Origin of the sequence: Mycobacterium asiaticum (assembly GCF_001673315.1) — a bacterium.
GTDB classification, from domain to species: domain Bacteria; phylum Actinomycetota; class Actinomycetes; order Mycobacteriales; family Mycobacteriaceae; genus Mycobacterium; species Mycobacterium asiaticum_B.
Genome location: NZ_LZLQ01000136.1, coordinates 1 through 57671 on the forward strand (window position 1 = coordinate 1; position 57671 = coordinate 57671).

Genomic DNA, 57671 nt, shown 5'->3' on the forward strand with positions numbered 1-57671 from the left:
CCACCCCCGCCACCGCCTACACCAGCCGACCCAAAGCCGACCCAGCAACCCGCATCGACACCCACAACCGCGTACGCACCGACCGCGTCGACCAAGCCGGATCAATCACCCTGCGCGTCAACGGCCGCCTCCACCACATCGGCATCGGCCGCACCCACTACCGAACCCGCGTCCTGATCCTCGTCCAAGACCTCAACATCAGAATCATCAACGCCGCCACCGGAGAACTACTCCGCGACTTCACCCTCGACCCCACCAGGAACTACCAACCCACCGGCGCACCCAAAGGCCCCACACGGAAAAAGCCCCGAACCTAACGTAGGTTCAGAGCTATTCCGATGTCTTGCGACATCACATGGTGCCCCCGGCAGGATTCGAACCTGCGACACCGGCTTTAGGAGAGCCGTGCTCTATCCCCTGAGCTACGAGGGCGGGGAAACGTCTTTGAATACCTGACTAAACCTAGTCGTTGGGGGCCGCTGATGGTTTGCGACGTGTTCTGGGCATCCTCTGCCGTTCCCGCCAGGATGGCGAAAGTCGGGGTTCGGCGGGTGTGAGTGTAGCTGGCACGGTCATTTCCCGCGGTCGCCTCTTCTCGCTGCGCGCAAAGCGCTCTGTTTGTTCTCGACCGCTTTCCGGACCGCCCGTCCCGGGTCCTTTCGGCCGCAGCCCGCTGCGCGGAGTGGTGCGACTCTCTGGTCGTCCATCACCGTCGGGCCACCTCGATGATGCCGTGGGCGCCGCGTTCGGCGTCCACCATCGCGTGTGACACGAACGGGTATCGACCCGCTTGACCGAAGGTCAATTCCGCGAATCCGCCTTGGGCCGCGAACAATCCGAGTGTCTGCGCGCCGCCCGCGCCCCGGCCCGCCTTGCCGCCCAGCCGGTAGTCGCCCTCGGACCACACGGTGTCGAACTGCCCCCCGACGACGTGGAACGACGTGCCTCGGTTCGGCCCGGCGGCGAGCACCCAGATGCGAACGCGCTCGCCCACCCGAGCGGTCAGTGGCGCGTGGTCGTATTGACGGGCATAGCCGTTGAACAACACCAGGTCGGGCCTGTCCGCGGCGACCTTGTCGGCGTCCGCCTCGCCGCCGGGCACGCCGAGATACATCTCGGACTGCACGATCAGGTACTCGCGGTCGACGCGCGGCAGGTCCGGCGGGTCGATGATCACCGCCCCGAACATGCCGTTCGCGATGTGCAGCGACATCGGCATCGTCGAGCAGTGGTACAGCCAGATTCCCGCCCGCGTTGCGGTGAACCGGTACACCAGGTGCTGGCCGGGCTGGATGGTCCGCATGGGTTCGTCGGGCGCCAGCGCTCCCGCATGGAAGTCGATCGAATGCCCGGTGCTGCCGTCGTTGACGAGCGTGATCTCGAAGACGTCGCCGACCTTTCCGCGCAACGTCGGCCCGGGCGCGGTACCACCGAACGTCCAGAGCCGCTGGGTGATTCCGGGGGAGACCTCCCGCCGGATCTCGGTCACCGGCAGCGTCAGGCGATGCTCGGCCGCAGCCGGTGCTAGTGCGGCGTCGCGCGCGGTGAAACCCGGAGCGGGGGCGGCACCGAGGCTGCGGGCGATGTCACCGGCAGGGATCGTCGCGCCGGCGGCCGGCCCCTGGTGACCTGAATGCACGGAATCCGTTGTGGGCATTGGCGTTCCGGTCGCCCGGACCTTAAAAGTCATACCCATCTGACGGTGTCCGGCCACGGCGCACCAGCCGTCGAGACTGGAGCCGATCACCCCGGCTTCGAGGACGGCCGACTCGCCCGGCGCGATCCGTCCGGTGCGGCTGCCGTTGGACAGCACCAGGTCATGTTGGTCGGTGCCAGTGTTGGCGAGGGTGATCCGCAGCCGATTCCCGGCGGGAACCTCGACCGTGTCCGGCACGAAGCGCATGCCCTCGATTCGGACCGACGCCGTGGTGGTGTGCCCGGTGGCGGCCACGGCTACCCGAGGTGACGTGCCGATGCCGAGCGACGCGGGGTCGGCAGCCACGCCGGCCGCGGTCGCCAGCACGACGACCCCGAGTCCGGCGGCCGCGACGCCGAGGCGCCGCCCCGGGGGTGCCGCCGCGGGTTGTCCTGGGGCCGTGGGCTTGTCGCGATCCCGGTGTACCCGCCATGCCGCGCGAACCAGCAGCGGTAGGAAGGTTGCGTACGACAACAGCACGAGAACCGATGCCGCGACGCGCACCAGGCTCGGCGTCGGGAGGACACAGAGCAACAGCCCGGCGTTGGCGACGGTGACCCGCCACGCGGCCCCCCGCTCGAGTTCGGCTCCGGCAGCCAGCGTCGCCGCACGCCCGCCCATCACGACAGGCGCGAGGTAGGTCAGTGATCCGAGCAGCACCTGCACCAGGAAACCGGCAAGCACTGGTGCGGTGAGTTTCCCGGCCGCCGTGACCACCGCCGGCCAGGTCGGCGCGATCGTCAGGGCGATGGCGGCGAACGCCAGCGACCCGATCAGCCAGGCCACACCCGCCAATACCGACAAGGTCGCAAAGTCGTTGGGCTGCTTGCGGCGGATCTCGTCGAGGTGTGGTCGCAGCACGATCCCGGCGGCACCGAGATACCCGAGGGCACCCAGTCCGGTGATCGGTGGTGATCCCACCACTGCGCCGCCGGCGGTCACAACCAGGGCGGTCAACAGGGCCGGCAGGCCGTGGCGAGCGGCCGCCTCGACCCCGGTGGCCATCCGGGTGCGCAGCATCGTCGGCCACAGCGTGACCAGCGTGCCCAGTACCGTCAGGCCCACCCAGCCGAACAAGTTCACCGCCGCATGCGCGATGACGAACCGCTCCTGGATACGGCCGGGGAGCGCCGAATTCGCCATCGCCACACCGAGTCCCGCGCCGACCGCCAGACACCACGTCGCGGCGATGTAGTAGCGGATGGTGACGCCGAAGCGGGCGGGCAGCGCGGTGCGCATCTGCTGCAGAAGGGTCGCCCCGTGCGCCAGGGCGACGACCGCGACGACCACACCACCAGCCAGTACCGCCGGCCACCACCGGCCCAGCATGCCGGTGACCACCGCGACGGCACCGGCGTTAAAGGCCGCGATGCGCAACACTTCTGCGGTCCGCGCCGAATCTGGTGGCCGGCGCAGCAACGCGTCGGCGAAATGCCGGCTCCAGATCAGGATCGCGTTGCCGGCCGCGCCCAGCGCCAGCAGATGGACCAACAGCCAGCCGGAGAACGGAATGTACCGATGCGCGACCGCTACCGAGACGAGCGCTGCGAGCCAGGCGAACACGACGGTCCCGACACGTAGGTGCCATCCCGAACGATTCATGCGGGCACTCGATTGGCTGCGCGCAGGGCCGAAATGGCAGCAACGACAATGAATCCGAGGATCGCCACGATATTCACCACACCACCGGCCTGCAGCGCCCAGTGGATGCCGCGTGCGTCGCCGGCCACCAACCGCACCAGCAGCGACACATGCAACACCGCGACCGGGCCGTACATCAGCGGGGTGTAGGGCAGCGGGCGACGCAACACGGCCGGCAAGATCACGGGTGCGTGCGCCATGATCATCGACAGCACAAAGCCCAGCATTACCGCGTGCACCACCGCGTCATAGCCTGCGCCTGAAGGTATTTGGCCGACCAGCAACCAGGTCGTCCCCGGCACCAGCAGCCATCCGTAACCGGCGAGCAGGCACACCGCCATGTATCGGGGCAGCCCTGTCGCGCGCACCGTGCTGCGGGCGACATCGAACCGGCCCAGCCACGCCACCGTCGTCAACAGCGCCGCGCCGAGCATTGGATAGCCACAGGTCGGCCACAACAGCGCGGCCACAGTGGCGGCGACCGTCACCGCGGCGATGGCCGTCAGTAGCCCCTCGGCTCGGGTGCCGATCGTTGCGATGCGGGCGAGTTCAAGGCGCTCCCCGACGATGGTGAGGATCAGGAATCCCGAAAGCCAGGGCAGCAGATCGGGAACCGGCACGCCGCCCAGCCACAACATTGCCGCGCCGGTTGCCAACACCGCACCGCCGACCTGGACCAGAACCGACACGTCGGCGGTTCGTCGCCACAACGGCACGTACACCGCGACCAACAAGGCGGATCCCGCGAGCAACAGGACGCCGCCGAGGTTTCGGGGCGCCCGGGTGACCAGCAACACTGCGCCGGCGCCGAGGGACATCGGGCTCAGGTAGGCCCACCACCGCTGTGCGGCCACGGCCCGCTCCAGCGCGACCACCGTGCCTACGAACCCGAGCACCAGCAGGACGCCGTGCACCTCGGTCAACCGGGTGGTTTCGATCGGTGCGGGCAGGCCGAGCAGCATCAGCGCCGCGTCGAGTCCGGCCAACAACGCGAACCCGCCCGGCATCAGAAGCAACGCCCTGGGCGGCACCCTTCGGTCAGTCATCATGCCGCACAACGGGATCGGGCAGAAATAGCCGGCAAGCGCCGGGCTCGGCGAATGGGATGAGGCCGGGTGCCGGTGCACCGGCGGCTCCGAGACGCTCCAGCATTCCCTCGACGATGCCGAGGTGGACCTGACAGACGATGCTCGGATAGCGACGGGCCGCGTCCAGCAGAGGGCAGCGGCGCAGGGCGATGCCTCGGTGCGCACCGAGCGCGTCCGAGTCGTCGTCCGGCGCAAAGCCCAGGCGGTCCAGCGCCTCGAGTACGGATTGCCGCGCATCGCCACCGGCCTGGCTGCACTCGTCGATGAGTTCGCGTCCCCATTCGACGCCGGCGGCCCGCGCGTCGCGCTCCGGGTGGGGGCTGGTGCGGGCCAGTTGTCCGGCCAGCGCGGTCGCCAAACCCGCGTAGTCACGCATCGTTACCGCGGGGTCGGCGGCAGACGTCCGATATACCGTGGCCGGACGTCCGCGTCCGAGTGTCCTGGCGATGGAGCGTTCGACGAGCCCAAGGTCGACGACCGCGTCGAGATGTTCGCGAACGGTGTTGGCGTGCAGGTCAAGATCGGCGGCGGCGTCTGCGACCCGGACGGGGGAGTGTGCGCGCACGTACTCGAGCACCCGCAGTCGCTGCCCGGACAGCGCCACCGGCGCTTGTAGTACCGGCATCGGCCGGGGGCCCAGGACCATCGACTCTTTTTTCACGGAATTTACTGTAGTAAATTATCGGGCGATGCACATAGGGCAATGAGTCACTTTCGCTCAGCCGAGCGATGGGCTCAACGGAAAGGAACCGAACATGCCAGCCAACGATGTAATCGTGGCGTCCACAGCGGCTGATGCCGCGGCGGTCGAAGCCATCACGAACCACCACGCCCAACTCGCCGGGCAGCTCGCGGTGCTGACCGATTCGATGGTGTCGGCAGTCGAGCGCGGTACGGACTTCGAAACGGCGCGTGCGGCGACCCTGGACTTCCTGGCCGGTGAGCTGTTGCCGCACGCCGCCGCCGAAGAGGAGCGGCTGTACCCGGCCGCAACCCGCACCCAACACGCGCGGCCCCTGATCGAATCGATGATCGCGGCGCACCGCGTCATCGGCTCCCTCGTCGACGGCATCCGTACGCAACCGCCGGTGCGCGCGGCTGGTTCCGGTCAAGCCCTGCGGGTGCTGTTCGACGCACACCTGGTCGACGAGAACGAGCGGATCCTGCCGATCGTCGCCGCCGACCCGAACGTGTCCTTGGTCGAGGTGACCGACGGCATGCACGAACTCCTCGGGTGTGCTCCCTCCGCCGATGGCCACGAGCAGTCACACAGCTGCGCTTGCTGCGAAGCCGATGACGATGATCTCGTGCTCGACGTCCGCGAGGTGCCGCACTCCATCCGGCACGCAACGGTGTTCGGCGCGTTCGATGCCGTTCCGCCCGGCGGCGCTTTGGTGCTGGTGGCTCCGCACGACCCGATCCCGCTGCTGCACCAACTCAACGGCCGCACATCGGGCCGGCTCGAGGTCCAGTACGAGCAACGCGGGCCGGATGCGTGGCGGTTGCGGCTGATCAAACTGTAGGGGGGCCGGTACCGCGGGATGCGGCTACCGAGACGGCTGCAGAGTCGGTGTGACTTCGGTCAGACCGACTCTGCAGCCGACGTTCTCAACGGTGTGTAGACGATGGCGATTGCGCAGGAGCCAAGAGGGCGACTACCCCTGTAACGCAATTGAATTGACTGTGGGGTCGACGTACAGCTCTAGTCTTCCCGCGACAGTGCCGCGCGAGGGCACGCGCCGATAGCTTGCTCCGCGAGCGCTTCCTGCTCGGCCGGGACGGGATCGGTTTTGACCACCGCGTACTCGTCGTCGTCGAGTTCGAACACATCGGGCGCGATGTTCACACAGAAGGCGTTGCCCTCACAGCGATCACGATCCACTACCACGCGCATTGAGAATCCTCCTTCGCTACTTCAGCGGGTTCAAAGCTCAAGCGTTCGCCTGCTGGCACACCCATCCAGCGGGTGTGCGTCCGGTCTCAATGAACCGGCTCAGTTCCGCTGTTGTTTGCGGTGGCAGCGAGGCGTCGGCGATGGGATAGATGACCGCTTCCTCTTTGGTGTTGTGCCGAAGGAGTTGATCCAACAGCTGTGTGCACGTGTTCCTGAGTCGCACGGTGTCGTTTCCGTCAGCAAGTAGATCGGTCAGGGTGTCCATGGTGCGCCACAGCTGACCGTGCTCGCGCATCATCAGGAAGATCGGCATCATAATCCCGGCGCCCCGCAGCGGTGGAAACAGGAACACCTCTTCGAGGTAGATGTGGCGGCGCAGCGCCTCCAGTGCTTCGGTGAGTAGTTCGTGCTGCAAGCTGCCGCAATCGAGCTTCTCGATGAAAGTCTCTATCACGATGTCGATTTCGCGGTGTTCCCATGTCATCTCGGCAGATACAGCCAGGTCGCCCATCATGTGCTCCTCTGGTTAGCCGGCGGGACGGACTGAGTCGCTCTGGTCGAGCTGTGCGTCGACACTGATCGTGGCCCCGGCAAACAATCGCGACACCGGACACAGCGCGGCCGCCTGGTTCACCACGGCCGCGAACGCATCGTCGTCCAGGCCGTCGACCTGCGCCCTCACTGTCAACTCCGACGTTGTGATCGTCGGCACTCCGTCGACCGCATCCAAGGTCACGGTGGCCGTGACGTCGAGTCGTTGTGGCGGCGTGCGGTTTTCACCCAGTTTCAGCGCCAGCGCCATCGAGAAACACGATGAGTGCGCCGCTGCCGCCAACTCTTCGGGGCTGGTCTTGCCGCCCGGCTGCTCAGTTCGGGAGGCCCAGGTCAACGGCAGGCCATCCAGGGCCCCACTGCTGCCCCGCGATAGCTTGCCTTCGCCCGAGTCCAGCGGGCCTTCCCATGTGGTCTGCGTGGCCCGTTCCGCAATGCTCATACTTCTCGACCCCTTCTCAGAGCGTAACGTTTTTACAAGTGCTAGTTGTGTAAACTCTAGACTGCGCTCCGCGCATTGACTAGAGAGCGATCGCTGCCAGATGGTCATTGTCGGCTGGATTGCAGAACCGATCGACTCTGACAAGGACTTCGGGCCGTTCCGCCGATCGCTGCGGAATGACCTGGCTGAGTTTTTTGGTAGCCGGTGATCTGGCAGCGGACCCGCGCGAAGGCCAGTGGTCTGTTGCTATGCCGTGTTGGCCGTCTCACGTTGACTGTCGGCATGGACCCGGCGACTGTAATGCAGCTCGCCGCGCATTCGTGCGAGCATGTGCGGGTAATGCAGTTCGAAGGCGGGCCGCTCGGAGCGGATGCGGGGTAGCTCAGTGAAATTGTGCCGTGGCGGTGGGCAACTGGTGGCCCACTCCAACGAGTTACCGTGCCCCCAGGGGTCGTCTACGACGACCGGTTCTCCGTAGCGCCAGCTGCTGAACACATTCCAGACGAAAGGCAGCATCGAGGCGCCCAAGATGAACGCGCCCGCCGTGGAGACGACATTGAGCGTCTGGAAGCCGTCGATGGGCAGGTAGTCGGCGTAGCGGCGGGGCATGCCCATGTCCCCCAGCCAGTGCTGCACCAAGAAGGTGGTGTGAAAGCCGATCAGGGTCAGCCAGAAGTGCAGCTTGCCCAACCGTTCGTCGAGTAGCCGGCCGGTCATCTTCGGGAACCAGAAGTAAATGCCGGCGAAGGTGGCGAACACAATGGTGCCGAACAGCACGTAGTGGAAGTGCGCGATCAAGAAGTACGTGTCGGTGACGTGGAAGTCGATCGGCGGGCTGGCCAGCATTACCCCGGACAGCCCGCCCAGCAGAAATGTCGCCATGAAGCCCACCGAAAACAGCATCGGCGTCTCAAAGGTCAACTGGCCCTTCCACATCGTGCCGATCCAGTTGAAGAACTTCAGCCCGGTCGGTACCGCAATGAGATACGACATGAACGAAAAGAATGGCAGCAGCACCGCTCCGGTGGCGAACATGTGGTGTGCCCACACCGCAGCCGACAGTGCTGCGATACTCATCGTTGCGTAGACCATCGGGGTATAGCCGAAGACCGGCTTGCGGGCGAATACCGGGATCACTTCGGAGATGATGCCGAAGAATGGCAGCGCGATGATGTACACCTCGGGATGGCCGAAGAACCAGAACAAGTGCTGCCACAGGATTACCCCGCCGTTGGCCGGGTCGTAGATATGGGCACCGAGGTGGCGGTCGGCGGCCAGCCCCAACAGCGCTGCGGTCAGCAGTGGGAACGCAATAAGCACCATGATCGACGTGATCAGCATGTTCCAGGTGAAAATTGGCATCCGAAACATCGTCATCCCCGGCGCCCGCAGGCACACCACCGTGGTGATCATGTTGACCGCACCCAAGATGGTGCCCAAACCACCGACTGCCAACCCCAGGATCCACAGATCCCCACCGGCGCCGGGGCTATGGATGGCGTCGCTGAGCGGGGTATACGCGGTCCAGCCGAAATCGGCGGCTCCGCCCGGTGTGATGAATCCCCCCATCGCGATCAGCGCACCAAACACGAACAGCCAAAACGACAAGGCATTGAGTCGCGGGAACGCGACATCGGGGGCGCCAATCTGCAACGGCAACACCAGATTTGCGAATCCAAACACGATAGGAGTGGCATAGAACAGCAACATGACGGTGCCGTGCATGGTGAACAGCTGGTTGTACTGCTCATTGGAGAAGAACTGCAACCCGGGCGCCGCGAGTTCGGTCCGCATCAGCAATGCCATCAGGCCGCCGATGAAGAAGAAAGTGAAGCACGCAACGCAGTACATGATTCCGATCAGTTTATGATCGGTGGTTGTGACGATCTTGTAGATCAAGCTGCCTGTTGGCCCCAGCCGAGCAGGAAATGGCCTGCGCGCCAACAATTCTTGCGGTACGACTTCAGTAGCCATCGGCTCCTCCACTGTTGGTGTTGTCTTCTAGGTTCCGGGTTCTATTGGTGCGCCAGCTTTGGCGATGCAAGCCATCAACTGGCGGGAGCCACGGGTCTCGTGGGTGACTATGGTGAAGGCCGTCAAAATGTCCCCGGTGTCGACGGAGACACTGTGCTGCCGAGCTACTCGTCGTCGGGTTCGGTGCTGGGCCACCACCTCGCCGACCAACCACAACGCTGTTCGCTTCCTGGCGTGATCCATGCAGCTGTCGGATGTCGAGTTCGTTGGCCGCCTTGGGATTTCACGCCCCCGGGGTTTTTACAATTGGAATTGTGCAAACTCTACAGCATGAGTGCGCAGCGGGGAAGCACTTCCGTACGCCCTATCGGCAAACTCGCTGCGCGACGTACCGGATGGTTTGGTGGCAGCGCGCCGAGGCCAATCGTCTGCGCCGCTGAGATCCCACTAGTTTCTACAAACAATTTTGTGTAAATTCGAGGTCATGGCATACGTGATAGGAAAGCCATGCGTGGATGTGATGGATCGGTCCTGCGTCGAGGAGTGCCCGGTCGACTGCATCTACGAAGGTGGCCGGGCGTTATATATCCATCCCGACGAATGCGTAGATTGCGGGGCATGCGAGCCCGTCTGCCCGGTAGAAGCCATCTACTACGAGGACGACCTACCCGAAGAGTTGCAGCCCTACCAAGCGGACAACGCGGCATTCTTTTTCGAAACGCTGCCCGGCCGCGACGAACCCGTGGGCTCACCGGGTGGGGCGGCCAAGATGGGCCCGCTCAAAATTGACGCACCGCTGGTGGCTAGCCTGCCCAAGCAGGCGTCCGAGTGAGCGTGAGCGGCGTCGCCGTGTCACGCGAGGAGCCGTCTGGTCGGCGTCGTGATGTGCTGCGGGTTTTGAAGGCCGGCCCGGGGCCGATGAGTATTGCCGCGATCGCCAAAGTGCTTGAGGTGCATCCAAATACCGTGCGATTCCACCTGAATGCATTGTCCGACGACGGCCAGGTGGAGCTCATCGAACCGGACCGCAGACGCCCGGGACGCCCGCCGCTGATGTTTCGTGCGACACCACAGATGGACCGCAGCGGGCCGCGAAACTTCCAGGTGCTCGCTGAAATCCTCGTCATGAGTCTTGCCGGCAACCGCAATGTGCGGGGAAAGGCGCAATCCGCGGGCCGTGCCTGGGGACGTGAGTTGAGAACGTCACCTGCGCAAGGGAAAAAGGCGGGAGCCAAAAAATCGATCGACCACCTGGTGGGCGTTCTCGACGATCTCGGATTCGCGCCAGAACGTCGAGAATCCGGCGGAGAGCAACAGATTGGCTTGCGCCACTGCCCGTTTCTCGAACTCGCTGAGGTCAGAGCCAAGGTTGTCTGCCCGATCCATCTGGGCCTCATGCAAGGAGTTCTCGAAAATCAGCAAGTAACCGTAGACAGACTGGACGCGTTCGTCGAACCGGATCTATGCGTCGCCCATCTGACACTGCAATCATCTGACACGGCAATCATCTGACGCTGCGATGTGACTTCAATGAGCTGCTAGACGGGTCGCCGTCTTGGATTTCGGCATCAGGTGGCTCGTTGGCCGCAGATCATCTCAGCGCAACTGCGCCATCACGTCGGCGAAGGTACCGATGTGGTTGTCCTGCACTGTGAAGTGTGAGATTCCGTACTTGTCACGGTAATTAGACAACGTCTCGGCCATCTCGGCTGGGGACCCGCTGAGCACCGAGTGCATGGCGAGCAACTGTTCGTCGGACAAGTCCGGTGCGTTGCGGCGGGTCAGCGACAGGTCGGGAATGGCCTCACCCTTACGCGGCACGGCGGTGATCACCAGGTTGAGCTCGAGAGAATTGAACCGGTCACCCGCGGCGTCGCGCACGAACGCGATTCGCTCGGCCACGGGGTCATCGACGTCGCGCACTCTCGCCCCGGTCAGGGCGACGATGTCGGCGTGCCGCGCCGCCAGGGTCATCACCCGGTCACCGCTGCCGGCCACCATGATTGGCACTCCGGAATGATGCTCTTTGAGGTAGACGGCCATGTGTTCGAGATAGTCGACTCGTGCGCCCGCGCTGGGATACGGCAACTCGGCGGCCTCGAATTCCTCACGCACGTAGCCCGTTCCGAGCCCCACTTCCAGACGCCCATCGCTGAGCAGGTCGAGCGCGCCAATGTCACGGCTCAACAATGCCGGCTTGTAGAAGGCGGCATTGAGCACGTACATACTCAGCCGGATCCGCTCGGTGACCATGGCGGCCGCCGTCAGCGTCGGAAACGGCGCCGCCGCGCCCAGATGGTCTGGCACACAGAGAATGTCATAACCAAGGTCTTCTGCTCGCCGCGCCGTCTCCACCAGCGCGGCGCGAGACTTGAAATAGCGAATACTCACGCCAAAGCGGAAATCCTTGGCCACCAACAACCTCCATTCAACGACGGGTAGAAAGCTGCCACGACTGCGCCGCGGCCGCCAAACTGTCGACCAATCCGGAAGTGACCGGCGACAAGCCGTCCGGACCCGGCAGGGGACTGCGCGGGCTCAAACCGCGGACCCGAACCGGCAATTCCAGCTGCGTCCCCCCGTGGCGAACCCTGTTGACCGGGTTGTCCGGGTGCAGGCCACGTAGCTCGGCCGGAATCGCATCCAGATCGGTCACCACCTCATACCCGGGGAGCCGGATATGGGCCGCCACATGCGCGGCCAGAGCGCGATTCCGCCCACCCGCTAGCAACTGGGACTCGCGCCCGATGCGGCCATAGCCGTGCAGCGATACCGCCACGTCGACGTGTTCGAGAAACTCGGCCAGCCGGGCAGATTCGGCAGGATCGAATTTCGACGACGGCAGATGGTGGTTGCACCGGTCGGGGTGACGCACCACATACACCGAGGCGTCGACGGCGGCAGCGGCCCGTTCGGCTACCACGTCGGTCATTTGTTCCAGGCCGCCGCCGTGGATGGCAAGAAACCCGAAACGGGACCGCAAGCGGCTCACTTCGACTATCCCCGTTTCCGCGAGCAGTTCTGAAAGCGATTGCGGCCCAGTCCCGTTAGGGGTTGGCCGAAGCGGCCAGTGGGCCGGGTCCCAGCGGTGCAGAAAGTCGATCCAGCGTTGCGGCAGCCCGTGGTGGGTGGCACCGTCGACGATGCGCGAAAGGTAACCGGGTCGAGGCGGACCCGGCGTCACCCGATGGTCGATGTACACCCACGCCGGTGCCGGCCCGGAGTCGGTGTGCACGGTCAGCTCATCGCGCCGGTACCGCACCGGCACTCCTTCGGCGCTGTCCAGCACCCTCAGGTCGTGGTCGGACAGTTGCCAGAGCACGCCGTGCACTTCGTTGCCCACGATCGGTTCGACGGTGGCCACGCCACGTTGGTTGATCAACCAGCCGTGGTCACTCAACACCGCGGGCCGCGGGTCGACGGCGTCCGGGCATCGTTCCGCCATCTGATGCACGCACAGGTTTGATCCGTATGCGAAGTAAGGGTGCCGGCGGACCGGCATCAACCAGTCACCGTCAGATAGATCAGCACCACGTTAAGCAGACTAATCATCACCGCCACCACCCAGCCAACGACGGTCGTTGCATGGTGATTGGCGTCGCCGCCCATCAGCTCACGGTTCGCGGTGAGTCGGATGAGCGGAAGTACGGCGAACGGAATGCCGAAGGACAGCACGACCTGCGAAAGCACCAGGGTCCGGGTGGGATCGACGTTCAGTGCCAACAGGGCGATCGCGGGGCACAGCGTGAGCAACCGGCGCACCACCATCGGAACCGACCAGTCCAGTAGCCCCTGCATGATCATGGCTCCGGCGTACGCGCCCACCGAGGACGACGCCAAGCCCGAGGCGAGCAGCCCGACCGCGAACAAGATCGCGATCGTCGGTCCCAGCGTGCCGCGTACCGCCTCGTAGGCGGCTTCGATGGAACCGACGTCGCCATGACCGCGCATGTTGAACGCGGCAACCAGCAGCATCGCCGCGTTGACCCCACCGGCGATCACCATGGCGATCCCCACGTCCCAGCGGGTGATGCGCAGCAACCGGTGTCGGCTCGGCCCTGGCTCGGGATGTCCGTGCCGGTCGCGGGCCAGCCCGGAATGTAGGTACACCGCGTGCGGCATCACCGTGGCGCCCAGGATGGCGGCGGCCAGCAACACGCTTTCGGCGCCGTGGAAGCGCGGCACCAGGCCGCCCAGCACCTCACCGGCCGGTGGGGTCGCAACGAAGAAACTGGCTGTGAAGCCGACCGCGATTACCAGCAGCAGTCCGGTGATCACCGTCTCGAACAGTCGCTGGCCACGGCGGTCCTTGATCAGCAGCAGCAGCAGTGAGATAGCCCCGGTAATCAGCCCGCCGACCGGCAGCGGCAAGCCGAACAGGATGCGCAACGCGACGGCCCCGCCGATCACTTCGGCGACGTCGGTGGACATCGCGACAATCTCGGCCTGTGCCCAGTACCCCAACCGCGCCGGTCGTGCCATCCGGTCCCCGATGGCCTCCGGGAGCGAACGTCCGGTGACCAGACCGAGTTTCGCCGAAAGGTACTGGACCAGGCCGGCCATCACGTTTGCGGCGACGATCACCCACAACAGGAGGTAGCCGAACTGGGTTCCCGAGCTGACGTTGGCCGCGACGTTGCCCGGGTCGACGTAGGCGATCGCGGCGACGAAAGCGGGCCCCAGCAGGTACCAGTTCGTTCTGCCAGAGGACGTGATTTCCGGCGCCATTCACCAGCCTTCGGCGGTCGAGAAGCGGGACCAAATAAAAAAGTGAGGTTACCCGAAATCTACCCGCCCCCGCGCAGAGGCCCGCTAGCCGGCGCCGATGCTCCCTCCGCCGTCAACCCGCAGCACCTGCCCCGTTATGTAGCCCGCGTCTTCGTCCAGTAGGGCGCAGATCATATGCGCGATCTCAGCAGGAGTTCCGACACGACGCATCGGGATGGCACTGAGAAGTCGAGCTTCGCGTTCGGATCCTGCCGGACTGCGCTCGCGGTACATCTCGGTTTCGATCGGTCCCGGCGCGACGGCATTGACCGTGACACCCGTCTCCGCAAGCTCGGCGGCCCAGATGCGGGTGCAGGTTTCCAGAGCGCCTTTCGCCGCAGCGTAGGGCGTGCGCTCGTTGGTCCCACGCGTCGTCATGCTGCTGAGATTGACGATCCGGCCCCATCCCGCGGCCGTCATGCCCGGCAGCACCGCTTGCACCACTTGCACCGCGGTGCGCACGTTCATGTCGTAGGTCGAAAACAGGTCATCGAGTTCGATCGAACCGATGCGGCCGAACCGGGCGAACCCGACGTTGTTGACCACCGCGTCGACCCTTCCATCAGCGACCACCTGTGCCAGCGTCGCCGCCGTGCCCGCTTGGTCGGTCAAGTCGACCGGGTAGAACGGTCCCGGGAAATCCTCCGGCGCGGTCCGCGCCAGGCCGATCGGCTCCTGGCCGTTGCGGGCCACCCGGTCGGCGACGGCTCGGCCGATACCTTTGGAGGCGCCGGTGATCAGCACCCGTCTGGACATCGCGTTCCCCTCTTCGCTGGCGATGTCTCAATTCTGGTGCCGGACGGGCGGCGTGGGGAATGGGATTAAGCCAAGATTCCCACGGAAACCGACATGCCCGTGCCGGACCTCACAGATCGGGTACAGGTATCTCCAGGTTGGGGAAGGTGAGCCCGCCGTCGACTTCCAACGTCTTACCGGTGAGGAAGCCGCCGGCTGGCGACGCCAAATAGAGTGCGGCAGAAGCGATATCGACCGGGTCGCCGAGGCGGCGCAGCGGTGTCGCCCGCTCCATCGGCGCGCGCAGTTCGTCATTGCTGGCCACGACGTCTAGCGCCGAAGTAAGGATGGAGCCCGGAGCAATGGCGTTGACCCGGATGCGTGGACACAGGTCCAGGGCCGTGAGCCGGGTGTAGTGCGACAACGCGGCTTTGGCCGTGCCATAGGCGGCGAAACCCCGTCCCGCGAGCCGGCCGATCGCCGAGGTGATGTTGATGATGCTGCCGCCACCGGAGTGTTCGAGCATCAGCGGCACGGCCGCAACGGTCAGTGCGTGAGCCGTGCCGACATTGAACGTGAATGCGTCCTTGAGGTCCTTGGTCGAGGTGGTCAACAGCGTGTTGGGCATGGTGCCTCCGACGTTGTTGACGACGATGTCCAGTTTTCCGAACGCGTTGACGGCCTCCGCAGCCAAGTTCGCGGTGTCTTCGGGATGGGCCAGATCTGCGGCCACGACGTGAGCGCAGCGCCCGATTGCCCGGACCTGCTCGGCGACCTCGTCGAGTTGGGATTGTGTTCGCGACGCGATGACGACATCGGCGCCTGCTTCGGCAAATGCCAGCGCAATGGCCGCACCCAGGCCGCGGCCGGCTCCGGTGATGACGGCGACTTTGTCGTCGAGGCGGAACCTGTCGAGGATCACTGCGGCCCCGTTTCAGTTGTCGGCCGAAACAGCAGTGTCCGCCGTCCCGGGAGGATTTCTGTAACAGGTTCTAGTTTGGCACAGCTGTCCGGTAGCCGATCGTGCGACCCTTCCAACCGAAGTTACGTGTTGTTAATGTAGCTACCGAACAGCAATGAAGGGGCTGGTTGACGGTCGCTGCGGAGGGACGGCGACTAGTATGTTTCATCACTACCGTTAGGAACTGAATTGAAACTCAACCGATTTGGCGCCGCGCTGGGTGTCCTGGCTTCAGGAGCACTGGTTCTGTCGGCGTGCGGGAGCGACAACAATGCAGGTGGAGGAAGCCAAGGTTCGTCCGGAGGTTCCTCGGCGCCGACTAACGTCAGTTGCGGTGGCAAGAAGACGCTGAAAGCCAGTGGATCCACCGCGCAGGCCAACGCGATGACTCGGTTCGTCAAAGCGTTCGAATCGGCTTGTCCCGGGCAGACACTCAACTACACCGGCAATGGTTCGGGTGCTGGTATCAGCGAATTCAACGGCAACCAAACGGATTTCGGCGGCTCGGACTCGCCGCTGAGCGCCGAAGAGGCGGCGGCGGCTCAGCAGCGCTGCGGCGGCGCGCCGGCCTGGAACCTTCCGGTGGTGTTCGGACCGATCGCGGTCACCTACAACCTCTACGGCGTGAGCGCGTTGAATTTGGACGGAGCCACTCTGGCCAAAATTTTCAACGGTGCTATCACCACCTGGAATGATCCCGCAATCGCGGCACTGAACTCTGGCACCAACCTGCCCGCGACGCCCATCCACGTCGTGTTCCGCAGCGACGAGTCCGGCACCACCGACAACTTCCAGCGCTACCTCGACGCGGCGTCTAACGGCGCGTGGGGCAAGGGCACCGGCAAAGCCTTCAAGGGTGGCGTCGGCGAGGGCGCCAAGGGCAACGACGGCACGTCGGCGGCGATCAAGAGCACTGAAGGGTCGATCACCTACAACGAGTGGTCGTTCGCTCAGGGCCAGAAGCTGAACATGGCCAAGATCATCACGTCGGCCGGTCCCGAGCCGGTCACGATCGGCACCGACTCGGTCGGCAAGACGATCTCCGGCGCCACCATCGCCGGCCAAGGCAATGACCTGGTGCTGGACACGCTGTCCTTCTACCGGCCGACGCAACCCGGTTCGTACCCGATCGTGTTGGCCACCTACGAGATCGTCTGCTCGAAATACCCGGACGCGCAGGTCGGGACGGCTGTCAAGGCGTTCCTGCAGTCGACTATCGGCAATGGCCAGAATGGGCTGGGTGACAACGGATATGTGCCCATCCCGGACTCTTTCAAGTCCAGGTTGTCGACCGCAGTTAACGCCATCTCCTGAGCTGAGGTTCACGTGGTAACTACCCCGCTAGCCAAAGCTGCGCTAGCGGAGGTAGACGCGCGCGCGTCGCGGCGGGCAGATCGGCTGTTCAAACTGCTTGCCGCGGCGGCGGGCTCCACCATTGTGGTGGCGATCGTGTTAATCGCTGTCTTCCTGTTGGTCCGAGCGATTCCGTCGCTGCGCGCGAACCACGTGAACTTTTTCACCAGCGCCAAATTCGACACCTCCGACGGCGACAAGTTGGCCTTCGGCATCCGCGACCTCTTCATGGTGACGGTGCTCAGTTCGGTCAGTGCCCTGGTGTTGGCCGTGCCGATCGCGGTCGGCATCGCGGTGTTCATCACGCAGTACGCCCCGGTCAGGCTGTCGCGGCCGTTCGGTGCGATGGTCGACCTGCTGGCCGCGGTGCCGTCGATCATCTTCGGGTTGTGGGGGATCTTCGTGCTGGCGCCCCAGCTGCAGCCACTGGCTGAATTCCTGAACCGCCATCTGGACTGGATCTTCCTGTTCAAAAAGGGCAACGTCTCGCTGGCGGGTGGCGGGACGATATTCACCGCGAGCATCGTGCTGGCGGTGATGATCCTGCCGATCATCACGTCGGTGTCGCGTGAAGTGTTCCGGCAGACGCCACTGATGCAGATCGAGGCGGCACAGTCACTTGGTGCGACGAAGTGGGAGGTGGTGCGGATGACCGTGCTGCCCTTCGGACGCAGCGGTGTGGTCGCCGCGTCGATGCTGGGCCTGGGCCGTGCGCTGGGTGAGACCGTGGCGGTGCTGATCATCCTGCGGTCGGCCGCGAAGCCGGGCACATGGTCGGTGTTCGACGGCGGCTACACGTTTGCCTCCAAGATCGCTTCAGCCGCTTCGGAATTCAGCCGGCCGCTACCGACCGGGGCGTACATCTCGGCGGGGTTCGCGTTGTTCGTCCTGACGTTCATGGTCAACGCCGCCGCCCGCGCGATCGCCGGTGGCAAGGTCAACGGATGAGGCACCGATGACGGTCGACGCGCTCGACATGCCGCTCAAGGTCGTGGTGTTCCGCCCCCTGAGTACGTGGCGGCGGATCAAGAACGGCATTGCGACCGCCTTCTTCTTGGCCTCGTTCCTGGTGGCGCTGGTGCCGTTGGTGTGGTTGCTGGCAGTCGTGATCGCACGCGGCTGGCGAGCTGTCATCCACGCTGACTGGTGGACCCATTCGCTGCGCGGCGTGCTGCCCGAGGAGTTCGCCGGCGGCATCTACCACGCGTTGTACGGATCCATGGTGCAAGCCGGTGTGGCCGCCTTGATCGCCGTACCGCTCGGCCTGATGACCGCGGTGTACCTCGTCGAATACGGGACCAGCCGGATGGCTCGGGTCACCACGTTCATGGTCGACGTCCTGGCCGGGGTGCCGTCGATCGTCGCCGCGCTATTCATCTTCAGCCTGTGGATCGCCACGCTCGGATTCGAACAGAGCGCCCTTGCCGTGGCATTCGCGCTGGTGCTGCTGATGCTGCCGGTGGTGGTGCGCGCCACCGAGGAGATGCTGCGACTGGTGCCCGACGAGTTGCGGGAAGCCAGCTATGCGTTGGGTGTTCCGAAATGGAAGACGATCGTACGGATTGTGACCCCGATCGCGATGCCGGGCATCGTTTCCGGTGTGTTGCTGGCCGTCGCCCGCGTGATCGGCGAGACCGCACCGGTACTGGTGTTGGTCGGATACAGCCGGTCGATCAACGTCGACATCTTCAGCGGCAACATGGCTTCGTTGCCGCTGCTGATCTATACCGAGCTCACCAACCCCGAACATGCCGGCTTCCTGCGGGTGTGGGGAGCGGCGCTGACCCTGATCATCATCGTGGCGCTGATCAATCTGGTGGCCGCGGCAATCAAATTCTTGGCGACCAAGGGCCTACTCCGCAAAGCATTCGGGGCGGCCGTTGAGGGCTTCCTCATCTTCCGCTAGGTCACTGCGCGAATCTTCCGCTAGGTCACTGCGCGATTCGCAGCACCCTGCCGTTGCCACGATCGGCGACGTAGACGTTGCCCTTCTTGTCCACCGCCACCGAAAGCGGCGTGTTCAGGCCGGTGAACGGCAACTCCACCGAAGCTGTCGCCCCGGCCGGTAGCTTTGCCACCACGTTGTTGTCGTGTTCGGTGACGTAGACGGCCCCGGCGCTGTCAACCGTGATGCCCCACGGTGCGCTCATGCCGGTGAACGGCAACACCGTCTGGTTCGACGTCCCGGCATCCAGCTTGAGCACCCTGTTGTTGTCGGTGTCGGTGGCATAGATGTTGCCGTCGCTGTCCACGGCCACCCCGTCGGGATTCTGCATGCCCTGGAACGGCACTTCGGTTTGTTCGTTGCTGCCCGCCGCCAACTTCAGCACCCTGTTGTTGCCGCGGTCGGCGACGTACACATTGCCCTGGGCGTCGACAGCGACCCCCTCCGGGTAGTTCAGACCGTTGAACGGCAGCACCACCTGGTTGTTCGACCCCGCCGACAACGACACCACCCGGTTGTTGAAATCGCTGACGTAGATCTTTCCGGCTCCGTCGACCGCGATGCCTTGGGGTTCGTAGAGCCCGTTGAACGGCTTCACGGTTGGTGACGTCGACCCGTCGGGTAGTGCCACCACGCGCCCGTACATGGTCTGGTTGGTGACGTAGACGACGCCGTTGCCATCGACCGCGACACCGCCCGGGGCGAAGCGGAAGTTGAGGCCATTGAACGGCATCACCTGTTGTCCGTCGGATGCCGTGGGACCGGAGTCTTTCTTGTCGTCGCCGCCGAAGATCATGAAGGCGGTGACAGCAGCGACCACAAGCAGCACGGCGGCGGCCGCGGCACCGATGATCAGGCCCTTGCGCGACTTGCGCGGCGGCGGCGTAGTCATCGGATGCGGCTGCGACGGCTGCTGGTACGGCGGCGCGCCGCCGAAACCAGGTCCGGAGGCGACTCCGGGTTGACTGGCGGCCCACCCGGCCGGGGCTACCGGGGCGGCCTGTGTCCACTGGTCTGAATTCTGGGGCCGCTCACGCCATCCGCCGGTGTTGGACGGTAGCGGCTGGACCATGGTCTCGTCGCCGGTATGCATCGGGGGCACCGGCCCGCGCATGGTCGCGGGGTCGCTGTACTGCTGCGGGGCGGACGCGTTGGAGTTGGTCCAACCCGTGTTCAGGCTCGGGTCGACGACGGGAGCAATCAGGGTCTCGTTGTCACCCTGCCGCAGGATGGTGGCCTCCTGGCGCTGCTCGGGCGTGGTGAGCGCGTCATGCGCGGCCGCGGCCAGATCACCCGCGGTCATGTACCGCAGGTTCGGGTTCTTCGCCATGCCTTTGGCGATCACCTGGTCCAGCGCCTCTGGAACGCGGCCAGGCCGGAGCACACTGGGCCGGGGGACCGGTTCCATCAGGTGGGAGGCGATCAGCCGTTCGACGCTGTCGGCGCGGTAGGGCGGCGCGCCGGTGAGACACTCGCCCAGGACACAGGCAAGCGCGTAGATATCGGCTTTATACGTGACCTCGTCGCCGGTGAATCGCTCCGGAGCCATATAGCTGTAGGTACCGACTGCCATCCCGCTCTGGGTCAGATTCGGGTCGTGAGCGGCGCGGGCGATGCCGAAGTCCACCAGGTAGGCGAAATCGTTGGCGGCGATCAGGATGTTCTCCGGCTTGACGTCCCGGTGGGTGACCCCGCTGGCGTGCGCGGCGTCCAGGGCCGCCGCGATCTGCCGCACGATGGCCACGGCCCGGGCCGGGGTCAGCGGACCGAATTGAGTCAGCATGGATCGCAGCGATACACCGTCGATCAGGCGCATTTCCACATAGAAATGTCCGTCGATCTCGCCGTAGTCGTGGATCGGCACGATGTGTGGCTCGGTGAGCCGCCCCGCGGTGTCCGCCTCGCGTTGCATGCGAGCCCGGAACACCGGGTTGTTGGAATACTGCGTCGAGATCAGTTTGAGGGCGACCACGCGGTGCTTCCGGGTGTCCTCGGCTTCGTAGACCTCTCCCATCCCGCCACGGCCGATCAGGCGTACCAACTGGTAGGGGCCAAACTGCGACCCCACCCGTGAATCCGAACCGGTGTTGGTCACCGTTAATGCTCCCTTCGCCCCGCCACCCGATGCCACAACGGCCGACTGGGCAACTTCGGCGGCCTCCGCTGCCGCCGGCGCACCCGCCATAACTGATGGTTAACACACGGTAAATCCTCGGAGAGTGGGCACACAACAAAATGGCACCACTGACATCGAATTTTGAATCACGAGTGAGTAACGCTGGTCCAAATTTCTCGTTCGACAGTTGCCTTATCCGCCCAATTCGCAACGTACCAGAGTGGCTTGCGCCCTTCGGAATTCGGGAGGCGGGGGCCGAGATGCGAGTCAGGGGTTGCCGTCGACGACACGGAACCGACCGCCCCGCAACGTGTCCCGATCAACCAGCGGGTTGACTGGTGGTCATCCGATGGCGTTCACGACCGGAATCAGCTTCGATTGGAACGAGTTCGGGAGCGGAATGTAGCCGTACTCGTCCAACCCGATCTGACCGTCGCCAATCGTGGATTGCATGAACGCCTTTACCGCCTGGCCGGTCGGCACATCCGGATACTTCGAGCAGACGATCTCGTAGGTGACCAACACTATCGGATAGGCCCCGGGCTGCGTCGGTCGGTAAAACGACGAGGTGTCCACGATCAGATCGTTCGGTTCCAAGCCGCCTTTGAACGTCGCACCGGCGATGGTTTTGCCTACGGTCTCAGCACTGATCGACACCGCCTCCGGGCCTGCGGAAGTGATGATCTGGGCCATATTCAACTGATGGCCGACCGCGAACGACCACTCGTTGTAAGTGATCGAACCATCGGTGCGCTTCATCGCCTGCGACGTTCCGTCGTTACCGGTGGCCCCTTCGCCGACGCCGCCGTTGAATACCTGGCCAGTGCCTTTGCCCCACGCGCCATTGGATGCCGCGTCCAGGTAGCGCTGGAAGTTGTCGGTGGTCCCGGACTGGTCCCCGCGGAACACGACGTGAATCGGGGTCGCGGGCAGGTTGGTGTTCTTGTTCAGCCCCTTGATCGCCGGGTCGTCCCACTTGGTGATGGCACCGTTGAAGATCTTGGCAACGGTGGGCCCGTCCAGGCTGAGCGAATTGATGCCGTTGATGTTGTAGGTGACTGCGATCGGGCCGAACACCACCGGGACGTCCCAGGCCGGTGATCCGCAGCGTTCCCTGGCCCGATCGGGTTCGCCCTTGTCGGGATTCATCGGCGAGTCGGAGCCGGCCAGGTCGGTCTGGCTGCTGAGGAACGCCTTCATTCCGGCGCCCGAGCCGTTTGCGTTGTAATCCAGCGTGTGGCCTGGGCAGGAGTGGATGTAGGCATAGACGAACTGCTCCATCGCATTCTTCTGGGCGGTCGATCCGCCGGCCAGGATCTTTTTCTTGCCGCCGCAGTTCACCGGGACGACGGGTGTGGTGCTCGATCCGGACGAGGACGAGTTGCCTGAATTGCCGCCGCAACCCGCAAGCACGAGGGCGCTGGCAACGAGCAGGCTGAGTGCGACGCCAGGTCCACTGAACTTCACGGCAACTCTCCTAACAGTCAAACCCGACGAGATGAACCCAGAATTTTACTGGTGGCCCCGGAGGGGTCAAGATTTCTTAAGATTTCGACGCCGCTTTGGAACCCGCTTTCTTGGCCGGTGATTTCTTGGCCGCTGCTTTTTTGGCCGGAGATTTCTCGGCCGGCGCTTTTTCTGCGGCGGCTTTTTTGGCCGGCGCTTTCTTGGCTGCCGTCTTCTTCGCCGGCGCTTTGCCGTCACCCGATCGGGCTTTGACGCTGGCCTCCAGCTTGGCCAGCAGGTCGGAGACGTCTTCGGTCTCATCCAGTTCGGTTGGCTGTTCCTCGACCGTAAATGCCTCTCCGCCTTCGAGTTTGGCGTCGACGAGTTCTTGCAACTGTTCCTGGTAGGTGTCGTGGTAGCGGTCGGGGTTGAAGTCGTCGGCCATCGATTCCACCACTTGGCCGGCCATCTTGAGTTCGGCCGGCTTGATGTCAACTTCCTTGTCCAGCACGGGGAAGTCTGGGTCGCGGATCTCGTCGGGCCACAGCAACGTGTGGATCACCATCACGTCGCGTTTGCCGAAGTCCTTGACGCGCAGGGCGGCCAGTCGGGTCTTGTTGCGCAGCGAGAAATGCACGATGGCCATTCGGTCCGTGTCGGCGAGCGTCTTGGCCAGCAACACATAGGATTTGGACGACTTGGAATCAGGCTCGAGAAAGTAGCTGCGGTCGAACAACATCGGATCGACTTCGCTGGCGGGGACGAACTCCAACACCTCGATTTCGCGACTACGTTCTTCGGGCAAGGTGGAGATGTCGTCGTCGGTGATCACCACTGAACGTCCATCGTCGGATTCGTAGGCTCGCGCGATGTCGCTGTACTCAACGACTTCCCCGCACACCTCGCAGACTCGTTTGTACCGGATACGTCCGTTGTCCTTGCCATGCACCTGATGGAATTTGATGTCGTGATCCTGGGTGGCCGAATACACCTTGACCGGCACATTCACTAGCCCGAACGCGATCGAGCCCTTCCAAATGGAGCGCATTTGGTCAGTATGCCCCGTGCGGGTCTCGATAACCTCTTGCGTCGTTGAGCGCGGCGCGATCCGGTAGGTCGGCCCCGGCCCGCGTCACGGTAAGGGCCGCTGCGGCGGTGGCCCGTTCGAGGGCCGATGTCAGGTCGCCAAGATCGATCCGGCGCAGGGCGTCGCGGCGGTCTCCGCCCAGCACGCCCAGTTCCCAGAGGCCGTCGAGCAGGCCGACCATGAATGCATCGCCGGCACCGACTGTGTCCACCACCTCCAGTGCAGGGGCAGGCACCAGGACCTCGCCGGCCGAACACAAACCGAGCGCGCCCCGATCACCCATGGTCAGTGCCACCAGCGCCGGTCCGCACGCCAGCCAACTACGCGCCGTGTCCTGCGGAGTCCGGTCCGGCGCGAGCCAGCGCAGGTCCTCGTCGCTGGTCTTCACAACGTCGCTGCGTTCCAGCAGTTTGTCGATGCGTTCCCGCGCCTGATCGCGGTCGACAATGACGGACGGCCGAATATTCGGGTCGAGGGTGACGGTCGCCGAGACGCGGTAGGTGTCCACCAGAGCGGCTACCGCAAGACAACCCGGCTCGCGCACTGCGGCGATGGACCCGGTGTGGACGAACAGGGGCGGTGGCACCGGCGGTGTCCCGGTAAGTTGCCAATCCAGGTCGAAGGCATAGGTGGCGGAGCCGTCCCGGTCGATGGTCGCCACCGCGGTCGGGGTGCGTGTCGCGCCGATGCTTCCCGGAACAAGTTGAGCGCCAGCAGCTTTGACGTGGCCAGCGATGCGCCGGCCACGGGCGTCGTCGGCGATGTGGGTCAGGAAGTCGACGTCCCGGCCCAACCGGGCCAGCCCGACCGCGACGTTCAGCGGACTGCCGCCCACGTGCTCGGCGCCGGTCGGTCCGGTGACGACGTCGATCAGCGCCTCACCGATCACCAGGCCCTTCATCGGCCCTGCCCCATACTCGACACGTTACGTTGGCACTATGGGATCGGCACAGGAGCAGCGGGTCAAACTGACCAATGCCGACAAGGTCCTGTATCCGGCGACCAGCACTACGAAGCGCGAGATCTTCGAGTACTACACCAACATCGCCGAGGTGATGATTCCGCACATTGCGGGGCGGGCCGCGACCCGCAAGCGCTGGCCCAACGGCGTCGACGAACCCGCGTTCTTCGAGAAACAGCTGGCGTCGTCGGCGCCCGACTGGCTGCCGCGTGCGAGCATCACCCACCGGTCTGGAACCACGACCTATCCGGTTATCGACAGCATCGATGGGCTGGCCTGGATAGCGCAGCAGGCCGCCCTGGAGGTGCACGTGCCGCAGTGGCGGTTTGTCGCGGAGTGGACCCGCAGCGGGGAAACACTCAAGCCCGGTCCGGCGACCCGATTGGTATTCGACCTGGACCCGGGTGAAGGCGTGACGATGGTCCAAATGGTCCGGGTCGCAAAGGCGGTGCGGGAGATGATGGCCGATATCGGCCTGACCACGTACCCGCTCACCAGCGGCAGCAAGGGATTGCACCTGTATGCGCCGCTGGATGAGCCGGTGAGTAGCCGAGGCGCCACCGTGCTGGCGAAACGTGTTGCGCAGCAACTGGAGAAGAGCATGCCCAAGCTGGTCACCTCGGTGATGGCGAAGAACGTGCGGGCCGGCAAGATCTTTTTGGACTGGAGTCAGAACAACGGCGCGAAGACCACCATCGCACCGTATTCGCTACGCGGACGCGAGCATCCGACGGTCGCGGCGCCACGGACCTGGGAGGAGCTGGACGATCGCGGATTACGCCAGTTGCGCTATGACGAGGTGCTGGACCGGGTGGCCCGCGACGGCGATCTGATTGCCGCGCTGGATCCTGGTGTGCTGCTGCCGGATCGGCTGAGCAAGTATCGCAGCATGCGGGATGCGAACAAGACACCGGAGCCGGTGCCGCGATCGAAACCCACTACCGGGCAGAACAATACGTTTGTCATCCAGGAGCACCATGCACGTCGGCTGCATTACGATTTCCGGTTGGAGCGCGACGGTGTGCTGGTGTCCTGGGCTGTGCCGAAGAACCTCCCCGAAACGACATCGGTGAACCATCTGGCCGTCCACACCGAAGACCATCCGTTGGAGTACGCCGCATTCGAGGGCTCCATTCCCAAGGGGGAATACGGCGGCGGCAAGGTGATCATCTGGGACTCGGGCACCTACGAAGCGGAGAAGTTCCGCGACGATGAAGTTATCGTGAACCTGCACGGCAGCCGGATTTCCGGGCGGTATGCCCTGATCCAGACCAAGGGTCACCAGTGGTTGGCGCACCGGATGAAAGACCAGAACGTCTTCGACTTCGACGGTCTCGCGCCGATGCTCGCCACCCACGGGTCGGTGGCGGGCTTGAAGAAGGGTCAATGGGCGTTCGAGGGCAAGTGGGACGGGTACCGACTGTTGGTCGATGCCAACCACGGCGCGCTCCGGCTACGGTCCCGCAGCGGACGCGACATGACCCAGGAATACCCCCAATTGCAGTCGCTGGCAGCCGATCTCGCCGACCATCAGGTGATTCTGGACGGCGAAGTAGTGGCACTGAACTCGGCAGGCGTACCCAGTTTCAACGAGATGCAGAACCGGGTGCGTGCCACCCGCATCGAGTTCTGGGCGTTCGACCTGCTCTACCTGGACGGTCGTTCGCTATTGCGGGCAAAATATTCCGACCGGCGGAAGCTACTCGAAACCCTTAGCAGCGCCGGAGGACTCATCGTTCCCGAGTTGCTGCCCGGCGACGGCCCCGATGCGCTTGAGCACTCGCGTCGGCAAGGTTGGGAGGGGGTGGTCGCCAAGAAACGTGATTCGACGTACCAGCCGGGACGCCGGTCGGCCTCCTGGATCAAGGACAAGAACTGGAACACCCAGGAAGTCGTGATCGGTGGCTGGCGGGTCGGGGAGGGCGGACGCAGCAGCGGAATCGGCGCGCTGATGTTAGGCATTCCCGGACCTGACGGGCTGCAATTCGTAGGCCGGGTGGGAACCGGCTTCACAGATCGCGAACTGGCCAGCTTGAAGAAGACGTTGGCACCACTGCAGACCGACGAATCTCCTTTCACTCCAAAGCTTCCTGCCCGCGAAGCTCGGGGCGTCACCTTCGTCGAGCCGGTCCTGGTGGGCGAGGTGCGCTACAGCGAATGGACTCCGGAGAACCGGTTGCGGCAATCGAGTTGGCGCGGGCTGCGGCCGGACAAGAAACCAAGTGAGGTAGTGCGCGAATGAAATGGGTTACCTATCGAGGTGCGGACGGTGAACGGGTCGGTGTGCTTTCTGGTGGGCAGATTCACGCGTTACCGGCGGGGCGGTCGCTGCTCGAGTTGATTGGTGCGGGGCCCGACGTGTTGCACAGCGCCGGCGAAGAGGCGCTGCAGTCACCGGCGGCGGTGGTGGCACTGGAATCGGTGGCGCTGGCCGCGCCGATCCCGCGGCCGCCGTCGATCCGCGATTCGTTGTGCTTCCTGGACCACATGCGCAACTGCCAGGAGGCCACCGGTGGTGGGCGTGTGCTCACCGAGACCTGGTATCGCATTCCGGCGTTCTACTTCGCCTGCCCCGCAACGGTATTAGGTCCCTACGACGACGCCCCGATGGCGCCCGGAAGCGTCTGGCAGGACTTCGAATTGGAGGTCGCGGCGGTAATCGGCACCACCGGCAAAGACCTCTCGGTCGAGCAGGCCGAAGCGTCGATTATCGGCTACACGATCTTCAACGACTGGTCAGCACGGGACTTGCAGATGCTGGAAGGCCAACTGCGGATCGGGCAGGCCAAAGGCAAGGACAGTGGCGTCACTCTCGGCCCATACCTGGTCACCGCGGATGAGCTGGAACCGTTCCGGCGGGACGGCAAGCTGGGTTTGCAGGTGACCGCACTGGTCAACGACACCGTGATCGGCTCGGGGTCCACCGCCGCCATGGACTGGACCTTCGGCGAGGTCATCTCGTACATGTCGCGCGGCGTGACGCTGCAACCCGGTGATGTGATCGGCTCAGGCACCGTGCCCACCTGCACACTCGTCGAGCACTTGATGAATCCGGATACCTTTCCGGGCTGGCTGCGCGACGGTGACGTGGTGACCCTGCAGGTCGAGGGACTAGGTGAGACACGGCAGACCGTTCGAGCTACAGCGGAGCCGATTCCGTTGCCGCCCAGGCGTGATCCGGCGGCCGCCGGCCCGGTCTCGGGCCCGGTCTCGGGGCCGCACACCGCGCCGGCCTCGGTGCGGGTGAATCCCGCACGGGCGAAGGTGCCCTACACCCGCGGGTTGCACGAGGTTGCGGAAAAGGTGTGGGCGTGGACGCTGCCGGATGGCGGATACGGCTGGAGCAACGCCGGTCTGGTGGCCGGTGACGGTGCGTCGCTGTTGGTGGATACGTTGTTTGATCTGGCGTTGACCCGCGAGATGTTGACCGCGATGCGGCCGATCACCGATCGCGCTCCGATCACCGATGCGCTGATCACCCACTCCAACGGTGACCACACGCACGGCAATCAATTGCTGGACGACAGCGTGCGGATCATCGCCGCGCAAGGCACCTTCGACGAGATCGCCCACGACGCCGGTGTGGAGAGGCTGGCTGCTATCCAGACGGCGGACCTCGGCCCGGTCGCGACCCCCTACGCGCGGGAACGTTTCGGGCACTTCGATTTTAGCGGAATCACGGTGCGTAACGCCGATCAGACGTTCGACCGCTCGATGCAGTTCGACGTCGGCGGCAGGGAGGTACACCTGCTCAACCTCGGGCCCGCGCACACCGCCGCCGATTCGGTGGTGCACGTGCCCGACGCCGGTGTGCTGTTCGGTGGGGATCTGCTGTTCATCGGCTGCACGCCGATCGTGTGGTCGGGGCCGACCGCCAACTGGATCGCGGCGTGCGACGCCATGATCGCCCTGGACGCGCCGGTGGTGGTTCCCGGCCACGGTCCGGTCACCGATCCCGATGGAATACGCGGCGTACGTGACTATTTCGTGCACATCATCGCCCAGGCGGACGAGGCTTACGGGAAGGGTTTGTCGTTGGCGGAGGCCGTCGATGCCGTCGACCTGGGTGAGTACGCGTCCTGGCTGGACTCCGAGCGGATAGTGGTCAACATGTACCGGCGCTATTGCGAGCTGGATCCCGACACCCCGGCGCCGGAGTTGCTGGGTTTGTTTGCGATGCAGGCGGAGTGGTTGGCCAAGCGGCAGAGCTGACTGTTGCCGGGCCTGCGCAAAGGGCAACTTTGAAGACCGCTTTTTCCGCGGCTGGGTAACCTACTGTGCGTCCCCGTCAATGGGTGACATGACGGATTAGTTGAAGTAGTCACGTTGCCTGGGTGACTGACGCGGGTATGAAGTCATCGGCGCAGCATAGGATTTGGACCGTCTGGTGTTCTACCAAGCTGCCCGTGTCGTCGGCCGGTTCTTTGACCTCGCAGGCCCACATCCGTTGGGCCCGGCAGCACGGGGTGACACTGGCCTGCCACCGAAGAGCTATTTCGACCTGTACACCGACTTCGGTGACATCGTCGCATTGCTAATCGCGAAGGTGTCCGAGATAGAACTGGCCGCCCTGCATGGGTATGCCGGACCAGGGAGCCGCTAGCTGACGCTCGGGGACGCGCAAATTTAGATACGAAGGGCAAGAATATATTTGGTTAGGAAACCGTTGTCCGCAATCACGACCGGACACCAAATTACCGCACAGTACTGAGAGTCAGGATCACCGATCAGCAATGGCGTCAAATCACGTGTGGTTCATATTACTTGCCCGCTTCCGACGAGCAAAGACAACTGATGGCTTGCGTGCAGGAATGCCGAAACAATGCCACCGACGGGCTTCCTAATAAAGATACGTTGACCCAGGTATATGGACCCCACCGTGGATTTGGGGGAAGCTGAAGAACCCCCCACCTGTGGGCCTATCGAGATACATCTGCAGGCCGTAACCACCAAGATTTACGTCATATCCCGTACGGATTCCGAGATCATCCGCGGCTGCGAACTCCTGCACCGACGCCGCCCAGGAAAACGGTCCGACGCCAAGGGTCAGTGATCCTGTGAGGGATGCCTGGATTCCGTTGTTGCCATAGGGAGACACGGTAAAACCGGACGTTGAGAGATCATAGCTAAACCCCAAAAAGCCACCCTTAGCAAGGGAAATCGAGGGCGATGTATCGGCGGGGTTGGCGGCGCCGGCGCCTTGTCCGGCTGCCGCCAGGGGATGGCCCAGCAGGACCTGGGCGGGCGCGTTCACCGCGTTCTGAAGCACCTGCTGCGCGTTTGCGACCTCGGTATTCAGATACTGGGTTGCCCCCGCACTCAACAGCTTGACGAATTCCTCGTGAAATGCTGCCGCCCGCGCACTTAGGCCCTGAAATTGTTGTGCGTTCATACCAAACACTGAGGCGATAGCCATGGACACTTCGTCACTAGCTGGGGCAGCGATCGACGTCGTCTGAATCGCTGCTGCCGCACTGGCATTATTTACAGCAGCGCCAATATCTTGCAGGGTGCCAGATGCTGCAGCAACGATATCCGGCACCACGTTGAGTAGGTACATGGCTCGGCCCCTTCTCGACGCTGGCAGCATTCGCCACGCGATACGCTGGAGCGTAACAGGAAATGACACATTTGCAGCCAAACATTTCAAATTCGGCGCCAACTGTTCGCAAAGCTTTGTGCTAAACGTCCCGTTTGTCGTAGTGGCTATGTGGGTGCTGCTGCTAAAGAAACGGGACCTGCTGGGGCACTAGGCAGTACAGCATTTAGTCGCACCATCGACCCTCCCGGTGCCAGGGTGTTCCCCGGCAAGGTCGGGCGCCGCAACCGGCGGGCAAGACAGCCAACTTGTGAGTCAGTCCAGATAGGACCAGCCGAACCGTGTTCGGCCCGCCAGTCCGCGTCTGCGTCGTTTTTGAAGGGAGCAGGTCTTGAAACGTGGCTGTGAACGCGACACGGCTGCTCCCGGCTGGGCTGCCATCGTCGGCGCGCGAGGGATCATGGTCCGTGCCTGCGCCTTCTCGCAATCGCCTACGGTTCGCATATGGCACCGGAACCCGCAGTGAAGTTAGAAACCCTCGACGACAACATCGCCTGCATCACCCTTAATCGACCTAGCGTCCTGAACGCTATCGACCGATCGCTCATCGACGGTGTGGATGCGGCGTTGGATGCGTTGAGCGGTGGCGAGTTTCGGGCCGCAATTCTGACCGGTGCCGGGCGCGGCTTCTGCGCCGGAGCCGACCTGAGCGGAACCGGGCAGCCTTGGACCGACACCAAACCCGGCACCCCCAGTTTCAAGGCCAGCTACGACGCCCAGGTTCGCCTCGCCGACCTTTACGTGCGGCTCTACGAACTGCCGATCCCGGTGATCGCCGCCGTCAACGGCGTCGCCGTCGGCGGGGGACTCGCCTTTGCACTGCATTGCGACATCCGGATCGCCTCCGAGAGCGCCCGGTTCGGCTCGGTGTTCATCAAGGCCGGCTTTTCGTCGATGGATATGGGCACCAGCTACCTGTTGCCGAAGATCGTCGGGGCCGGGGTTGCCCGCGAGCTAATGCTGACCGGCCGCATCATCGACGCAGACGAGGCCTATGGCATCAAGCTGGTCCACGCAGTCGTCGATGCCGATGACTTGATGACCACGGCCCTGGACAAGGCGCGCGAAATCGCGGCCAACAACGCTCTAGGGGTGTGGCAGACCAAGATTGGTCTCAACGCTGCACTGGATGCGCCGAGTTTGCGGCACGCCATCGAGTTGGAGAATCGCACCCAGATCCTCACCGGCTTCACCAACAATCCCACCGAAGCCGCGCTGGCACACCGCGAGAAGCGCGCTCCGAAATGGGATGCGCTGTGACACCTACACTTTCGACATAACCTTGTCGGCGTACTTCTCCAGGTTGCGGATCTTGGTTTGCAGCGGCTCGGGATCGGGCCCTTTGATGTAGGGCCACCGGAAACCCACGATGACATCGGTGACGCCTTTGTCCTCGAGGCGCCTGATGCCGTCGACGGTGTAGGCGTCCGTCGAGATCACGTGGATCTCGAACGGACCGGTCTTGCCTTCTTCCTGACGAAACTTGTTGACCCTGGCGATGAGTCGGTCGAGTTCCTCGGGATCGCTTCCGCCCCCGTGCATCCAGCCGTCCAGGCGTGCGGCCCGGCGCAGCGCGGCGTCGGCGTGCCCACCCACCAGAATCGGAATCGGTTGCGTGGGTGCGGGACTCATCTTGGTTTTGGGGATGTCGTAGAACTCGCCATGGAATTCGAAGTAGTCTCCGGTGGTCAGGCCGCGGACGATCTCGATGCATTCGTCCATGCGCTTGCCGCGTCTGGCGAACGGTAACCCCATCAACTCGTAGTCCTCCGGCCACGGGCTGGTGCCCACCCCGAAGCCCACCCGGTTGCCATTCAGCGCAGCCAGCGATCCGAGTTGCTTGGCGGTGAGCGCGGGGTGCCGAACCGGCAGTTTGAGTACGAAGAAGTTGAACCGCAGCGTTGTCGTCACCGCGCTCAATGCCGCGGTGAGGACGAAGGTTTCGACGATCTCCTTGCCGTCCAGAAATTCGCGGTTGCCGTCAGCGGTGTAGGGATATTTCGAGTCTGACTCAAATGGGTAGGCGAGGCTGTCAGCGATCGTCATGCTGTGATACCCGGCCGACTCGGCCGCTTGGGCCAGGGGAATGTAGAAGGCCGGATCAGTCAGTGATTCGGCGTAGCTGAACCGCACGCGTACCCGTTACAGCTGGTTCTCTGGACCAATGACCGCCCAGACCGTCTTGCCCGACGACGTGGGAGTACTTCCCCAGGTGCGTGACAGTGCGTCGACGATCGCCAGCCCGGATACATCGACGCCTTTGGGGGGAGAGGCCAACCGCACGGCCGGTGCGGTGCTGCTGTCGGATACTGCGATGGTCGCGGTCTGTCCTTCGCACTCGATCCTCATCACCGGATCGCTGCCGGTGTGCTCGAGCACGTTTTCGATGAAGACGTTGACCACTACCAGCGCGACCGGGATCAGGCCTGGCTTCGACCAGTTGGTCAACCATTCCCGGACCAGTTGGCGCGATTCGCGCAGGCTGGTGACGTTGGCCGTCAGCTTCGTCTGTGAGTGCTGCAGTTTGCGCCGCCCGAGCCGCGCGACTGCCTTCATCGCACCCTTCTCGGTGGGGAAGACGGGCATGAAGTCGGCGACCCCGCTGCGGGCGATCGCATCGCGGGTAGCGCGGTTCGCGGAGACCAGCACGATCGGAACATCCGGCCGGGTGTCCAACTGCCACCGTGCGCTGACGAAGAGCGACCAGGCCGCATCGTCGGCAACATCAAGCGAGCTGACGTCGACAATGACAGCGGCGGGCACATCGAGAGTGGCCTTGGTGATGCAGTCGCGGAGCTCCGCGGAGTGACTGGCGTCGAGCACGCCCTCGGCGGTAATGATCACCACCGACTGCTCGGTTCGCGACGCGAGAGCCAGCGAACTGGAGGATTTGGCCACCGTGCTCATCGGAGTGTCAGTGTCATCGTGCCGTCCGGTCCCATCTCCCCGCTCCTCGAAACTTCTGCTCTGTCGCCTTGGCTTCAGTGCCGCCGCCTTCGTTGCTGGTATCGAGATCTGTCGCCGACCACCGTGCGCGCCCCCGGTGGGCCGCCGCAGAGACCATCCAGCGGATACCCACAAGGCGTGCGCGGTCAACCTCCAGTCAGGCCTTACTCAGCCTAACGGCAGTCAGGAGCGCTCGAAGCAGAGATTTTGCCGAGGGCCGGCGCGTCAGTCGCCCGTAACGGCGTATGGCGGCGAGCCCACGCCGGCCACCGAATGCGTTCCCCACGGCGTTTGCTCGACGATGCGCGCGGGCGCACGGCGGTCGCCCACCGTCAGTGTGGCCGCCCGTGTCTGCCTGAGCCCGTCCTGCGGGAGTGCGTCGAAAATGGTCCCCTGCCAGTGATAATTGCCGTCAAGCGGATCCAGATGTCCGATGAGACGAACGTGCACTGGGTGGCTTGCGCCGCCGATTTCCAGTGTCGCGGTGCCGTCGTAGGTGTCTTCGTAGTCGGGCGCCGACGACGACAGGTCGAACGCGGACGATGGCGGGGGCGGCGAGGCGGCACCCAGTTGGGCGCGCTCGTTGAACACCTGCTGACTACTGCGACGCACCTCGATGCGGTCACTGCCGGTGCGCTTCATCAACGAGACGCATGCGGCGATGTAGTGCGCTTGCGCGCTTCGGTCGGGGCCGCCGAGGAAGAAAAAGTTCGGGAGTCCGCGCACGGCCACCCCGAAGAACGGCTCCATGCCGTCCACCCAGACATCCCGCAGCGAGCGCCCACGAGCTCCGATCAGTGCTTGATCGTCCGCGGCGGCGAACCCGGTCCCGTAGATGATGGCGTCGACGGCGTGTTCCACGCCGTCGCTGGTCCGGATGCCGGTCGCGGTGATCGAATGGATTGTCGAACCCAGCGCCTGACCCGTTCGTAACGACCGGCCGCGCCGGCGCAGCCAGTTCTTGGCACGGGTCGGCCAGAGCTCCAGCTCCCTGACCACCCGCCGTGGTGCGTGGGGAAAAACGGTGACCGATTCAGCGGATGTCTTCAGCCGGCTGAGATGATGCCCGGCGAAAGAGTCGGTGCCGACGACTGCGACGCGCTTGCCGGCCGCGTGAAAGTGTGGCTCCCACTGTGCGGCATGAAACGCTTCGCCCCGAAAGTCGTTGCAGCCGGGTATCTCCGGTATCCATGGCATGATTGCCGGCTGATGTGCGGCGACGACGAGATGGCCGCGCACGACGTCGTCAGCGGTATGCAACGCCCAGGTGCCGGCGTCGTCGTCGAAAACCGAACGGAGCACTGCTTTTTCGAGCAGCGTGACGTCGGTAACCCCGACCGCCTGCAATGCTGCTTGAACGCTGGCGACGTCCTTCCCGGCGCCGAGGATCACCAGGGGCGTCACAGAAACCTGCTGCGCTTCCAGCCGCGGCGGGCGATCGGACCCATCAGTCCCACCTCGGTCAAGAACGCTGCCAGCGGAGCGAATCCGACAATTTGCACCTCACGGCGATACTCGCTGGAGCGTGCCGCCCGCCGGGCCCGGGCGGGGTCCAGCCCGGCCCGGGCATAGGGGACCGGGTTGCTGAACAGATAGTTGAAGAAGTACCCGCCGAGCCCGTTGATGTTGGCCATAAACCAACGGTTGAACCGGGGCATCTCGGCGACCCGCTTGCGGGCGCCGTCCCGGGCGAACTGGATATGCCGGGCTTCTTCGGTGACGTGGATACGCATCAGCCGCTGGATGATCGGTTGCAGCTCCGGGTCGTCCATCATCTGCCGCTGCAATGAGTCGAAGATCTCCTCGCCGATCAGCGCGGCCACCCACAGCATCGATCCGCGCTGAAAAGCCAATGGCAGCGCGTTGATGATCCACCGATGGAAGCGTCTCGGCTGTATCGGTTTTGCGCCGATCCGTTCGATGGCTTTGCCGAACATCACCATGTGGCGGGTCTCGTCGCCGAGTTCGGTCAGCTTGTAGTGGGTCGACCTGCTGGTGGGATCCTCGTGCAGGATTGTCCGCAACAGCGACTGGTTCAGCATGTTCTCGAACCAGATACCGGCCGACAGCGTGTTGACCAGTTCCTGGCGGGACAACTCGATCTGCTGTTCGCGCGTCATCTCGTCCCACATCGGCGTTCCGTACAACGACACCAATTTGGCGGGCAGGAAGAACTTGTCCGGGTCGAGCGGGGCATCCCAGTCGATATCGACGACGGGCTCGTAAGACTTCTTGGTTGAACCCTTGAGTAGGCGCTCGGAGAACTCTTCACGACTCGGGCCACTAGGTCGCACAGCAGTAGTCATCGGCTGATGTCCCCCTTCAGGAGTAAGGAAGGTCACACTCAATACCCATGGTATGCGGTACCGCCGGTTCCGCATAGGGCAATTTGCGAACTCGATTAGGTTGACCGCATGAGTCGGCGCATCCACGTCATCGGCATCGGCGCCGGCGATCCCGACTATGTGACCGTCCAGGCGATTAACGCCCTCAACGACACCCAGGTGTTCTTTGCCATGGACAAGGGCGAGGCCAAGCGTGACCTGGTCGCGCTGCGTCAGCAGATCTGCGCGCGTTTCATCCGGGAGCCCGGGTACCGGTTCGTCGAGTTGCCTGATCCGCCGCGCGCGGCCGACGGGAATTACCGGCAGGCGGTGTCGGACTGGCATGCGGCCAGAGCCCGGGTATGGGCCGCCGCGATCTGCGCCGAACTGCCGCCCGAAGGCGTCGGCGCGTTCCTCGCCTGGGGCGATCCGTCGCTCTACGACAGCACGCTGCGAATCCTGGACGCGGTGGCCGCCGAGGTGGACATCAGATATGACGTCGTCCCAGGTATCACCGCGATCCAGGCGCTGACCGCGCGGCATCGCATTCCGCTCAACGAAATCGGTGCGCCGGTCCTGATCACGACGGGAAGACAACTACGGGCCGGCGGTTTGTCCGGGTCGGCGATCGTGATGCTCGACGCCGACTGCACGTTTCAGGTCTGCCCGCCGGACACCCGGATCTGGTGGGGCGCCTACCTCGGAACGACCGACGAACTGCTGGTCGCGGGCACGATCGGCGAGGTGGGGCCGCGCATCGTGGCGCTACGAGCCCAGGCCCGCGCACGACACGGCTGGATCATGGACACCTACCTGTTGCGGCCGGCCCCTGAGGTCGCCAGGAAGCGTCCTGTGTGGTTCCCTGTGATCTCAACTCTTTCTTAGAAGAACTGCACGGACCACTCGCTCCGGCGCGATAGCATTTGACATGTGCCCATTGTGCGCTGGATCACCCGCGTCGCCGTCGAGCGGTCCCAACTGTCGGAGGTTTGTGCATGTCGTGGGTAAATGCGGCGCCTGAATACGTCGCGTCCGCCGCCACTGACCTGGCCGGTATCGCCTCGACACTGAGCTCGGCGAATGCGGCGGCGGCGTTTCCCACCTCCGGGGTTATAGCCGCCGGCGCTGATGACGTCTCGGCCGCGATTGCGGCGCTGTTCGGTGCCCACGCTCAGGCCTATCAGATGATCAGCTCCCAGGCCGCCCTGTTTCACCAGCAGTTCGTGCAGTTGATGACCTCAGGCGCGAACCTGTACGACGCGGCCGAAGCCAGCAACTCCACTCCGATGGGGGATGCCGCGGCGGCCATCAACGCGCCGGCAGGGGCGCTGCCTGGATTCGCGGTTGGCGCTGCGGCGGCCGGCGCGTCGACACCTGGCGCCTCCGGTGGTGAGCAGGTATTGGCGCGCACCGCGGGCGGCACTCTGGTGCAAATCGGTACCAACGGTGGGGCGGCGGCGGGTTTGGCCGCTCCCCCCGCGGGCGGTTCGGGCGGTGTCGTCACCGCTGGTGGCGGCAGCGCGGGTGCGGCGGCGTTGCTGCCGGGCTTGCGCTACGCGGGCGTCGGTGCGGGCGGAGACGCCCCGGTCGCGACGGCCCTACCGGGTGCCCTTGTCGCGGGTCCGGTCGACGGCAGCGGGGAGAGTGCGGGCAACCTCGGCGGCATCAGCCCGCTCGTCATCGGCCAGGGGGCCGCCAACGGACTCAGCAGCAGCGCCGCACCGGCGGCAGCTGTCGCCAGCCCCAGCTCAGCGGGCAACAGCCAAGCAGAAAACGGCAGCGGTATCTCGGTGCCCAGCGGGTGGCTGCAAGGCGACGCTGGGTTGAACGTGGTCGGCGACGCGGCGCCGACGGCGCCCGGCGAGTTCGCGCGCGGTGAGGGCAGTTTCTACGCCAGCCCCGGCCAGGGCGGCTTTCTCGGCGGCAGTGACCAACTGGGAGCCGGGATGGGTGCCCCCGCTGAAGGGGCCTGACACTGAGTCTGGCCGCGGAGTCGCCCAAACCGGCAAACTGGACAGGTGCCCGAACTCCCCGAGATTGAAGCGCTCGCCGACCATCTGCGCCGGCACGCCGTGGGTCTGCCGGTCGGCCGCGTCGACATCGCCGCGTTGTCGGTGCTCAAGACCTTCGATCCGCCCATCAACGCGCTGCACGGGCAGACGGTCGTCGAGGCCGCTCGATGGGGCAAATATCTGGGCCTGCAAGTCGGAGAGCTGTGGCTGATCACCCACCTGTCGCGCGCTGGCTGGTTGCGCTGGTCTGACAAGTTGGCCGCGGCGCCGCTGCGTCCGGGAAAAGGCCCCATCGCGCTGCGCGTACATCTGGGCACCCCCGGAGAAGCGCCCGGCTTCGACCTCACCGAGGCCGGGACGCAGAAGCGGCTGGCGGTGTGGCTGGTCACCGACCCGCAGCAGGTCCCGCAGATCGCCGCACTGGGACCGGACGCCCTGGAACTCGGACCCGACGATTTGGCTCGCGTCCTGGCCGGGAACACCGGGCGGATCAAGACCGTCATCACCGACCAGAAGGTCATCGGCGGCATCGGAAACGCCTACAGCGACGAGATCCTGCACGTCGCCCGCATCTCACCGTTCGCCACCGCAGCGAAACTGACCGACGAGCAACTCACTACCCTGCACGACGCGATGATCTCCGTCCTCACCGACGCGGTCAGCCGATCCGTCGGCCAGGGCGCGGCCATGCTGAAGGGGGAGAAGCGCTCCGGACTGCGGGTGCACGCCCGCACCGGGCTGCCGTGTCCGGTGTGCGGGGATACCGTGCGTGAAGTGTCGTTCGCGGACAAGTCATTTCAGTACTGTCCGACCTGTCAGACTGGCGGCAAGGTGCTGGCCGACCGGCGCATGTCACGGCTACTCAAGTAGCCGATATGCTGCCTGGGTGACTCGCCAGAAAATCCTGATCACCGGAGCCAGTTCCGGGCTGGGCGCCGGAATGGCCCGCGCCTTCGCCGCCAAAGGCCGCGACCTGGCGCTCTGCGCCCGTCGCACCGACCGTCTGGAAGAACTCAAATCCGAACTCTCCCAACAGTATCCGTCGGTCAAGGTGGCAGTGGCGGCGTTGGATGTCAACGACCACGACCAAGTGCCGAAGGTGTTCGCCGAGTTGAGCGACGAACTGGGTGGCATTGACCGCGTCATCGTCAACGCCGGCATCGGCAAGGGCGCGAAACTGGGCTCGGGCAAGTTATGGGCCAACAAGGCGACCCTCGAGACCAATCTGATCGCCGCCCTGGTGCAGATCGAAGCTGCATTGGAGATGTTCAACAATCGCGGCTCGGGACACCTGGTGCTGATCTCGTCGGTGCTGGGCCACAAAGGCGTGCCAGGTGTCAAGGCCGCTTACGCAGCAAGCAAAGCCGGACTCAGTTCGCTGGGCGAATCGCTGCGCGCCGAGTACGGCAAAGGTCCGGTCAAGGTGTCGGTGATGGAGCCCGGTTATATCGAGTCAGAGATGACGGCCAAGTCGAACAGCACAATGTTGATGGTGGACAACGAAACTGGCGTCAAAGCGCTCGTCGACGCCATCGAGCGTGAGCCCGGACGAGCCGCCGTGCCGTGGTGGCCGTGGGCGCCGTTGGTGCAGCTGATGCGCGTGCTGCCACCCCCGCTGGCGAAGCGGTTCGCCTAACGGCCATCAGGTCGCGCGGCCTCTTTCGGCCCGGTAGCGGCGCACCAACGCGTCGGTGGAACTGTCGGACTGCTGGTCTGGTGCGTCGTCGCTGGTGAGCACCGGGATCAGCGCCTTGGCTTGGGTCTTGCCCAGTTCCACGCCCCACTGGTCGAACGAATCGATCCCCCAGATCACACCCTCGGTGAACACTTGATGCTCGTAGAGCGCCACCAACTGCCCCAGCGCCGACGGTGTCAACCGGGTGGCCAAAATCGATGTGCTGGGCCGGTTTCCGGGCATTACCTTGTGCGGGACCACGTCTGCCGGGGTGCCCTCGTCGGCGATCTCGTCTGCGGTCTTGCCGAACGCCAGCACCTGGGTCTGGGCGAAGAAGTTGCTCATCAGCAGGTCATGCATGCTGCCGTCGCCCTCGGCGGTCGGCAGGTCGTCAAGGGGCTGACTGAACGCGATGAAGTCGGCTGGCACCAACCGGGTGCCCTGATGCAACAGCTGGTAGAACGCGTGCTGCCCGTTGGTTCCCGGTTCACCCCAATAGATTTCACCGGTGTCGGTGGTCACCGGGGTGCCGTCCGCACGGGTTGATTTGCCGTTGGATTCCATGGTCAGTTGCTGCAGGTAGGCGGCAAACCGGGCCAGGTCATTGGAGTACGGCAGCACCGCTCGCGATTGCGCGTCAAAGAAATTCGAGTACCACACCCCGATAAGACCAAGCAGCGCAGGCGCATTGGATTCCAGCGGAGCGGTCCTGAAGTGTTCGTCGACGATGTGGAATCCGGACAGGAAGTCGGCGAAGGCTTCCCGGCCGATGACGGCCATCACCGATAACCCGATCGCCGAGTCCACCGAGTAGCGACCGCCGACCCAATCCCAGAAGCCGAACATGTTCTCGGTGTCGATGCCGAACTCGTCGACCAGTTTCTTGTTAGTGGAGACGGCGACGAAGTGCTTCGCGACCGCGTCGTCGCCCAGTGCATCGGTGAGCCAGCGCCGCGCGGCGGTCGCGTTGGTCAGTGTCTCCAGCGTGGAGAACGTCTTGGATGCGACGATGAATAGTGTTGTGGCAGGCTCTAAATCGGCGAGCGTGGCGACAAGGTCGGCTGGGTCGACATTGGACACGAAGCGCGCCGAGATGCCGGCGTCGGCGTAGTGGCGCAGCGCCTGGTACACCATCACCGGACCCAGGTCCGAACCGCCGATGCCGATGTTGACGACGGTCTTGATCCGTTCGCCGGTGGCGCCTTTCCAGTCGCCGCTACGCAGCTTGTCGGTGAAGTCGCCCATGGCATCGAGTACCTCGTGCACGTCCCTGACGACGTTCTGGCCATCGACGGTCAGGTCGGCGTCGCGGGGCAGCCGCAGCGCGGTGTGCAGCACCGCGCGATCTTCCGAGGTGTTGATGTGGGCGCCGGCGAACATCTGGTCGCGATGCTCTTCCAGATCGGCCGCCCGGGCCAGGTCGATCAGCAACTGGATGGTCTCGCGAGTGATGCGGTGCTTGCTGTAGTCGATGTAGAGGTCACCGACGGTGAGGGTGAGTTCGCGGCCGCGGTCCGGATCGTCGGCGAAGAATTGGCGAAGGTGGGTTTCTCCGATCTGGTCGTGGTGCCGGCGCAGCGCGTCCCACGCCGGGGTGGCGGTGATGTCTGATGTCTCGGAGGTCATGATTCGACACTAATGCGGTGTCGGGGGACTGGTCAGCGTCCAAGCCTCCGCGGGCGTTCATCGAGACTGAAATCCTGCAGGTCTCTACTCGCACTTCTGCTGCAGATTTTCAGTCTCGACGCGATGCTCAACGTGCGGAAGCGACACCCAACACCTGCTGCAGATCCGGCAGCATCGACTGCAACTGCTCACCCCAGTACGACCAGGTGTGCGTGCCGTTGGCCGGGAAGTTGAAAACCCCATTGCGCCCGCCGGCGGCCTGGTATCTGGCTTGAAAGACCTTGTTGCTGACGCCGGTTGCGCTCTCCAGCAGGCTGGCGTCCAGCTTGGTATCGGCGTCCGACTGCCCACCGTTGCCGGTGTAGACCCAGATGCGGGTGTTGTTGGCCACCAGCGACGCAACATTGACAGTGGGGTCGTTGCTCGCCCAGGCGGGGTCGCCGGGCGGTCCCCACATGGCGTCGGAACGAAAGCCGCCGGCGCCCAGTTGCGCAGCGCTGACCAATGCAGGCCAGTTACCGGCGGACAGGTTCAGAAATCCCGACATCGAGGCGGCGTAGACGAAGTTCCGCGGGTGCTTGGCCGCCAGCACCAGCGACGCCGAACCGGCCATCGACGCACCCAGCACCGCGTTGCCCGACGCACTGATCGCCTTGTTCGTCGCCAACCATCGCGGCAACTCCTCCGCCAGGAATGTGTCCCACTTGTAGGTCGACGTGCCCCCGTTGCCGACAGCGGGCCGGTACCAGTCGGAGTAGAAGCTGGCCGTTCCTCCGGTCGGCATTACCACCGACATGCCGGACGGGGCGAACCAGTCGAATACCGGCAAATGAATGTCCCACCCGTTGAAATCCGCGCGAGCCAGCATGCCGTCGAGCAAATACACCGCATGGGAACCGCCGGGTTGGAACTCGACTTTGATCTGACGGTGCATCGATGCGGACGGGACCATCAAATATTCGATTTGCCCCTGGCGCGACCAGGCTGACGAGGTCGCGGTGCCGTGATACCACCCGCCCACCATGCCCAGCAACGCTACGGTTGACAGAATCATCAACCGGCGCACCGGTGAAATCCCAGCTCTGAACGGCACACCCATTACCGGGCGAAATTTACCGCAGCAAATTCAGGAAAAGTCGAACGTAACGGCAACAGTGACCGTTTAGTGGCCGAGTCGTCCCCGGCCCAGACGTAAGAGCAGCATGGCCAGATCTTTACCGTCGGGACCGAGTTCGCTGTAGCGCTCGATCACCTTCATCTCGCGGCTGTGCACCAGCCGGGTGCCGCCGGAGGCCATCCGGACCTTGCCGATCGCCTGGGACACTTCGGCCCGCCGTTTGACCGCCGCCAGAATTTCGGCGTCGAGCCGGTCGATCTCCTGGCGCAATTCGTCGATGCCGAGCTCTTCGGCAGCAACGGTCTCGGTGTTCATTTCTGCTATCTCCGCGTTCTCGTGAGGTGGGGTGTCTGGTCTCATCCGGGTTCAGGCCTCACACAAGAAACGAGCCCCGAATCCGGAAGCGGACCACGGGGCTCTGCGAAAGCAGCTAGACCACGGGCACCGCTGGCGGGTACCCGTAGAAAAATCGGCGCTGCCTGTTGAGCACGCAACGAGTGTGCCACCAACAGGCCGATGGGTGCAAAAACACCTGTCAAGGGCGCTTCAGGAAAAGGGCCGCTCCGGTTGCCCGCGGCTTGTCGGCCGGCGGCGGTAAGTTTGGACCGACATGAGTGTGCACGCGACCGAAGTCGAATCCTCCCATCCATCCGCGGTAGACGAACTGCTAGCGGGTCTCAATCCGCAGCAGCGGCAAGCCGTGGTGCATCAGGGTTCGCCCCTGCTGATCGTCGCCGGCGCGGGGTCGGGGAAGACGGCGGTGCTGACCCGCCGGATCGCCTACCTGATCGCCGAGCGGGGTGTCGGGGTGGGTCAGATCCTGGCCATCACCTTCACCAACAAAGCTGCCGCGGAGATGCGCGAACGCGTGGCGAACCTGGTCGGTCCCCGCGCGAGGTACATGTGGGTGTCGACGTTTCACTCGTCGTGCGTGCGGATTTTGCGCAACCAGGCGTCCTTGATCCAGGGCTTGAACTCCAACTTCTCGATTTACGACGCCGATGATTCCCGTCGTTTGCTGCAGATGATCGGCCGCGACATGGGCCTGGACATCAAGCGGTACTCGCCACGGCTGCTGGCCAACGCCATCTCCAACTTGAAGAACGAGCTCATCGACCCGCACCGGGCGGTGTCGGATCTGACGGACGAGTCCGACGACCTGGCACGCACCGTCGCCTCTGTCTACGGCGAATACCAACGCCGGCTGCGGGCAGCCAACGCGTTGGACTTCGACGACCTGATCGGCGAGACGGTCGCAGTGCTGCAGACCTTCCCGGACATCGCTCAGTACTATCGGCGGCGGTTCCGGCACGTGCTGGTCGACGAGTACCAGGACACCAACCATGCCCAGTACATGCTGGTGCGGGAGTTGGTGGGGCACGGCGGTTCAGCCAGGGGCGCCGGAGTCGGCCCGGGGGCCGGTGAAGGCGAGGCGAAGCTGGGACCGCCGAATGGAGGCGGCACCGGCGATGCCGATGACGTGCCGCCCGCGGAGCTGTGCGTGGTGGGTGACGCCGACCAGTCGATCTACGCGTTCCGCGGCGCGACCATCCGCAACATCGAAGACTTCGAGCGGGACTATCCGGACGCCAGAACCATACTGCTGGAACAGAACTACCGCTCGACGCAGAACATCCTGTCGGCGGCCAATTCGGTGATCGCCCGCAACTCCGGACGCCGGGAGAAGCGGTTGTGGACCGACGCCGGCGAGGGCGAGCTGATCGTGGGCTACGTCGCCGACAACGAGCACGACGAGGCCAGATTCGTGGCCGAGGAGATCGACGCGCTGGCCGACCGCGGTGAGATCACCTACAACGACGTCGCCGTCTTCTACCGCACCAACAACTCGTCGCGGTCGCTCGAAGAGGTGTTCATTCGCGCCGGCATTCCCTACAAAGTGGTTGGAGGAGTGCGGTTTTACGAACGCAAGGAGATTCGCGACATCGTCGCCTACTTGCGGGTGCTGGACAACCCGGGCGACGCGGTCAGCATGCGGCGCATCCTGAACACGCCGCGCCGCGGCATCGGCGATCGGGCCGAAGCGTGCGTGGCGGTGTACGCCGAGAACACCGGGGCCAGCTTCGCCGACGCGCTGCAAGCTGCGGCGGAGGGCAGGGTCCCGATGCTGAACACCCGCGCGGAGAAGGCGATTGCCGGTTTCGTCGAATTGCTCGACGAGCTGCGCGGACATCTCGACGACGATCTTGGTGAACTGGTCGAAGCGGTGCTGGAACGGACCGGATACCGCAGGGAGTTGGAGTCGTCAACCGACCCGCAGGAGCTGGCGCGGTTGGACAACCTCAACGAACTCGTCAGCGTCGCACATGAATTCAGCATCGACCGGGCCAATGCGGAGGCCTTGGCGGCCGAAGGCGGATCCGATTCCCCCGACGACGAGGACATGCCCGACACCGGTGTCCTGGCGGCCTTCCTGGAGCGGGTATCGCTGGTCGCCGACACTGACGACATCCCCGAGCACGGTTCGGGACTGGTGACATTGATGACCTTGCACACCGCCAAGGGTTTGGAGTTCCCGGTGGTCTTCGTCACCGGTTGGGAGGACGGCATGTTTCCGCACATGCGCGCCCTGGACGACCCCGTCGAACTCTCCGAGGAACGACGACTGGCCTACGTCGGTATCACCCGGGCCCGGCAACGGCTCTACGTCAGCCGGGCCATTGTCCGATCCTCCTGGGGACAGCCCATGCTGAACCCGGAATCGCGGTTCCTGCGCGAGATTCCGCAGCAACTCATCGACTGGCGACGGACCGCCCCCAAGCCGTCGTTCAGTGCGCCGGTCAGCGGCGCCGGACGGTTCGGCACCCCGCGGTCGGCGCCGACGCGTTCCGGCGCGGGCAAGCGTCCGTTGATGATGTTGGAACCCGGCGACCGGGTGACGCACGACAAGTACGGCCTCGGTCGTGTCGAGGAGGTCTCCGGTGTCGGCGAATCGGCGATGTCGCTGATCGATTTCGGTAGCGCCGGGCGGGTCAAGCTGATGCACAACCACGCCCCGATCAGCAAGCTCTGACCAAGCGGCACAGAACTATTCGACCCAGCGCTTAGTTTCTTTGAGCATCGCCAACGCGCCGCCCGCGATCGGCAACAGCGGAAGCAGGTGTACCAGCCATGCGACGCGCGCGCCGGCGATGAACACGCCCAGATAGGTCAGCAGTGCCACGACTGCGCCGGCCACCAACAGGTAACGCCCCACGGGACGGCGCAGCAGCAGCATGATGACACCGGACACGGTGGTGATCGCAAAGACCAGCGCGAGGAATCCGACTGCGATGCAGAACAACCGGTCGGTTTGCCACCAGCCGGCGATCAGGTCCGTGGCCACCACCGAGGTCGCCCAGCCGCTGACGATGCTGACGGCGCTGGCCGCCACCGCCGTACGGGGGCTCGTCTCGGCGGGCAGTACCGCGGGAAGCGACGGTGTCCGGCCGTCGGCTGCGTTCAAAGACGGTGCGCGGCGGATGATTTGAGTCGGCTGCGCGGAATCCGGTATTGGGGGGAGCGGTCCGGTGGGCGCGCGCCGAATGATCCGGGTTCGCGGCTGGTCGCTGGGGTCGGGCGGGTTCTGGCGCGAACCTGAGTCGTCCGGCGCGGTCACCGGTCAGCCGGAGTAGTTGCCGACGGAGAGTCCCCGCTTGGCCAACCACGGCACGGGGTCGATCCGCTCGCTACCGCCGAGCAGGACCTCGAAGTGCAGGTGTGGGCCCGTGGAGAAGCCCCGGTTTCCCATGGTCGCGATCTGGTCACCCGCCATCACGCGCTCACCCACGCTGACCAGAGTGCTGTTCACGTGGCCGTAGAGCGTGACGGTGCCGTCGGCGTGGCGCAGCTTGACCCACATGCCGTATCCCGCGGTGGGACCGGCGTCGATGACGACTCCGTCCGACACCGCGTAGATGGGCGTGCCGATCGAGTTGGCCAGGTCGATGCCCGCGTGTAGTACGCCCCAGCGGTAGCCGAAGTTTGAGGTGAAGATGCCTTTGGTCGGCATGACGTAGAGCGGCTGCTGCAGCCGGGCCTCGCGCTGGGCGCGCTCTTCGGCGAAGGCGTTTCCTCGGGCGAGTTCTTCGTTGTGCAGGGTGGCGTTCGCAGGCTGGGCGGCGATCACCTGCACGCCGCGCGTGGCAGTACTGCCGGACCCACCGGACATCGCGGACGCGTTCGCGGTCAGCACCGTCTCGATCTTGGCGGGATCGGACTGGTTGAGCGCCGTGTGCGTCGCTGCCGCCGCCGCGCCCGCGGCCATGGCCCCGATCAGCAGGCGTCCCCTGGCGGCGCTGGTCGGTTCCTTGCGGTGGCTGCCGCCGCGGCGCGGCACGGGCATGACGTCCGTGGCGAGGGACTCAGTGTCCGGCTCGATGTCGAACTCGATGTCGGACTCGATGACGACCCGCGCAAGCACCTCGGTGACCGGGGCGGCCAGCCATACCGGTGCCAGGTCGTCGATGTCGTCCAAGTCATCGAGCTCCGGGGCCTGCAGCAGCTGCGCTTCGACATTGAACTCGGAGTCCCCGAAGTCCAGCCCGTCGAGATCGGACAACTCGGCGTCGTCGAACTCGTCGAAGCCATCGAGGGGAATGATTTCGGTGACTTCGTGGCGGTGGTGGTGCAGCCAACGATCCCGGGGCGCGCGGGTAGAAGGCACGCCGGATGAGCGGGTAATTCGGTGCTGGGACAAGCTGAAATGTCCTCGTATCGTGACCATAACGTTATCTGGACCTTGAGAAGGTATCCGCAAAGGTATGGGGCTGGCAACCTCAGTGCAAAAAGCAGCCGGTTTTGTGACACGGGTCACGTTAGGACGCTTCGGCCATCGGGTGACGTGCACCACAGCGGTGGGATGCGACGACAGGCGTCGTTTGGGGTGTCGATACAGTTCCTCCGTGCGAGTTGCCGAGCGCGGCATCGCCACCCTAATTGGCCTAGCAAGCAAGCCGAGTAAAGGCAGTGACGCCCATGGATCTGTTCGAGTACCAAGCCAAGGAATTGTTCGCCAAACACGGCGTACCCGGCACTCAGGGCCGGGTGACCGACACCGCTGAAGGCGCCAAAGCCATCGCGGAGGAAGTCGGAGCTCCCGTCATGGTTAAAGCTCAGGTCAAGACCGGCGGGCGGGGCAAGGCGGGCGGCGTGAAGTACGCAGCGACGCCCGAGGAAGCCTACGAGCACGCGAAGAACATCCTGGGCCTGGACATCAAGGGCCACATCGTCAAGAAATTGCTGGTCGCCGAGGCCAGCGACATCGCCGAGGAGTACTACCTGTCGTTCCTGCTCGACCGGGCCAACCGCACCTACCTGGCCATGTGCTCGGTCGAGGGCGGCATGGAGATCGAGGAGGTGGCCGCCACCAAGCCGGATCGGCTGGCCAAGGTGCCGGTGGACGCGGTCAAAGGTGTGGACCTGGCGTTCGCGCGGTCCATCGCCGAGCAGGGGCACCTTCCCGCCGACGTGCTGGACGCCGCGGCGGTCACGATCGAGAAGTTGTGGGGGGTGTTCGTCGGCGAGGACGCCACCCTGGTCGAGGTCAACCCTTTGGTGAGGACGCCGGACGACAAGATTCTGGCGCTGGACGGCAAGGTCACCCTGGACGCGAACGCCGACTTCCGCCAGCCCGGCCATGTCGAGTTCGAGGACCGCGCGGCCACCGACCCGCTGGAGCTCAAAGCCAAGGAGCACGACCTGAACTACGTCAAGCTCGACGGGCAGGTCGGGATCATCGGCAACGGTGCGGGCCTGGTGATGTCGACGCTGGACGTCGTCGCTTACGCGGGTGAGAAGCACGGCGGAGTCAAGCCGGCCAACTTCCTCGACATCGGCGGCGGGGCCTCCGCCGAGGTGATGGCCGCAGGCCTGGACGTGGTACTGGGCGACGAACAGGTCAAGAGCGTGTTCGTGAACGTCTTCGGTGGCATCACCTCCTGCGACGCTGTGGCGACCGGGATCGTCAAGGCGCTCGAGATCCTGGGTGACGAGGCCAACAAGCCGCTGGTGGTGCGTCTCGACGGCAACAACGTCGAAGAGGGCCGGCGAATCCTGACCGAGGCCGACCACCCGCTGGTCACGCTCGTCGCGACGATGGACGACGCCGCCGACAAAGCGGCCGAGCTGGCGAGCGCCTGAGGTGGCGGTCGCACGGGCAGCGAAGCCAGGCGCTGCGGGTCGGCACTAGGAAAGGGACTGAACGAACATGGCTATCTTCCTGACCTCAGAAAACAAGGTCGTCGTCCAGGGCATCACCGGCGCTGAGGCCACCAAGCACACCGCACGGATGCTGGCGGCCGGCACCAAGATCGTCGGCGGCGTCAACGCCCGCAAGGCCGGCACCACCGTCGCGCACAAGAACGTCGACGGGGACCCCGTCGAGTTACCGGTTTTCGGCAGCGTCGTCGAGGCCATCGAGAAGACCGGCGCCGACGTGTCGATCATCTTCGTGCCGCCGGTGTTCGCCAAGGACGCCATCATCGAGGCCATCGACGCCGAGATTCCGCTGCTGGTGGTCATCACCGAGGGAATCCCGGTGCAGGACAGCGCTTATGCGTGGGCGTACAACGTCGAAAAAGGGCAGAAGACCCGCATCATCGGGCCGAACTGCCCCGGCATCATCAGCCCCGGGCAGTCACTGGTCGGCATCACCCCGGCCAACATCAGCGGCCCCGGACCGGTCGGTCTGGTGTCCAAGTCGGGCACCTTGACCTACCAGATGATGTACGAACTGCGCGATTTCGGCTTCACCACCTCGATCGGCATCGGTGGCGACCCGGTGATCGGCACCACGCACATCGATGCCATCGAGGCGTTCGAGAAGGACCCCGACACCAAGCTGATCGTGATGATCGGTGAGATCGGCGGTGACGCCGAAGAGCGGGCGGCCGACTTCATCAAGGCCAATGTCACCAAGCCGGTCGTCGGTTATGTCGCGGGATTCACTGCGCCAGAAGGCAAGACGATGGGCCACGCCGGTGCGATCGTGTCCGGGTCATCGGGCACCGCCGCCGCCAAGAAGGACGCTCTGGAAGCGGCCGGTGTCAAGGTCGGCAAGACGCCGTCCGAGACGGCCGCGCTGGCCAGGGAGATCCTCAAAACCTTGTAGCGCGACTCCCAGCGCCGCCGATGCCCGGCATGACGGCGACGCGACTCCCAGCGCCGCCGATGCCCGGCGTGACGCCGGCCCCGAGGGTCCCAACTTCACCCCGGCTATCTACCAAGCCTGGCCTTGCGGTAGATAGTTGAGCTATGGAAATTGATCCCCGGACGCCTGTCATCGTCGGCGTCGGGCAGGCCGCCGAGCGCATCGACGATGCTGACTACCGGGCGATGTCGCCGGTTGAGTTGGCAGCCGCCGCGGCGCAGGCCGCACTGGACGATTGCGGTGCCGCGGGGGTGGCCGCCGCCGTCGATACCATCGCAGCGCTGCGGCAGTTTGAGATCTCCGGCCCGGTCGCCGTTGCGCCGCTGGGCCGCTCGAACAACTATCCGCGGTCGGTGGCCAAAAGGATCGGTGCCGAGCCGGGCCGGGCCATTCTGGAAATCGTCGGCGGTCAAGGACCGCAGCATCTGATCACCGAGTTGGCCGCCGAGATCGCCGCGGGCCGTTCGGAGGCGGCGCTGATTTTCGGCTCAGATGCGACGTCGACGCTGCGCCATTTCGCCGATGTCGCCGAGAAGCCGGACTTCACCGAAACCATCGAAGGCGACTTGGAAGATCGCGGTCAGGGGATTGACTACCTGGTCTCGCGCAACACCGTGATCCACGGTCTGATCGATGCGCCGACGCAGTACGGGTTGCTGGAGAATGCGCGGCGCGCCGGGACCGGGCTGGCACCGGCTGATTATCTGCGCCGCATGGGCGAGTTGTTCGCCCCGTTCAGCAAGGTCGCGGCGACCAACCCGTTCGCGGCCGCACCGGTGGAGCGCACCGTCGACGAACTGATCACGGTCACCGAGCGCAACCGGATGATCTCGGAGCCCTACCCGCGGCTGATGGTGGCCCGCGACCAGGTGAATCAGGGCGCGGCGGCGCTGCTCATGTCGGTGGCCGCGGCCCGACGCCTCGGCGTGCCCGAAGAGAAATGGGTGTACCTGCGCGGTCACGCCGATATGCAAGAACAGAACCTGCTGGAACGCTGCGATCTCGGGCATGCCCCCTCGGCTGTGCTGGCGGTGCGTGAGGCACTGGAGGTGGCGGGAATCGGTGTCGATGACGTCGCCACCTTCGACCTGTACAGCTGCTTCCCGGTGCCGGTGTTCAACATCTGCGATGGACTCGGGATCGCGCCCGACGACCCGCGCGGTCTCACTGTGACAGGCGGGTTGCCGTTCTTCGGTGGTGCCGGCAACAACTACTCGATGCACGCGGTCGCAGAAACCGTCGCCCGGATGCGCAACGCCCCAGGGCAGTTCGGCCTCGTCGGAGCGAACGGCGGCATCCTGAGCAAGTATTCGGTGGGGGTGTACTCCACCGCGGCCGCGCCATGGCAACCGGACCGCAGTGCGCGGTTGCAGGCACAAATAGCCGCCGCCCCCGCCGTGGCGGTGACTGAGCACCCCGAAGGACCCGCCAAAGTCGAGACCTACACCGTGCGCCGGGACAGCGGGCGGCGCACCGGGATTATCGTCGGTCGCCTGGACACCGACGGCAGTCGTTTCATCGCGACCACCGAGGACGACGAACTGATCGCGCGCTTGACCGACGAGGACCCGCTGGGCACTGCCGTCCAGGTGCGCACCTTCGACTACGGCAACCGCTGCTTTCCCTAGGCGAAGCCGGCCAACTTGCCGGCCAGACGTTCCACGTAAGCGGCGACTTTCTCTTCATCGCTGTCCGGCATGCCGAACAGGACTTCGGTGACGCCCAGGTCGGCCCAGCGCGCCAGTTTCTCGGCGTCCGGCTTGAAGTCCAGCGCCACGATCTGCGGCGCACCGTCGCGGCCGGCCGCAGCCCAGGTGTCCTGCAAGAGTTTGACCGGCTCGTCGATGTCGAAGTCACGCGGAGTGGTGATCCAGCCGTCGGCACTGCGCGCGATCCACTTGAAGTTCTTCTCCGTGCCCGCCGCCCCTACCAGCACGGGAATGTGGGACTGAACGGGCTTGGGCCATGCCCAACTGGGCCCGAATTTGACGAACTCGCCGTCGTATTCGGCCTCTTCCTGCGTCCACAACGCGCGCATCGCCTCGAGGTACTCGCGCAACATGGTGCGACGGCGGCCCGCGGGGACATTGTGGTCGGCGAGTTCGTCGGTGTTCCAGCCGAATCCGACGCCGAGGCTGACCCGGCCGCCGGACAGGTGGTCCAGCGTCGCGATACTTTTCGCCAGAGTGATCGGGTCGTGCTCGACGGGCAACGCCACCGCGGTGGACAGCCGAACGCGCGATGTCACCGCGCACGCCGCGCCCAGGCTGACCCAGGGATCCAGCGTGCGCATATAACGGTCGTCAGGTAGTGAGGCGTCGCCCGTGGTCGGGTGGGCCGCCTCGCGTTTGATCGGGATGTGGGTGTGCTCGGGCACGTAAAACGTGTGGAAGCCGTGGTCGTCGGCAAGTTTGGCGGCCGCCGCCGGGGAGATGCCGCGGTCGCTGGTGAACAGCACGAGTCCGTAATCCATGCCTCAATTTAGAACGTGTTCTACTTTGCCTGCGAGCGGGCCCACCGGAGACGATGCCGGCGGGCCGATGGCGCCTCCGAGCGGCGGCGGGCTTTTGTTCGGGAAGGTGCGCTAGCGTTGTTGGTCGAATGGCGCCGCACCCGGCGGTGGCGCCGCCGGCATTGCACCGGAAGCAACAGGAGGAGTCATGACCTACTCACCCGGTACTCCCGGATATGGGCAATCGCAGTCACCCGGGTCCTACGGCGCCACGAACAGTCCGGCGGCCGCGCCGGCTGAGCCGGGGGACAGCAAGCTCGGGCTGTACCTGACCATGGCGGTGGCGACCCTGGGTCTGCTGGCGTACTTCGTCAGCTTCGGTCCGATGTTCACCTATAACTCCGACCTCGGTGGATCCAGTGGGGAAATATCCGGCGGAACCGGAATGGCGGTGACGGCTGCCCTTCTGGCCGCGTTGCTCGCCGGTGTCAATCTGCTACCGAAAGCCAAGAGTTACGTACCGATCGTCGCGGTGCTTTCGGTTCTGGCCGTCTTGTTGATCATCGCCGCGACCTTCAACAAGCCGAACTCGTTCTCGACGGGTTGGGCGCTCTGGGTCGTCCTGGTGTTGATCGTTTTTCAGGCGGTGGCTGCGGTCGCTGCGCTACTGCTCGATGCGGGCGTGATCAGCGCCCCGACGCCGCGGCCCAAGTACGACCCGTTCGGCGGATACGGACAATACGGCCAGTACGGCCAGTACGGCGGTCAACCGGGCGGGTACTACGGTCAGCCGGGTGCACAGCAGCCCGGACAGAACCAGGCCGGCTACGGTTCGCAGTACGGCAACTACTCGTCGAGCCCCAACCCGCAGTCGGGCGGGTTCCCCGCGCAGCAGCCGCAGCAGTCGGGTCCTCAGCAGCAACAGCAGCAGGGTCCGACGCACACCCCGCCCACCGGGTTCCCCAGTTTCAGCCCCCCGCCGCCCGTCAGTGCCGGCTCCGGATCGCAAGGGGGAGCGGCGCCGGTCAATTACTCACAACAGCCCGCCGAGGGCCAGCAGTCCTACGGCCAGGGCCAGCAGTCGTCGCCTGGTTCGGCGCCGGTCTAACCGAGCGCTCACGCGCCTGATCAGGCTCGTGCGCGAAGAGTGAGCAGGGTGTCGGACCAGTCCGCGGGCGCTCGGCAGGCGCGTGACCTTGTCAGAGTGGCGTTTGCGCCGGCCGTGGTGGCGCTGGTCGTTATCGCGGCTGTCACCCTGATCGAACTGCTGATCGCCAACAGCGACATGACCGGCGCGTTGGGTGCCATCGCCAGCATGTGGCTCGGCGTGCACCAAGTGCCGATCTCGATCGGCGGCCGGGAACTGGGCGTCATGCCGCTGTTGCCGGTCTTGGTGATGGTGTGGGGCACCGCGCGTGTCACCGCTCGGGCCACCTCGCCGTACTCGTCGTGGCTGGTGGTCCGTTGGGTTATCGCATCGTCGTTGGGTGGACCGCTGTTGATGACGGCGATCGCCCTGGCGGTGATCCATGACGCGTCCTCGGTGCTTACCGAGTTGCAGACGCCCAGCGCTCTGCGGGCCTTCACCAGCGTGCTGGTGGTACATGCGATCGGCGCCGGGATCGGTGTGTGGTCGAGGGTGGGCCGACGTGCGCTGGCCCGGTCTCCGCTGCCCAACTGGCTGGGTGACGCGCTGCGGGCGGCCGCGGCGGGGGTGTTGGCGTTGGTGGGGTTGTCCGGGATGGTGACGGCCGGATCGCTGGTGGTGCACTGGGCGACGATGCACGACCTGTACGGCATCACCGAGTCCATCTGGGGGCAGTTCAATCTGACCGCGCTGTCGGTGTTGTACGCGCCAAACGTCATCGTGGGTGCGTCGGCCGTGGCGGTCGGATCCAGTGCCCATATCGGCTTCACGACGTTCAGCTCTTTTACGGTGTTCGGCGGAGACGTGCCGGCGCTGCCGATCCTGGCCGCGGCCCCGACGCCGCCGCTCGGTCCAGCGTGGGTCGCCTTGCTGATCGTCGGTGCGGCGTCTGGCGTAGCCGTGGGGCAACAGTGTGCCCGATATGCGCTGCCGCTCATTCCGGCCGCGGCGAAGCTGCTGGTCGCTGCGCTCGTCGGTGCGACGGTGATGACGCTGCTGGGGTATGGCGGTGGCGGCAAGCTGGGCAATTTCGGTCATGTCGGTGTCGACAAGAGCGCTTTGTTCCTCGGGGTCCTGTTCTGGTTCACCGCGGTGGGTGCGATCACCGTGGTGATGGCGGGAGGAATTCGGCGGCGGCCACGGCGACCGCGGCCCAGGCCGGCGCCGGTTGAGCCGAGTGGCGACGTCACCGCCGCCGAGCCGGCACTCGGGGTTTTCGACGACGATTTGGTCGAAGATCCGGCGCAAGAGCCGGCGCAAGACCCGCCGAAAGAACCCGCTGATCCGTCTGACGAAGAAAACTGACCTCGCCTTCGTCGGTATGACGTCGATATGGCCTCGACATGACTCGACATGCCCTCGACATGGCCTCGATGTGGCCTCGACATGGCCTCGATATGGCGGTGCCGGCGTCGTCGGCGGTGTCGGCGTCGTCGCCGAGATACGCGCGCCGTTGTCGCGCCAAGCCGGGCAAAGGGCCACCCGCCGAGACCAGGTGCTGGCGGGGCAACAGTGGCTAGAGAGCCGCATGTGAACGGCACGGGTCAAGGCTCATGCCTATCGCCACCCGGCTAGGCTTCGCGTGTGCAGGAACCGCTCCGTGTGCCCCCGAGTGCGCCGGCGAGACTGGTGGTTTTGGCGTCCGGCACCGGTTCATTGTTGAGCTCACTGCTTGCCGCAGCCGTCGGGGACTACCCGGCCAGAGTGGTAGCCGTCGGCGTTGACCGCCACTGCCGGGCCACCGAGATCGCCGCTGAGGCGGCCGTACCGGCCTACCAGGTCAGGGTCGACGAATATCCCAGCCGACAGGACTGGGACGCCGCCGTCACGGCAGCCACCGCCGAGCACCAGCCCGACCTGATCGTCTCCGCCGGCTTCATGAGAATCCTTGGCCCGCAATTCCTTTCGCGCTTCATGGGACGCACCCTCAACACCCACCCGGCGCTGCTGCCTGCCTTCCCGGGCGCACACGGTGTGCGCGACGCGCTGGCCTACGGCGTGAAGGTCACCGGCTGTACGGTGCATCTGGTCGATGCGGGCGTCGACACCGGTCCGATACTGGCGCAGCAAGCCGTCGAAGTACTCGACGGCGACAACGAAGAGACCTTGCACGAACGCATAAAGGTTGTCGAACGGCAACTCCTGGTGAAGGTGGTGGCCGCTATCGCAATGGGCGGTGTGACGGTGAGCGAACGAAAGGCGACCCTAGGGATGAGCACAGCATGAGCGTGGATAAGAAGCCAATCCGCCGCGCATTGATCAGCGTGTACGACAAGACCGGTCTGGTCGAGCTCGCCCAAGGCCTCGCCGCGGCCGGTGTCGAGATCGTCTCGACCGGGTCGACGGCGAAGACCATTGCCGACAAAGCGATTCCGGTGACCCGTGTCGAGGAACTCACCGGATTCCCCGAGGTGCTCGATGGCCGCGTCAAAACCCTGCACCCCAAGGTCCATGCCGGGCTGCTGGCCGATCTTCGCAAACCCGAACACCAGGCCGCACTCGAAGAACTCGGCATTGCCGGGTTCGAACTTGTCGTCGTCAATCTCTATCCGTTCACCCAGACCGTCGCTTCCGGCGCCGGCGTCGACGAGTGCGTCGAGCAGATCGACATCGGCGGGCCCTCGATGGTGCGTGCGGCGGCCAAGAATCACCCGAGTGTCGCCGTCGTCACCGACCCGCGCGGTTACGACGGGGTGCTGGCCGCGGTGCGCGACGGCGGGTTCACCCTCGCGGAACGTAAGAAGCTGGCGTCGCTGGCGTTTCAGCACACCGCGGAATACGACATCGCCGTCGCGACCTGGATGCAGCAGACCCTGGCACCCGAGGACCCCCCGCAGGAGTTCCCGCACTTCTTCGCCCGCAATTGGCGCCGCCAGGCGACCTTGCGCTACGGCGAGAACCCGCACCAGCAGGCCGCGCTCTACGCCGATCCCGCGGCCTGGCCGGGTCTGGCACAGGCCGAGCAGTTGCACGGAAAAGAGATGTCCTACAACAACTTCACCGACGCCGACGCGGCCTGGCGCGCCGCCTTCGACCATGAGCAGACCTGCGTCGCGATCATCAAGCACGCGAACCCGTGCGGCATCGCGATTTCGGACGTCTCAGTGGCCGACGCGCACCGCAAGGCCCACGAGTGCGACCCGCTGAGCGCCTTCGGCGGTGTGATCGCGGCCAATACCGAAGTCAGCGTCGAGATGGCGGAGTATGTCAGCACGATCTTCACCGAGGTGATCGTCGCGCCGGCCTACGCTCCCGGTGCGCTCGACGTGTTGACCCGCAAGAAGAACATCCGCGTACTGGTGGCATCCGAACCGCTGGTCGGTGGGCATGAGTTGCGGCCGATCAGCGGGGGACTGCTGATCCAGCAGCGCGACCAACTCGACGCGCATGGTGACAACCCGAACAATTGGACGTTGGCCACCGGCGAGCCCGCCGACCCCGCCACCCTGACCGACCTGGTCTTCGCGTGGCGTGCCTGCCGCGCGGTCAAGTCCAACGCGATCGTGGTCGTGGCCGGAGGTGCCACCATCGGCGTCGGCATGGGGCAGGTCAACCGAGTCGACGCGGCTCGGTTGGCGGTCGAACGTGGCGGCGACCGGGTGCGCGGCGCGGTCGGAGCCTCCGACGCCTTCTTCCCGTTCCCGGACGGCCTCGAGACGCTCGCCGCCGCTGGAGTCAAAGCGATTGTGCATCCCGGCGGTTCGGTCCGGGACGACGAGGTGACTGCGGCGGCAACCAAGGCGGGCGTCACGCTCTACCTCACCGGCGCACGCCACTTCGCGCACTAGAACTAAGCCGCCCGCGGCTACGCCGCTACTAAGCCGCCCGCGGCTACGCCGCTACTAAGCCGCCAGCGGCTACGCCGCAACTAAGCCGAGAGTGAAACTCGCGACGCGACACGCCGGTGGTGCGTCGGGAAAGTCACTCTCGTCGGCACGGGAAAACAGAGCGTCGTAGCTTGGAGAGGTGACTTCACCGAGCAATCTGCCCCGCACCGTTGGAGAGCTGCGCGCCTCTGGCCATCGTGAGCGGGGAGTCAAGCAGGAAATCCGCCAGAATCTGCTGACCGCACTGTCCGAGGGCGACGACATTTGGCCTGGAATCCTGGGGTTTGATGACACCGTCATCCCGCAACTGGAGCGGGCCCTGATCGCCGGCCACGACTTCGTGCTGCTGGGCGAGCGCGGCCAGGGCAAGACCCGCTTGCTGCGCGCGCTTACCGGTCTGCTGGACGAGTGGACGCCGGTCATCGAAGGCTCGGAATTGGGTGAGCACCCGTACACCCCAATTACGCCGGAGTGGATCCGCCGCGCTGCACAGCTGCAAGACGACCTGCCGATCGCCTGGAAACACCGCAGCGAGCGGTACACCGAGAAGCTGGCCACCCCCGACACCAGCGTCGCCGACCTCGTCGGTGACATCGACCCGATCAAGGTCGCCGAGGGCCGCAGCCTCGGGGATCCCGAAACCATCGCTTACGGGCTGATCCCGCGGGCACACCGCGGCATCGTCGCCGTCAACGAACTGCCCGACCTCGCCGAGCGGATCCAGGTGTCGATGCTCAATGTCATGGAGGAGCGGGACATCCAGGTCCGCGGCTACACCTTGCGGCTCCCGCTCGACGTCCTGGTGGTGGCCAGTGCCAATCCGGAGGACTACACCAACCGCGGCCGCATCATCACCCCGCTCAAGGACCGCTTCGGCGCCGAGATCCGCACCCACTACCCGCTCGAACTCAGCGCCGAAATCGGCGTCATCGCCCAAGAGGCGCACCTGAGCGCGCAGGTGCCCGACTACCTGCTGCAGGTGATCGCGCGTTTCGCCCGTTACCTGAGGGAGTCCAGTTCGGTCGACCAGCGCTCCGGGGTTTCGGCGCGGTTCGCCATCGCCGCGGCCGAGACGGTCGCCGCGGCGGCCCGGCACCGCGGCGCGATCCTGGGCGAGACCGACCCCGTCGCCCGGGTCGTC

49 protein-coding genes, 1 tRNA gene and 3 pseudogenes (1 of these 53 running past the window's edge) are annotated in these 57671 nt (G+C 64.9%); 25 read left to right on the forward strand and 28 right to left on the reverse strand.

Annotated elements, in window-relative coordinates; genetic code table 11:
- Positions 1-317 (forward strand): annotated as a pseudogene (locus tag A5636_RS26670) (IS481 family transposase); the annotation flags it as partial.
- 39 nt (positions 318-356) lie between these two features.
- Here A5636_RS26670 and A5636_RS21715 read toward each other — a convergent pair.
- The 4 genes from A5636_RS21715 to A5636_RS21730 form a co-directional block, all read right to left on the reverse strand.
- Positions 357-432: transfer RNA gene (locus A5636_RS21715), tRNA-Arg, on the reverse strand.
- Positions 433-706: 274 nt separating this feature from the next.
- The gene (locus A5636_RS21720) at positions 707-3298 is read right to left on the reverse strand and encodes a multicopper oxidase domain-containing protein (protein ID WP_065160703.1); all 2592 of its coding nucleotides are present in this window, start codon (positions 3296-3298) and stop codon (positions 707-709) included.
- A complete protein-coding gene (locus tag A5636_RS21725) occupies positions 3295-4383 on the reverse strand; it encodes a hypothetical protein (RefSeq protein WP_065160704.1) in 1089 nt (362 codons plus the stop codon). Before A5636_RS21725 ends, A5636_RS21720 begins: the two co-directional genes overlap by 4 nt.
- Positions 4376-5086, reverse strand: a complete 711-nt coding sequence (locus A5636_RS21730) for a helix-turn-helix transcriptional regulator (RefSeq protein WP_065160705.1) — start codon at positions 5084-5086, stop codon at positions 4376-4378. Before A5636_RS21730 ends, A5636_RS21725 begins: the two co-directional genes overlap by 8 nt.
- Before the next feature lie 94 nt (positions 5087-5180).
- Here A5636_RS21730 and A5636_RS21735 point away from each other — a divergent pair, with 94 nt between their 5' ends.
- Positions 5181-5948: a DUF2249 domain-containing protein gene (locus A5636_RS21735; protein ID WP_065160706.1), complete on the forward strand. Its 768-nt coding sequence runs from the start codon at positions 5181-5183 to the stop codon at positions 5946-5948.
- A gap of 179 nt (positions 5949-6127) precedes the next feature.
- On the opposite strand, the gene A5636_RS21740 is transcribed toward A5636_RS21735, so the two are convergent.
- The 4 genes from A5636_RS21740 to ctaD form a co-directional block, all read right to left on the reverse strand.
- Positions 6128-6319: a ferredoxin gene (locus A5636_RS21740; protein ID WP_065160707.1), complete on the reverse strand. Its 192-nt coding sequence runs from the start codon at positions 6317-6319 to the stop codon at positions 6128-6130.
- A 37-nt stretch (positions 6320-6356) separates the two neighbouring features.
- Positions 6357-6830 (reverse strand): hemerythrin domain-containing protein, encoded by a 474-nt coding sequence (locus A5636_RS21745; protein WP_065160752.1) that lies wholly within the window; start codon positions 6828-6830, stop codon positions 6357-6359.
- A 15-nt stretch (positions 6831-6845) separates the two neighbouring features.
- Positions 6846-7313 carry an OsmC family peroxiredoxin gene (locus tag A5636_RS21750; protein ID WP_065160708.1) on the reverse strand — a complete coding sequence of 156 codons (468 nt, stop codon included), beginning with the start codon at positions 7311-7313 and terminating at the stop codon, positions 6846-6848.
- 246 nt (positions 7314-7559) lie between these two features.
- Positions 7560-9287 carry an aa3-type cytochrome oxidase subunit I gene (gene ctaD / locus A5636_RS21755; protein ID WP_065160753.1) on the reverse strand — a complete coding sequence of 576 codons (1728 nt, stop codon included), beginning with the start codon at positions 9285-9287 and terminating at the stop codon, positions 7560-7562.
- 484 nt (positions 9288-9771) lie between these two features.
- On the opposite strand from ctaD, the gene fdxA reads away from it, so the two are divergent.
- Positions 9772-10119 (forward strand): ferredoxin, encoded by a 348-nt coding sequence (fdxA, locus tag A5636_RS21760; RefSeq protein ID WP_065160709.1) that lies wholly within the window; start codon positions 9772-9774, stop codon positions 10117-10119.
- Positions 10116-10799 (forward strand): helix-turn-helix transcriptional regulator, encoded by a 684-nt coding sequence (locus tag A5636_RS21765; RefSeq protein WP_065160710.1) that lies wholly within the window; start codon positions 10116-10118, stop codon positions 10797-10799. Before fdxA ends, A5636_RS21765 begins: the two co-directional genes overlap by 4 nt.
- 84 nt (positions 10800-10883) lie before the next feature.
- Here A5636_RS21765 and A5636_RS21770 read toward each other — a convergent pair whose 3' ends face one another.
- From A5636_RS21770 to A5636_RS21790, 5 genes and pseudogenes are all read right to left on the reverse strand, one after another.
- Positions 10884-11708, reverse strand: coding sequence for an LLM class F420-dependent oxidoreductase (locus tag A5636_RS21770; RefSeq protein WP_081287925.1), 825 nt, complete (start codon positions 11706-11708; stop codon positions 10884-10886).
- A gap of 7 nt (positions 11709-11715) precedes the next feature.
- Positions 11716-12789 carry a poly-gamma-glutamate hydrolase family protein gene (locus A5636_RS21775; protein ID WP_065160712.1) on the reverse strand — a complete coding sequence of 358 codons (1074 nt, stop codon included), beginning with the start codon at positions 12787-12789 and terminating at the stop codon, positions 11716-11718.
- Positions 12789-14074: pseudogene (locus A5636_RS21780) on the reverse strand (Nramp family divalent metal transporter). Before A5636_RS21780 ends, A5636_RS21775 begins: the two are co-directional and overlap by 1 nt.
- Positions 14075-14099: 25 nt before the next feature.
- Positions 14100-14810 carry an SDR family oxidoreductase gene (locus tag A5636_RS21785; protein ID WP_065160714.1) on the reverse strand — a complete coding sequence of 237 codons (711 nt, stop codon included), beginning with the start codon at positions 14808-14810 and terminating at the stop codon, positions 14100-14102.
- 109 nt (positions 14811-14919) lie between these two features.
- Complete coding sequence (locus tag A5636_RS21790; protein ID WP_065160715.1) at positions 14920-15711, reverse strand: SDR family oxidoreductase; 792 nt, start codon at positions 15709-15711, stop codon at positions 14920-14922.
- Between the two features lie 228 nt (positions 15712-15939).
- On the opposite strand from A5636_RS21790, the gene pstS (A5636_RS21795) reads away from it, so the two are divergent.
- The 3 genes from pstS (A5636_RS21795) to pstA are packed head-to-tail and all read left to right on the forward strand — an operon-like array spanning position 15940 to position 19009.
- On the forward strand, positions 15940-17064 hold the full coding sequence (pstS, locus tag A5636_RS21795) for a phosphate ABC transporter substrate-binding protein PstS (protein WP_065160716.1): 1125 nt from the start codon (positions 15940-15942) through the stop codon (positions 17062-17064).
- Positions 17065-17076: 12 nt separating this feature from the next.
- A complete protein-coding gene (pstC, locus tag A5636_RS21800; RefSeq protein WP_065160717.1) occupies positions 17077-18051 on the forward strand; it encodes a phosphate ABC transporter permease subunit PstC in 975 nt (324 codons plus the stop codon).
- A 7-nt stretch (positions 18052-18058) separates the two neighbouring features.
- The gene (gene pstA / locus A5636_RS21805) at positions 18059-19009 is read left to right on the forward strand and encodes a phosphate ABC transporter permease PstA (protein ID WP_065160718.1); all 951 of its coding nucleotides are present in this window, start codon (positions 18059-18061) and stop codon (positions 19007-19009) included.
- A 25-nt stretch (positions 19010-19034) separates the two neighbouring features.
- On the opposite strand, the gene A5636_RS21810 is transcribed toward pstA, so the two are convergent.
- The 4 genes from A5636_RS21810 to A5636_RS21825 all read right to left on the reverse strand — a co-directional run bounded on the left by A5636_RS21810 (position 19035) and on the right by A5636_RS21825 (position 24598).
- On the reverse strand, positions 19035-21143 hold the full coding sequence (locus A5636_RS21810; RefSeq protein ID WP_065160754.1) for a serine/threonine-protein kinase PknD: 2109 nt from the start codon (positions 21141-21143) through the stop codon (positions 19035-19037).
- A gap of 363 nt (positions 21144-21506) precedes the next feature.
- The gene (gene pstS / locus A5636_RS21815) at positions 21507-22631 is read right to left on the reverse strand and encodes a phosphate ABC transporter substrate-binding protein PstS (RefSeq protein ID WP_065160719.1); all 1125 of its coding nucleotides are present in this window, start codon (positions 22629-22631) and stop codon (positions 21507-21509) included.
- A gap of 76 nt (positions 22632-22707) precedes the next feature.
- Positions 22708-23658 (reverse strand): Ku protein, encoded by a 951-nt coding sequence (locus A5636_RS21820; protein ID WP_065160720.1) that lies wholly within the window; start codon positions 23656-23658, stop codon positions 22708-22710.
- Positions 23659-23662: 4 nt separating this feature from the next.
- Positions 23663-24598, reverse strand: coding sequence for a carbohydrate kinase family protein (locus A5636_RS21825; RefSeq protein ID WP_065160721.1), 936 nt, complete (start codon positions 24596-24598; stop codon positions 23663-23665).
- 37 nt (positions 24599-24635) lie between these two features.
- Here A5636_RS21825 and A5636_RS21830 point away from each other — a divergent pair, with 37 nt between their 5' ends.
- The 3 genes from A5636_RS21830 to A5636_RS21840 all read left to right on the forward strand — a co-directional run bounded on the left by A5636_RS21830 (position 24636) and on the right by A5636_RS21840 (position 29261).
- Complete coding sequence (locus tag A5636_RS21830; RefSeq protein ID WP_065160722.1) at positions 24636-26900, forward strand: ATP-dependent DNA ligase; 2265 nt, start codon at positions 24636-24638, stop codon at positions 26898-26900.
- Positions 26897-28870 carry a fumarylacetoacetate hydrolase family protein gene (locus tag A5636_RS21835; RefSeq protein WP_065160723.1) on the forward strand — a complete coding sequence of 658 codons (1974 nt, stop codon included), beginning with the start codon at positions 26897-26899 and terminating at the stop codon, positions 28868-28870. The genes A5636_RS21830 and A5636_RS21835 overlap by 4 nt, the downstream gene beginning before the upstream one ends.
- Positions 28871-29045: 175 nt before the next feature.
- Complete coding sequence (locus tag A5636_RS21840) at positions 29046-29261, forward strand: hypothetical protein (RefSeq protein ID WP_155763946.1); 216 nt, start codon at positions 29046-29048, stop codon at positions 29259-29261.
- A 237-nt stretch (positions 29262-29498) separates the two neighbouring features.
- Here A5636_RS21840 and A5636_RS21845 read toward each other — a convergent pair whose 3' ends face one another.
- Entirely contained in the window at positions 29499-30218 is a 720-nt protein-coding gene (locus A5636_RS21845; protein ID WP_172827292.1) for a PE family protein, read from the reverse strand.
- 501 nt (positions 30219-30719) lie between these two features.
- On the opposite strand from A5636_RS21845, the gene A5636_RS21850 reads away from it, so the two are divergent.
- Complete coding sequence (locus tag A5636_RS21850) at positions 30720-31517, forward strand: enoyl-CoA hydratase/isomerase family protein (RefSeq protein ID WP_172827294.1); 798 nt, start codon at positions 30720-30722, stop codon at positions 31515-31517.
- 3 nt (positions 31518-31520) lie between these two features.
- Here A5636_RS21850 and A5636_RS21855 read toward each other — a convergent pair whose 3' ends face one another.
- The 4 genes from A5636_RS21855 to A5636_RS21870 all read right to left on the reverse strand — a co-directional run bounded on the left by A5636_RS21855 (position 31521) and on the right by A5636_RS21870 (position 35509).
- Positions 31521-32390, reverse strand: coding sequence for a TIGR03619 family F420-dependent LLM class oxidoreductase (locus A5636_RS21855; protein ID WP_065160727.1), 870 nt, complete (start codon positions 32388-32390; stop codon positions 31521-31523).
- A gap of 9 nt (positions 32391-32399) precedes the next feature.
- Positions 32400-33164, reverse strand: a complete 765-nt coding sequence (locus A5636_RS21860; RefSeq protein ID WP_065160728.1) for an STAS domain-containing protein — start codon at positions 33162-33164, stop codon at positions 32400-32402.
- A 264-nt stretch (positions 33165-33428) separates the two neighbouring features.
- On the reverse strand, positions 33429-34400 hold the full coding sequence (locus tag A5636_RS21865; protein ID WP_253900667.1) for a DUF4873 domain-containing protein: 972 nt from the start codon (positions 34398-34400) through the stop codon (positions 33429-33431).
- Positions 34401-34603: 203 nt separating this feature from the next.
- The gene (locus A5636_RS21870; RefSeq protein WP_065160729.1) at positions 34604-35509 is read right to left on the reverse strand and encodes an AurF N-oxygenase family protein; all 906 of its coding nucleotides are present in this window, start codon (positions 35507-35509) and stop codon (positions 34604-34606) included.
- A gap of 108 nt (positions 35510-35617) precedes the next feature.
- On the opposite strand from A5636_RS21870, the gene cobF reads away from it, so the two are divergent.
- The 5 genes and pseudogenes from cobF to A5636_RS21890 all read left to right on the forward strand — a co-directional run bounded on the left by cobF (position 35618) and on the right by A5636_RS21890 (position 39175).
- Entirely contained in the window at positions 35618-36412 is a 795-nt protein-coding gene (gene cobF, locus A5636_RS21875; protein ID WP_065160730.1) for a precorrin-6A synthase (deacetylating), read from the forward strand.
- A 110-nt stretch (positions 36413-36522) separates the two neighbouring features.
- Positions 36523-37500: a PE family protein gene (locus A5636_RS21880; RefSeq protein WP_065160731.1), complete on the forward strand. Its 978-nt coding sequence runs from the start codon at positions 36523-36525 to the stop codon at positions 37498-37500.
- A 45-nt stretch (positions 37501-37545) separates the two neighbouring features.
- Positions 37546-37788, forward strand: a pseudogene (locus A5636_RS27655) (DNA-formamidopyrimidine glycosylase family protein); the annotation flags it as partial.
- A 132-nt stretch (positions 37789-37920) separates the two neighbouring features.
- Complete coding sequence (locus tag A5636_RS27470; protein WP_437339856.1) at positions 37921-38409, forward strand: zinc finger domain-containing protein; 489 nt, start codon at positions 37921-37923, stop codon at positions 38407-38409.
- Between the two features lie 16 nt (positions 38410-38425).
- Positions 38426-39175 (forward strand): SDR family oxidoreductase, encoded by a 750-nt coding sequence (locus tag A5636_RS21890; protein ID WP_065160733.1) that lies wholly within the window; start codon positions 38426-38428, stop codon positions 39173-39175.
- A 6-nt stretch (positions 39176-39181) separates the two neighbouring features.
- Here the strand turns inward: A5636_RS21890 and pgi are convergent, their stop codons facing one another.
- The 3 genes from pgi to A5636_RS21905 all read right to left on the reverse strand — a co-directional run bounded on the left by pgi (position 39182) and on the right by A5636_RS21905 (position 42317).
- Positions 39182-40840, reverse strand: coding sequence for a glucose-6-phosphate isomerase (gene pgi / locus A5636_RS21895; protein WP_065160734.1), 1659 nt, complete (start codon positions 40838-40840; stop codon positions 39182-39184).
- A 127-nt stretch (positions 40841-40967) separates the two neighbouring features.
- On the reverse strand, positions 40968-41939 hold the full coding sequence (locus A5636_RS21900) for an esterase family protein (protein WP_065160735.1): 972 nt from the start codon (positions 41937-41939) through the stop codon (positions 40968-40970).
- 63 nt (positions 41940-42002) lie between these two features.
- Complete coding sequence (locus A5636_RS21905; protein WP_081287928.1) at positions 42003-42317, reverse strand: chorismate mutase; 315 nt, start codon at positions 42315-42317, stop codon at positions 42003-42005.
- 250 nt (positions 42318-42567) lie between these two features.
- On the opposite strand from A5636_RS21905, the gene pcrA reads away from it, so the two are divergent.
- Positions 42568-44988 carry a DNA helicase PcrA gene (pcrA, locus tag A5636_RS21910; protein ID WP_065160737.1) on the forward strand — a complete coding sequence of 807 codons (2421 nt, stop codon included), beginning with the start codon at positions 42568-42570 and terminating at the stop codon, positions 44986-44988.
- Between the two features lie 15 nt (positions 44989-45003).
- Here the strand turns inward: pcrA and A5636_RS21915 are convergent, their stop codons facing one another.
- Both A5636_RS21915 and A5636_RS21920 read right to left on the reverse strand, forming a co-directional pair.
- Positions 45004-45573, reverse strand: a complete 570-nt coding sequence (locus tag A5636_RS21915) for a hypothetical protein (protein WP_172827293.1) — start codon at positions 45571-45573, stop codon at positions 45004-45006.
- Between the two features lie 3 nt (positions 45574-45576).
- Positions 45577-46620 carry a M23 family metallopeptidase gene (locus A5636_RS21920; RefSeq protein ID WP_155763947.1) on the reverse strand — a complete coding sequence of 348 codons (1044 nt, stop codon included), beginning with the start codon at positions 46618-46620 and terminating at the stop codon, positions 45577-45579.
- 311 nt (positions 46621-46931) lie between these two features.
- Between A5636_RS21920 and sucC the strand changes: the two genes are divergently transcribed.
- The 3 genes from sucC to A5636_RS21935 all read left to right on the forward strand — a co-directional run bounded on the left by sucC (position 46932) and on the right by A5636_RS21935 (position 50732).
- Entirely contained in the window at positions 46932-48095 is a 1164-nt protein-coding gene (gene sucC / locus A5636_RS21925; RefSeq protein ID WP_065160738.1) for an ADP-forming succinate--CoA ligase subunit beta, read from the forward strand.
- 67 nt (positions 48096-48162) lie between these two features.
- On the forward strand, positions 48163-49065 hold the full coding sequence (gene sucD / locus A5636_RS21930; RefSeq protein ID WP_065160739.1) for a succinate--CoA ligase subunit alpha: 903 nt from the start codon (positions 48163-48165) through the stop codon (positions 49063-49065).
- A 143-nt stretch (positions 49066-49208) separates the two neighbouring features.
- A complete protein-coding gene (locus A5636_RS21935) occupies positions 49209-50732 on the forward strand; it encodes an acetyl-CoA acetyltransferase (protein WP_065160740.1) in 1524 nt (507 codons plus the stop codon).
- Here A5636_RS21935 and A5636_RS21940 read toward each other — a convergent pair.
- Positions 50729-51577: an LLM class F420-dependent oxidoreductase gene (locus A5636_RS21940; RefSeq protein ID WP_065160741.1), complete on the reverse strand. Its 849-nt coding sequence runs from the start codon at positions 51575-51577 to the stop codon at positions 50729-50731. The genes A5636_RS21935 and A5636_RS21940 overlap by 4 nt on opposite strands.
- A 187-nt stretch (positions 51578-51764) precedes the next feature.
- Between A5636_RS21940 and A5636_RS21945 the strand changes: the two genes are divergently transcribed.
- From A5636_RS21945 to A5636_RS21965, 5 genes are all read left to right on the forward strand, one after another.
- Complete coding sequence (locus A5636_RS21945; protein WP_065160742.1) at positions 51765-52664, forward strand: DUF5336 domain-containing protein; 900 nt, start codon at positions 51765-51767, stop codon at positions 52662-52664.
- A gap of 39 nt (positions 52665-52703) precedes the next feature.
- On the forward strand, positions 52704-54008 hold the full coding sequence (locus A5636_RS21950; RefSeq protein WP_081287930.1) for a cell division protein PerM: 1305 nt from the start codon (positions 52704-52706) through the stop codon (positions 54006-54008).
- Between the two features lie 279 nt (positions 54009-54287).
- Positions 54288-54929 carry a phosphoribosylglycinamide formyltransferase gene (gene purN / locus A5636_RS21955; protein ID WP_065160743.1) on the forward strand — a complete coding sequence of 214 codons (642 nt, stop codon included), beginning with the start codon at positions 54288-54290 and terminating at the stop codon, positions 54927-54929.
- Positions 54926-56491, forward strand: a complete 1566-nt coding sequence (purH, locus tag A5636_RS21960; protein WP_065160744.1) for a bifunctional phosphoribosylaminoimidazolecarboxamide formyltransferase/IMP cyclohydrolase — start codon at positions 54926-54928, stop codon at positions 56489-56491. The genes purN and purH overlap by 4 nt, the downstream gene beginning before the upstream one ends.
- Before the next feature lie 178 nt (positions 56492-56669).
- On the forward strand, positions 56670-57671 hold the 5' portion of the coding sequence (locus tag A5636_RS21965; RefSeq protein WP_065160745.1) for an ATP-binding protein. Its footprint extends 381 nt past the window's final position; the window shows 1002 of its 1383 coding nt (coding positions 1-1002); the start codon lies at positions 56670-56672; its stop codon lies off the right edge, out of view.

What these genes read in the sequence shown, in the direction of transcription:
- A5636_RS21845 (WP_172827292.1), bottom strand. Translation starts at nt 30,218, where the DNA reads ATGTACCTACTCAACGTGGTGCCGGATATCGTTGCTGCAGCATCTGGC.
- A5636_RS21865 (WP_253900667.1), bottom strand. Translation starts at nt 34,400, where the DNA reads ATGCCATGGATACCGGAGATACCCGGCTGCAACGACTTTCGGGGCGAA.
- A5636_RS21900 (WP_065160735.1), bottom strand. Translation starts at nt 41,939, where the DNA reads ATGGGTGTGCCGTTCAGAGCTGGGATTTCACCGGTGCGCCGGTTGATG.
- A5636_RS21820 (WP_065160720.1), bottom strand. Translation starts at nt 23,658, where the DNA reads ATGCGCTCCATTTGGAAGGGCTCGATCGCGTTCGGGCTAGTGAATGTG.
- pstA (WP_065160718.1), top strand. Translation starts at nt 18,059, where the DNA reads ATGACGGTCGACGCGCTCGACATGCCGCTCAAGGTCGTGGTGTTCCGC.
- A5636_RS21870 (WP_065160729.1), bottom strand. Translation starts at nt 35,509, where the DNA reads ATGACTACTGCTGTGCGACCTAGTGGCCCGAGTCGTGAAGAGTTCTCC.
- A5636_RS21740 (WP_065160707.1), bottom strand. Translation starts at nt 6,319, where the DNA reads ATGCGCGTGGTAGTGGATCGTGATCGCTGTGAGGGCAACGCCTTCTGT.
- A5636_RS21785 (WP_065160714.1), bottom strand. Translation starts at nt 14,810, where the DNA reads ATGTCCAGACGGGTGCTGATCACCGGCGCCTCCAAAGGTATCGGCCGA.
- A5636_RS21830 (WP_065160722.1), top strand. Translation starts at nt 24,636, where the DNA reads ATGGGATCGGCACAGGAGCAGCGGGTCAAACTGACCAATGCCGACAAG.
- A5636_RS21945 (WP_065160742.1), top strand. Translation starts at nt 51,765, where the DNA reads ATGACCTACTCACCCGGTACTCCCGGATATGGGCAATCGCAGTCACCC.
- sucD (WP_065160739.1), top strand. Translation starts at nt 48,163, where the DNA reads ATGGCTATCTTCCTGACCTCAGAAAACAAGGTCGTCGTCCAGGGCATC.
- A5636_RS21935 (WP_065160740.1), top strand. Translation starts at nt 49,209, where the DNA reads ATGGAAATTGATCCCCGGACGCCTGTCATCGTCGGCGTCGGGCAGGCC.
- purH (WP_065160744.1), top strand. Translation starts at nt 54,926, where the DNA reads ATGAGCGTGGATAAGAAGCCAATCCGCCGCGCATTGATCAGCGTGTAC.
- A5636_RS21735 (WP_065160706.1), top strand. Translation starts at nt 5,181, where the DNA reads ATGCCAGCCAACGATGTAATCGTGGCGTCCACAGCGGCTGATGCCGCG.
- pgi (WP_065160734.1), bottom strand. Translation starts at nt 40,840, where the DNA reads ATGACCTCCGAGACATCAGACATCACCGCCACCCCGGCGTGGGACGCG.
- A5636_RS21905 (WP_081287928.1), bottom strand. Translation starts at nt 42,317, where the DNA reads ATGAGACCAGACACCCCACCTCACGAGAACGCGGAGATAGCAGAAATG.
- ctaD (WP_065160753.1), bottom strand. Translation starts at nt 9,287, where the DNA reads ATGGCTACTGAAGTCGTACCGCAAGAATTGTTGGCGCGCAGGCCATTT.
- fdxA (WP_065160709.1), top strand. Translation starts at nt 9,772, where the DNA reads ATGGCATACGTGATAGGAAAGCCATGCGTGGATGTGATGGATCGGTCC.
- A5636_RS21775 (WP_065160712.1), bottom strand. Translation starts at nt 12,789, where the DNA reads ATGCCGGTCCGCCGGCACCCTTACTTCGCATACGGATCAAACCTGTGC.
- A5636_RS21725 (WP_065160704.1), bottom strand. Translation starts at nt 4,383, where the DNA reads ATGACTGACCGAAGGGTGCCGCCCAGGGCGTTGCTTCTGATGCCGGGC.
- A5636_RS21745 (WP_065160752.1), bottom strand. Translation starts at nt 6,830, where the DNA reads ATGGGCGACCTGGCTGTATCTGCCGAGATGACATGGGAACACCGCGAA.
- cobF (WP_065160730.1), top strand. Translation starts at nt 35,618, where the DNA reads ATGAGTCGGCGCATCCACGTCATCGGCATCGGCGCCGGCGATCCCGAC.
- A5636_RS21835 (WP_065160723.1), top strand. Translation starts at nt 26,897, where the DNA reads ATGAAATGGGTTACCTATCGAGGTGCGGACGGTGAACGGGTCGGTGTG.
- A5636_RS21880 (WP_065160731.1), top strand. Translation starts at nt 36,523, where the DNA reads ATGTCGTGGGTAAATGCGGCGCCTGAATACGTCGCGTCCGCCGCCACT.
- A5636_RS21940 (WP_065160741.1), bottom strand. Translation starts at nt 51,577, where the DNA reads ATGGATTACGGACTCGTGCTGTTCACCAGCGACCGCGGCATCTCCCCG.
- A5636_RS21825 (WP_065160721.1), bottom strand. Translation starts at nt 24,598, where the DNA reads ATGAAGGGCCTGGTGATCGGTGAGGCGCTGATCGACGTCGTCACCGGA.
- sucC (WP_065160738.1), top strand. Translation starts at nt 46,932, where the DNA reads ATGGATCTGTTCGAGTACCAAGCCAAGGAATTGTTCGCCAAACACGGC.
- A5636_RS21750 (WP_065160708.1), bottom strand. Translation starts at nt 7,313, where the DNA reads ATGAGCATTGCGGAACGGGCCACGCAGACCACATGGGAAGGCCCGCTG.
- A5636_RS21720 (WP_065160703.1), bottom strand. Translation starts at nt 3,298, where the DNA reads ATGAATCGTTCGGGATGGCACCTACGTGTCGGGACCGTCGTGTTCGCC.
- A5636_RS21860 (WP_065160728.1), bottom strand. Translation starts at nt 33,164, where the DNA reads ATGAGCACGGTGGCCAAATCCTCCAGTTCGCTGGCTCTCGCGTCGCGA.
- pcrA (WP_065160737.1), top strand. Translation starts at nt 42,568, where the DNA reads ATGAGTGTGCACGCGACCGAAGTCGAATCCTCCCATCCATCCGCGGTA.